Genomic DNA, 55,992 nt, shown 5'->3' on the forward strand with positions numbered 1-55,992 from the left:
CGGAGCCCCTTCTATGGACACTCGCTTCTATCTCCTTATCGTCGCGGTCCTCGTCGGGCTGGTGGTCTTCCACTGGATCGGCTTTCGCCTGCTCAAACGCAAGCTGCAGCCTCCCCAGGAAAGCGACGCCATCCGCGACGCAACGCCCGGGCGCAGCAGAGACAACAGCGACAGCAGTGAGGAACGTTGATCCGCCGGGCAAATTGCGGCACCTTGTGGCGCCCTGCCCCCACCCTCAGGAATTCCAGCAATGCAGCATCAGGCCAAGCAGCATCAGGACCAGCTACAGGTCGCCTGCGCCCAGATCAACGCGCGCCTTGGTGACGTCGAGGCCAATCTCGCCCATCACCTCGACGTGATTCATGACGCCCGCCGTCGTGGCGTGGAATTGCTGGTCTTTCCGGAGCTCTCATTGACCGGTTACGGCCTGGGCCCGCGGGTGCTGGAGGTGGCCATGCCATCGGAAGACCCGCGGCTGATCCAGCTGGCCAAGGCGGCCGCCGGCATGCAGGTCATCGTCGGCTTCGTCGAGGAAGCGAGCCCCGGCGAGATCTACAACGCCCTGGCGATCCTCCAGGACGGCCGCATCGCGGCGGTCCACCGCAAGCTCAACCTGCCCACCTACGGCGGACTCGAGGAAGGCAAGTGGTTCAGCCATGGCGCCAGGCTGACCGAGGTGGCGGTGCGCCCCGGCTGGAGCACCACCTCGATGATCTGCGCCGACCTGTGGAATCCGGCGCTGGTGCATGCCGCCCTGCTGGCACGGCCGACGGTACTGTGTGCACCGATCAATTCGGCCTCCGGCATCGTCTCCGAGGACTTTTCCAACGAGGAAAACTGGGCGCTCAACGTGCGCTTTTACGCCATGACCTATGGCACGCCGGTGTTGATGGCCAACCGCTATGGACCTGAAGGCGACAGCCACTTCTGGGGTGGGTCGCGCATCCTCGGCCCACGCGGCGAGAGCCTGGCCGAGGCCGAGGATCGCGAGACCCTGATCTGCGCCGAACTGTCACGCACCGCCATCGCCAGGGCACGCTTCGAACTGCCGACCCTGCGTGACGCCGACAGCCCCCTGATTCGCGAACTGATGAGCGGCTATCGCTGATACAGCGCCGGTTCGCGTAGCGCTTTCGACAACGGTATCGACAGCGCTTTCGACAACGGTATCGAGACGCCCGGCGCCGAGAATTCTCAAGGTAAAAATGCTAGGATAACGCTTCCAACTTGCAGACACTTTTCGGCGCCACCTATGACAACATCGTCTCGATCCAGCGGCCTTTCCTCTCCTTCTTGCCTGCTCGTCATGGGCGTGTCCGGTTCGGGAAAATCGTACATCGGCAAACTGCTGGCCGAACGAATCGACGCGCGGTTTATCGATGGTGACGACCACCACAGCCCCGATAACATCGCCAAGATGTCCCGCGGAGAACCGCTCACCGACGAGGATCGTCAGGGTTGGCTTGCCACCCTGGCAGGGCTCTACCGGAAGCACCACGAGCAGGGGCAATCGCTTGTCATCGGCTGCTCGGCGCTCAAGCGCCAGTATCGGGACCTGCTGCGCGAAGGAGCACCCGCGCTGGAGATTCTCTACCTCCATGGCAGCCACGAGGTCCTGCTGGAGCGGCTGAACAGCCGTGGACAGCACTTCTTCGCCGGCGAGCACATGCTCAGGAGTCAGCTCGCCACCCTGGAAATGCCAGGCGATGACGAGGCCATCCGTTGCGATATCCAGATGACCCCCGATGCCATCATCGATGACTTCCTGGCACAGCTTGCGAGCCGTCGGTAGTCCTGGATGCCAGCGCTGAACGACCTGTCGCAGTGAGACCCCACCTGACCTCGGCGCCGCCCTTTCCTGACAGGCTACTGTCAGCTTTTTTATCGGTGATAGCGCGAAGGCAAAGTTTCTCGCCCATGCAGCAGTAATGAAGTCCGTAGAATTGTCACCAAGTCGTCATGTTGCAACTCTGGTCGACCACCAGCACCGACGGCGAACAGCATTGACCGCATCCCGGCAAATCGCGGCAACAACCGGCCGTCGACAACGGAACGTCGACATCAGCGCGTCGCTGGTCAGCACGTAACTCGTCAGCACGTTATCGGACGATACGTTACTGATTAGTCAGTACAGTTGGCCAGCGCGTCGATATCAGCAGACAGGAGGCTCCCATGACAGATCCAATGGTAGGCAAGACGTTTGAATTCAACTGTGACGGCACCACCTGGGGCGTCGTCTTCGAGAATGCCACCCGCATGCGTCATCGCCTGGGCGGCAATTCACCGTCCCAGAAAGCTCAGGACATCAGCTCCGCCTACCTGGCGACCCCGGTCGATGAGCACCGGATCTTCGTCTACGGACTCGAGGAGCAACAGCTGGCGCTGCGCTACGTGCTGGATTTCAACGACATGACCTTTGTCGGTCATGGTGCCTTTGACGGTCTGTCCTCCACCGCCAGTGGCGAGTTCCGCCCGTCCTGAATCCTGGCGGCCGCGCCTTGTATGGTCACGCCGTACCTGGCAATCGCCTGGCACCTAAAACCTGGCACCTGAAACAATCTAGATAGGCATCAAGCCCCAGCGGACATCAAGGACCGTCCCGAAACTGCATCGGTCACCGGTCCTTGATGCCTGTGATGGCCCATTTGGGCCACCTCCCAGGCTTCGGCCTAGACTCCCCACCGCTGGCGTGCAGATATCATCGCTGATGACAAGACGCCGATGATCAAGACACTGGTGATCAGGCCTTGGTGACTAGGCTTGGGTGACTAGGCTTGGGTAATTCAGCCCTAGTGACCTGGCCCAGACAATCAGCCCGCGCGATGGCGTTCAGCCAAGGCAACCAGCCCGGCCAGGGTGGCGTTGTCGCTGTCGACTTCCTCGACGCGAATGCCCTGGCGCTCCAGCGCCTGGCGGTAGAGCGGATTGAGACTGGACGAGCCGACCAGTACCACCGCGCCCTGGTGGTTCAGCAGATGCTCGCGCTGGGCCAGCACCTCGGCGCCGATCAGCACCCCGGACAGAAAACTGCCCACCTGGTGGGCGCCAAGCCCTGCGTACAGGTGGCGGCTTCGGCCTTCGAACAGGGCGTGCATCAAGCCCGCCGGATGGTCCGCCGCCGCCAGCCCCTGGGCAAAGCCATCGGCGTCGTGGGCGTCGCTGCCCCTGGCCGGCTCTCCCGGCAGGGTATGAAACCGCACCGCATGATAGAGCTCGCCGGTCATCACCGTGGAGAAGTCGATCAGCCGCTCTCCTTCCAGACGGGCCCACTTGCTGTGGGTGCCCGGCAGACAGCAGACCCCGGCGGACAAGCCCAGCAGCGCCAGTGCACCGAAGGCCTGGATCTCCTCGCCGCGCATCACGTCGACGTGATCCTCGCGCACCACCTTGAGGCCAGGCACGATCCAGGCGTTGTCCAGCCCCGGCGCCGCTACGACATTGTCGGCCAGGTCGGTGGCCGAACGCGGCACCTCGAGCTGCGGTGCTTCGCTCCAGCCCCGCGCCGAGCCGACCATGCCCGACAGGTAGACCGGCACTTCACCGCCCTTTCGCCAGGCCCCGACCTGGGCCTCGCAGTAATGCGGGAATTCTTCCGTGCTCAACGACTTGAGCCCGGCATCCGAGCGCACGCTATCGAGACACTCGCCGCTGTCGCGGTCCACCAGAAAGGCCCGAAAGTTGCTGGTTCCCCAGTCAATGGCGATCAGCCGCCGGCTCATGCGCCACCCCCTTGCTGGCCTGCCTGGTCAGCCGCCAGACGCTGCCATTCGGCCACCAGCTCGCGTGCGACCTCCCCCACCTCGGCGGCGCTGCGTCCGGGCTTGTAGAGGTTGCTGCCGAAACCGAAGCCGGCGATGCCGACGGCATGCCACTCGGCCATGTTGGAGCGATCGATACCGCCCACCGCCAGCACCGGCAGTCCCTTGGGCAGGATCGCACTGATGTCCTTGAAGTAGCCGGTGCCCAGGCGTGCCGCCGGGAACAGCTTGAGTGCCATCGCCCCTGCCCGCACCGCGGCCAAGGCTTCGGTCGGGGTCATGCAGCCGATCATCGGCGCAAGCCCACGCTCGGCGCCCAACGCCACCAGCTCGGCCTCGGTGTTGGGGGTGATCATCAGCGGCGCCCCGAGCTCGGCAAGCCGAGCGGTATCGTCTTCGTCGAGCACCGTGCCGGCACCGATCAAGACGTCATCGGGACAACAGGCCACGGCGCGCTCGATGCTGACCCAGGGCTCGGGCGAGTTGAGCGGAATCTCGATCAGCCGGAAACCGGCCTCGACCAGGGCGTGACAGACCGGCTCGATCTCGTCCGGCGTGATACCACGCAGGATCGCCACCAGCGGCGTCTCGGCCATGGCAGCGTCCAGCACGCGACGTTGAGCGTCGTTCATCGCAAAGTCCTCGAAGTCGAAAAGAAGGAAAACTCAGCCCCATGATAAAGCGAAGGGCGGCTGATGCCGCCCTTCGCCGTCAGGGTTCAGACCTAGTTGACTAGCCACATGGCCATCTCGGGCCACACCAGCAGCGCCGCGAGTACACATAGCTGCAGGGCGATAAAGGGCAGCACCGCGACGAAGATGTCCTTGAGGCTGATCTCCGGTGGCGCCACGCCCTTCAGGTAGAAGGCCGCAGGTCCGAACGGCGGCGACAGGAAGGACACCTGCATGTTCACCGCGAACAGGATGCCGAACCAGATCGGGCTGTAGCCCAGCTGCACGATGATCGGCACGAAGATCGGCAGGGTCAGCATGGCCACCCCGATCCAGTCGAGGAACATGCCGAGCACGATCAGGATCGCCATCATCACCAGGATGATCACGATGGGCGAGACGTCCAGATCCATGATCATGCCGGAGATGAAGCGGTTGCCGCCCATCAGGTTGTAGACCCCGACCAGGGCGGCGGCACCGATGCCGATCCAGATGATCATGCCGCAGGTCACCAGGGTCTGGGACAGGCTCTGGTGCATCATCGAGAACGAGAACTCGCCCCGGGCCAGCACCGCCAGCAGCACGCCGAACACGCCCATGGCCGCCGCCTCGGTGACCGAGGCCACGCCACCGTAGATCGAGCCCAGCACCATGAAGGCGATCAGCGCCGGCACGATGATCGAGCGCAGCGCGGCGCCCTTGGAGGCGAAGCCGGCGTTGCGGTCCTCCTCGCTCATCGGCGGGCCCATGGCGGGGTTGCGCAGGCAGCGCACCAGCACATAACCGATGTAGGACAGCATCAGGATCACCGCCGGGGTGATCGCCGCGGTAAACAGGTCGGCGATGGAGACGCTGGCGATCAGGCCGTAGATGATCAGCACGATGGACGGCGGCATCATGGTACCGAGCGCCCCGCCGGCGCAGACCACGCCGATCGACAGGTGCTTGTCGTAGCCGAGGCGGAGCATCTGCGGCAGCGCCAGGATGCCGAGCAGCACGATCTCGCCGCCGATGATGCCGGACAGCGCGGCCAGGAAGAACGCCACCACCACGGTCTGCACGGCGACGCCCCCGGGCAGTCGCCCGGCGAACACCCGCATGGCGTTGAACAGATCCTTGGCGATGCCCGATCGGTCGAGCAGCGAGGCCATCAGCACGAACATCGGCACCGCCACCAGCGAGTACTCGGTGACGAAGCCGTAGACCCGGCTGGTCACCAGCGGCAGGGCGTTGGGGCCGAACCAGCCGAAGGTAAAGGCCAGCGCCACCAGGCCGGTGATAAAGGCCAGCGGCAGGCCGGTGACCAGCAGCGCGAAGATGGCGCCGACCAGCAGCAGGGTTCCGTCTGCGATGCTCATCAGTCAGCGCCTCCTTCGGGTGCATCGGGGGCGGGCTTGCCCTTGATCGACTGGATCAGGTGAATCAGCGCCTGGACGCACATGATCGCCACCGCGGCGAGGATCATGCCCTTGACCAGGGCGGGGAACGGCGGGTTCCAGGAGGTGCCGGAGCGCTCCAGTTGCCACTCGCCGAGGGGGTTGTGGGAGGCGCCATAGAACATCACCCAGGCGGCGTAGGTCATGCCCAGGCAGAAGCCGAAGGTGACCAGGTCATTGAAGCGGTCGAGCCACAGCCGGAACCTCGGGCCCACGGCGTCGTAGAGCACCTTGACCCGGATATGGCGGTTGGAGGCCAGCGCGGCCGGGCCGCCGAGACAGAAGCTGACCGCCACCAGCATGACCACGGTCTCGTGGACCCAGGAGGTGGGCGCGCCGAAGCCGTAGCGCATGATCACCTCATAGACGCTGATGGCCATGGCGATGAACACCAGCCAGGCGGCGAACTGGGCCACCCGAACCACGCCACGGTCGAACCGACTGCGCACCACATCGGGGGCACGCTCGGGCGTCTTGTCCGTTGACGGATCGGGTGATGGGTCGGGCCCAGGCCCTGCACGTGTCTCGTCACTCATGAGACATCCTCGACATTGATGTATCGCGACGCCCGTGATCTATCGCCCCAACGGGCGCGGACATCGCAAGATGAAAAGGAGGGGGCGGTGCCTCGGCACCGCCCCGGGTTCCACTGGCGTACGCCAGCGAGGCTTACAGCAGGTTGTGGTTCTCGAGGTAGGCCACCACGGACTCGTAGAATTCCTGGGTGATCTCGTTCTTCTCGGCCCAGTTCTCCCACTCCTGCTTGGCGATATTGCGGAACGCCACGCGCTCCTCCTGCGGCAGGTCGATGATCTCGATATCCGGGTTCTGGCGGGCCTCGCGCACGGCTTCCATGTCGCGGGTCTTGAGCTCGGCCACCATCTCGTAGGCCAGGGCGTCGACCGAGGTCTCGAGGATGCCCTTCAGGTCATCGGAGAGGCTGTCCCAGACGTCCTTGTTGAGCGACACCGCCACCATCGGCAGCGAGTGGAAGCCCGGGTACAGCGGGTACGGCGCGAACTCGTGCAGCCCCTGGGCCTGGTTGGTGGCGAACACGGTGTAGTCGGCGGCGTCGATGACGCCCTTCTCGAGGCCGGTATAGACCTCGGAGCCCGGCAGGTTGACCGGAGTCGCGCCGGCGGCCTCGAAGATGTTGTAGACCATGCCCTCGGGTGCACGCAGCTTGAGGCCCTGCATGTCGTCGATGGAGCGCACCGGCTTGGTCGACGGCAGCGACTCGAGGCCGGTGGCGGCGGCGCCGATCAGGTGGACGCCGTAAGGTTCGACCAGCTTGTTGTAGAGCTCTTCGCCACCGGCGTTGTTCATGTAGTCGAGGAAGTCGTAGGGATCGCTCCAGGCGCCTACCAGGTTGCCGATCATGCCGAAGGCCGGGTTCTGGCCGGTGAAGTAGCTCGGGTCGGTCAGGTGGCCCTGAAGAATGCCGGACTGCACGGCCTGCAGGGTCTGGTTGGCCTGGACCACGGCGTTGACCGGCAGGATCTCGATGGAGATGCGGCCGTTGGACATGGTCTCGACGTTGTCGGCCCAGGCCTTCTTCATCTCGAACTGCGGCTCACCCGCGGTCTCGGAGGTCTGGAAGGTCCACTCGTACTCGGCCGCCTGGGCAGAGGACGCCGTTGCCGCGAGGATCGCCGCGCCCAACGTCGTGAGCGCGGAACCAGAGAACTTGAGCTTGGTGCTTGCCATCATGGGAATCTCATCCTTCTTGTTGGCGAGTTGCAGGGAATTCGGGAGCGTCGAAGGTGGTCTCGATCGTGGCGGGCGACCTTGTCACCCCTTCGAGACCCAGGTCCTGTCCGGTGCGCTCCAGTACCGCGAGAGCCGCTCGGGCGGCTTCCTGCGGCTGGCGAAGCCGGATCGCCTCCATCACCCGGCGGTGACGATCCATGCTGTCGTTGAGCCTGTCGGCGCTGTGGTTGGAGCGTTCCACCAGCAGCGCGATGGCGGGTTTGAGAACGTGGCTGATCTGGGCCCACACCAGATTGTGCGATGCGGTAAAGATCGCCTCATGAAAGGCCACGTCATACTCGTCGTGGCTCTTGCCATCAAAGCGTAGATCATCGTTGGCCAGCGCTTCGATCATGCCTTCATAGGCCGTCTCGATGGCCAGCAGGTCGGCGGCGGTGGCGTGCTCGGCGGCGAGACGGGCGACAAAGGGCTCCACCGCCACGCGAAAGGCGAAGACTTCGCGCTGGATCACCGGATTGGGATGGGCAAAACGCGCCAGCCAGCCGCTCACCCTGGGGTCCAGCAGGTGCCAGCCCTCCAGTGGTTGAACCCGAGATCCCTGGCCCGAGATCCGCGTGATCATGCCCGCCGCCACCAGTACCTGCAGCGCACTGCGCACGGTGGAGCGGCTGACTTCGAAGCGCTCGCACAGATCCACTTCCCTGGGCAGGAAGTCCCCCGGCGCATACTCACCGGCGAAGATCGCCTCGGCCAGGGCATCGGCGATGTCCGGGCGCGCGCGACGCGTGGAAGTGGAACTTGCCGACATGGAGCCATCCATACAGGGAACGAGAGAAATCGGACATGTAGCACCATGTGTCGGACGGCGCTACACGCTATGTCCGACATAGCTTGACGAAAACGTATTTCAAACGCCTTTAGACTTTAGTCATGATTGGGTAGCGCCCTGCCGCCACGCCCTGTCCATGGCGCTCCTCGGGGAACCTCGCTGATTCGGCACAGTCGTAGTGGATAGACCTCGGACCCAGGAAGACAATCACCCCCTTTACGAAACAGACCGACTGGTCTATTGTGGCGACCGTACACCTATCGATGATCACGGAGCGAGGCGTGAATCCGAGTGATCCTCGGCCACGCTTCGCACTCTCCGGAGCGACAGCCAATCGACTTCCGGTTCATCACGCAAAGGAGGCATGATGCAGTCGAACTACTACACCATCAGCGAGTATCCCACCGGCACCCCCAGCCAGGACGTCTTCAAGCTCAAGCAGCAGGACCTGCCGGCGCTGGCTGACGGTGAAGTGCGCATCCGCAATCGCTGGCTGTCGGTGGACCCCTACATGCGTGGACGCATGAGCGGTGTCACCACCTATATCGAACCCTTCGAGCTCGAGGCACCGCTGGAAGGAGCCGCCGTCGGCGAGGTCATCGAATCCCGTGACGATCGTTTCAAGGTGGGTGACAAGGTCAGCCACATGGGTGGCTGGCGAGACGTGGCCCAGCTGCCCGCCGACGGCGTGACCGCCCTGCCCGATCTGGACGTGCCGGAACAGGCATACCTGGGCGTGCTGGGCATGCCGGGGATGACCGCCTGGACCGGCCTGAATGCCATCGCCGAGATGCAGCAGGGTGACAATGTGCTGGTCAGCGCCGCCAGCGGCGCGGTGGGCTCTCTGGCGGTACAGCTGGCGAAGGCCAAGGGTGGTGTTGTGGTCGGCCTGGCCGGCAGCCAGAAGAAGCGCGACTGGCTCGAGTCTCAGGGCGTGATCGCGGTGGACTACCGCGACAAGGACGCCGCCACCCTCAGCGAGGATCTGGCCAAGGCCTGCCCGGACGGTTTCGATGTCTACTACGAGAACGTCGGCGGAGTCTGCCTGGAAGCCGCGCTGAACAACCTCAGGGTCGGCGCCCGCATCGCCGTGTGCGGCATGATTTCCCGCTACAACGATGAAGGTCCGGCACCGGGACCGGCCAACCTGGCGATGATCCTGATTCGCCGAGCGCGCATGCAGGGCTTTATCGTGTTCGAGCACTGGGACAACTACCCGGCCTTTCTCAAGGACGTCGGTCCCAAGGTCGCGGCCGGCGAGATCGACTACCAGGAGACCGTGCGCGAGGGCCTCGAGGCCACGCCGGAAGCCTTCCTCGACCTATTCAAGGGGGCCAACACCGGCAAGATGCTGGTGCGCCTGGGCTGATTGCTGATTGCCCTTGCTGGACGATTGACCCAGACACCGCCTACGGGCGGTGTCTCTGGTTCAGCACTGCTCGAATGACCGCCGCGCCATCAACGGCCACGGCTGGCAATCATCACGCCGGACACCACCATCAGCATGCCCACCGCCGTGACCCCGCCGATCGTCTCGTCCAGCGCCCACCAGGCCAGCGCCGTGGCCGCCACCGGGGTAAGCGAGCCCAGCGCCGAGGTCGCCTCGGCCCCCAGCCGTCGAATCGCGATGCCCATCAGCAGGCCAGACCCCAGCCCCACCAGGATGCCCTGCACCACCAACTGCACCAGCCACTCCTTCGTGGGCACCAGATGCAGGGACAGCCCCCCCGCCCCGCTCGCCTCGAGCCCGATCACCGTCAGCACAATGACCAGTCCACTGGGCACCGTGACCACCGCCGTGGCCTCGAGCGCCGACAGACCGCTCTGACGCACGCTGAGCGTGAACACCGCCCACATCACGCTGGACAGCAGGAACATGCCCTGTCCCAGCAGCAGGCTCTGCGAGCCCTGTCCCCCGGACGCCAGCAGACAGACGACGCCGAGTCCAATAGCGACCAGTCCGGCGGCACGCCCCCGCGACAACGGCTGAGCGAAGACCCAAACCGCCAGGGTACTGACGAACAGCGGCGCCGCGCCGGGTATCAGGGTGCTGCCGTGGGCCACCGGGGCCAGCCCCATGCCCACCGCCCCCAGCAGGAAGAAGGGAATGCCGGCGCCTGCCATCATGCCGACCAGCCACACCGGGTTGACCGCCAGCAGACGCTGGCGCCGACGCAGCGCCAACGGCAGCAGCGCCAGGCCAGGCACGGCGTAGCGAAACAGGGTCAGGTCGAGCGTTCCCAGTGGTGACAGTGCCCCTTGGCGCAGCGACAGGAAGTAGCACGACCAGATCAGCACCGCCCCCAGCGCAGCGGCGACCCCCAACAGGGCGCGCCGGGGAGAGGCGACAAGCGGTGCCACCTGGGTCAAGGAAGACGACATGACAGGACTCCGTGAGGTTCGGCGGGTGCCTGAACGAGCACCCTGCTGACCTTCAGTCTGCCGCCAACGGTCGGGCAAATGCAGGCAAAGACTCCGACGCACTGGACCCATATTGGCAGGACATGCCAATATTTCGCCTAGATCCGCCTGATTGAGCCAATCCGTTGAAAAAACTGGACCGTATCGATCGCCATCTGCTCGCCCTGCTCCAGCAGGACGCGCGACTCACCAGTCACCAACTGGCCGAGCGGGTGGGGCTGTCGCCGTCACCCTGCGCCAGGCGCATACGCCGGCTGGAGCAACAGCGGCTGATCCAGCGCTACCGCGCCGAGCTGGACCGCGAACGCCTGGGGCTGGGGCTGACGGTGTTCGTCCACGTCAAGCTCAGCCGCCACCAGGACGCCCTGGTGGAAGCCTTCGAAGCCGCCGTGGCGGACATGCCCGAAGTCATCGAGTGCCACACCGTGTCCGGCGCCTTCGACTATCTGCTGCAGATCGTCAGCGCCGACCTGAAAGGCTACGAGCGCTGGGTACGACAGCTGCAGACTCTGCCCATGGTCAATACCGTGGATTCGAGCTTTGCCATCCGTGCCGTCAAGCGCGCCGGCGCCCTGGATCTGCGCGACGCCCGTCCGCCTGACGACGATTCGTAAGGCTCCGCACGAGGATCCGCAGCACGGCCCCACCAGGCAGACGTCGCCTCAGCCGGGATCAGGGCCGGCGCCTCTTCACCAGCATCGAGCCTAGCTGACGTCGGCGCTTCACTTCGGCGTCATCAATCGTCAAGCTAGGGTCGACCCCATCGCCGTCCGGGCCCACGTACCGCCACCCAGGAGAGTTGCATGCCGACCCCGCCCGCTCCCCCACGCCTGACCCTGGAGGTCTTCAGCGATCTGCGCTGCCCGTTCTGCTACCTGGAGTTGCCCGAACTGGAGGCGCTGGAAGACAGGTTTGGTCATGACATCCGCATCGTCTGGCGCCCCTTCGAGCTGCGCCCCGAGCCGGAACCTGCCCTCGACCCCCACTGCGACTACCTGAACGAGCTGTGGCGAGACGCGGTGCTGCCGATGGCTCAGGAGCGAGGTCTGAGCATGCGCCAGCCGAACATCCAGCCACGCTCGCGTCTGGCTCTGGAAACGCTGGCCTGGGCCGAGCGCCGCTATCGCGACACCCCGTCAGCCAGCCAGGTCGCTGCGCTGCGAAAGGCCCTGTTCAGCGGCTTCTTCGAAGATAGCCTGGACCTGTCGGATCCCGGCGCCCTGGCCGAGATCGCCAATCAACTGGGGCTAGACGGCGCGGCACTCGAGGCGAGTCTTGCCGCCGGTGAAGACCGCGAGGCGGTACAAGCTTCCCGCGAGGAAGGTCAGGCGCTGGGGGTTCACGGCGTTCCGGCGCTGCGCTTTCTGGTCGACGGCGAACTCGCCGGCATCCTGTCCGGCGCCCAACCCAGGCGCCAGCTCTTTCTGGCGGTGGAACGCCTGCAGGATGCCCTGCGCCAGCATGAGGGCAAAAGGACGTCATGAGTGACCGCACACGTCCGGTGGTGGTGATCGGTGGCACCGGCTTTGTCGGTGCTGCCGTCGTGCGCGAGCTCTACTTCGCGGGCCATGCGGTCCGCGTGGTGGCCCGCCACCCGAGACTTCCGGAAGAGGTGGAAGACGGCGATCCGGTCGAGGCGATCCAGGCGGATATCGAGGATCCGGAGAGCCTCAAGGCGGCCCTTGAGGGGGCCAGCGCGGTGATCAATGCGGTCAGCCTCTACCGCGAGAGTGGCAAGCGCAGCTTCGAGCAGGTGCATGTCGAGGGCGCCGCCAGGCTGGCGCGGCTCGCCCGGGAGGCGGGCATCGATCGCTATGTGCTGCTGTCCGGCATCGGCGCCCGGCTCGATTCGCCCTCGCCCTACGTGCGCGCCAGGGCGAGAGGCGAACAGGCGGTGATGGGCGAGATACCGCGTGCGGTCATCGTTCGCCCCAGCGCCCTCTATGGCCAGCAGTCAGGCCTGGTGGCGACCCTGGCAAGGCTGGTGAAGATGCCCCTGGTGCCGCTGTTTGGCGCCGGAGAGATGCGCCTGCAACCGCTCCACGTGGGTGATCTGGCCAGCGCCCTGGCACGCCTGGCCACCCGGGCGAGCCTGCCCAGGGCACTTTACGAACTGGGCGGGCCCGACCCGCTGCGCTACCGCGATCTGGTCACCCAAGTGGCGCGACACCTCGGCAGAGAGCCCAGGTTCATCAAGGTCCCCCTGCCCCTGTGGCACGCCCTGGCAATGGCCCTTTCGCCCTTGCCCTCGCCGCCGCTGACCCGCGATACCCTGTGGCTGATCACCGAGGACAACCTGGTCGCCAACGGCGTCGGCAGCTTCGCCGACCTGGGCCTCAATCCGCGCAGCCTGCGTGACAGCCTGCCGCACTGCCTGCCAACGCAGGCGGGCTGAGTCCGACGGACGGGCCGCGATGGCCCCGACCCGATGCCGCCGGGACTTGGCGTTAGATAACCGCTTCAGGCGTCGCCCATGTTCGCCATCAGGCTCGGCTGCACCACCTCGATCCAGTAGCCGTCCGGGTCCTTGACGAAGACCACGTCCTTCAGCTTGCCCTGCTCGGGGCGCTTGATGAACTCGACGTCGTTTTCATCGAACCAGGCCACCGCCGCGTGCAGATCCGGCACCGCAAAGCAGATATGACCAAAGCCCTGGGGCTCGGCGTTGCCGTCGTGGTAGATCCGCCCTTCCTGCTCCTCGCTGCCCCAGTTGTGGGTAAACTCGAGCAGTCCGCGCTGCTGAAAGGTCCAGGTGGAGCGGGCGGCGGCGTCCTCGGGAACCTGATCATCCGCCTCGAGGTTGGCGAGAAAGTACAGCGAGAACTGCATTTCCTCGAAGTCCAGGCGCCTCAGCACGCTCATGCCGAAGACCCGCGAATAGAACGCCAGGGACACCTCGGGATCCTTGACCCTCAGCATGCTGTGATTGAGGCGAAAACCGCGCGTGGCCTCGGGGGCCGGCTCCACGCCGGGGTGCTGTTCGCCTTGGAAATTGTCGTGCATCTCGGTCTCCTTGGATGAGGGGTCGATTGTCGTTCAGGGGTCGTCAGATCGCCTGCTCGGCCATCTGCTGCGCGATATATTCTGCCTGACGCAGGGCCAGCGAGACGATGGTCAGGGTCGGGTTTTCCGACGCCGAGGTGGTGAACTGACTGCCATCGGAGATGAACAGGTTCGCCACCTCATGGGTCTGGCCGTAGCCGTTGCAGACGCCGTCCTCGGGGCGCTCGCTCATGCGGCAGGTACCCAGGTTGTGGGTCGAGGGATAGGGCGGCACCTCGTAGACATCCCGCGCCCCCACCGATTCGTACAGCGCCTTGCCCTGCTGATACCCGTGCTGCCTCATGGCCACGTCGTTGGGGTGATCGTCGTAGTGCACGTTGGCCACCGGCAGGCCGAAACGATCGGTCACCTCCGGGTTCAGGGTGATGCGGTTGCTGGCCTGGGGCAGATCCTCCCCCACCAGCCACATCCCGGCCATATGATCATACTGGTCCATCGCGCCGGCGAAACGCTCGCCCCAGGCGCCGGGATCGAGGAAGGCAGCCATGAACGGCAGCCCCAGCGACAGCGTCTCCATCTCGTAGCCACCGACAAAGCCCCGCGACGGATCATGGCGCGCCTCATCGGAGATGATGCCGGCCATGGTGGTGCCGCGATACATGTGCACCGGCTCGTCGAAGGTGGCGTAGACCGACCCCGTCATATGGCGCATGTAGTAGCGTCCGACCTTGTCTGCCCCATTGGCAAGCCCCTTGGGGAAACGACTGCTCATGGAATTCAACAACAGCCGCGGCGTCTCGATGGAGTTGCCGGCCACCGCCACCACCCGGGCCTTCTGTCGCTGTTCGCGGCCCTCGCTATCAAAGTAGACCACCGCCTTGGCACGACCCTCGTCGTCATGCTCGATACGCGCCACATGCGACTCGGGCCGCAGCTCCAGGTGTCCGGTGGCGATGCCTCTGGGCAGCTCGGTATAGAGCGTCGACCACTTGGCCTGGGTCTTGCAGCCCTGGAAGCAGAAGCCGCGCTGCTGGCAGGGCGCCCGGCCATCGCGGATCTCGCTGTTGATGGCCATATGGCCGGTGTTGCAGGAATAGCCGAGCTTCTGCGCCCCGGCGTACATCACCTTGAAATTGTTGTTGCCCGGCAGCCCCTTGTTGTCGTGGGTGCGGGTCACCCCCATGCGCGCCTCGGCACGATCGTACCAGGGTGCCAGTTCCTCGTAGGACAGCGGCCAGTCGAGCAGGTCAGCGCCGTCCACCGCGCCATAGTGGCTCAGCGCCTCGAACTCGTGGGGCTGGATGCGCAGGCTGGCACCGGCCCAGTGCACCGTGGTGCCGCCCACCGACTTGACGATCCAGGCCGGCAGGTTGGGAAAGTCCCGTGCCAGCCGCCAGCTTCCCGACGTGGTCCTCGGGTCCAGCCAGGAAAGCTGGTTGAAGGCACCCCACTCGTCGGCCAGAAAGTCCGAGGTGGTGTGCAGCTTGCCCGCTTCCAGTACCACCACGTCGATGCCCTGCTGGGCCAGTTCGTTCGCCAGGGTGCCTCCACCGGCCCCCGAGCCGATCACTACCACCACACTGTCATCGTCCAGCGCAAAGGTCTTCTGACTGTCGGTCATGGCCATGACGACGTCTCCTCATCGGTCCGTATTGTTCGTTGTTGTCTGTTGTTATCTGTAGCTGGCTGTTGTTGTCCGTGGCTGTGGCCAGCTCGCAACGACGCTCGTCTCACCCGGCGCCGCGACAGCGTCAGCCCGGTACTTCATGGGGCAGGTAGCCGCCCTCGGGCCGGGGCGGATCCGGCAGCCAGTCCAGGTCATTGAAGCCCTTCGTCAGGTAGCCGGGATTGCCCGCCTCACCCTCGTAGCCGAAGTGGGCGTAGGCCAGATCGTTGTCATAGAGCGAGACGACGGCGTCGCCGCGCACCAGTTCGAAGAATGGCGAGCCGGCCCGCGCTTCCAGCAAGGCGAAACGCTCGCTCGGCGACAGCGATAGCCAATCACCACCCGCCTCACGGTCGAGCACATCGATACCTTCGGCTACCAGGGCCGCGACCTGGGGATCGGCGGCCTTGGTGTCCAGACTCTTGACCACCAGGGCGTAGACCGCGTCTTCAAGGTCTGGGTGAGGGAAGATGTGACGCGTCATCGCCAGCAGCACCTGGCCCTGGCGACTGGTCAGGGTTTCAAGGGACATGGCCCAGCTACGACTGGGCGCCAGCAGGGCGATGGGACCGGAGGCCATCGCCAGTGTGCCCATCAGCACACCACCGCTGGCCTTGAGAAAGACACGACGAGAAAAAGCGCTACCCTTCATAGCAGGACTCCTTGCCCCAGGCCGTAGAATTCAGATTCGACAAGCGCCACATGCGACACTGCGTCTCTCCAAAGCCTATGTCGCCTCCGCCTACGGCGGGTAACACTGGGGTACTACGTCGACCATGGTCTAATGCTCCTTGACGCAAGAGCCAGGCAGGGTCAGAAGACGGCATCATCGATAACGACCGGACGCCAGCGAGAGGACCACGCCATGTGCCATATGTACGCCTCCACCGACCCTGCCAAGTACGAGTGCACCACCCGTTCCATCCGCCTGCAGGGCTCGGTGACCAGCGTCAGACTGGAAAACGAGTTCTGGGATATCCTCAACGAGATCGCCGCCGGCCAGAATCTGACCACGGTTCAGTTCATCAGCGAGCTGCATCAGGAGGTGATCGAGATCCGGGGTGAGGTGCCTAACCTGGCATCGCTGTTACGGGTGGCCTGCGCCATCCACCAGCAGAATGCCATTCAGGAGAATGTCATCCAGGGGAATGCCGCCCAACAGAATGTCGCCCAACAGAATGCCGCCCAACCCGCTGTCGAACGCCTGTCTCGGGCATCGCTGGGCATAAACTGAAACGGCGCCGGGTAAAGGGGCTCACCGACACCTCGTTCGGCCTCACATGTCTGGCCTGAGGCGCCATTGAGAACAGCACCTTTCTTGATGCGACTAAAGTCTATATCTTTTTTCTCGAAAACTACGCCTTATCTCAATCTTTTCTCTACGCTCCTTGTCATACGCGGCAATTCGTGAAGAATGGCCTCCGCATTCCTACCCAATGGACAATTTGACATGGATTCCATCGCCACCTGGTTCAACGATGCCGTCTCCGTCGGCAACGGCCTGATCTGGGGTAAACTGCTCGTTTACCTGTTGATCGGCGCCGGTCTCTACTTCACCGTCATGACCCGCGGCATCCAGTTCCGCTTCTTCGGCCATATGTTCGCCCTGCTCAAGGGATCCCGTGATGGCGGCGAGGGCATTTCCTCCTTCCAGGCCCTGTCCACCAGCCTGGCGGCCCGCGTGGGTACCGGCAATCTGGCGGGTGTCGCCGTGGCCATCTATCTGGGCGGCCCCGGCGCCATCTTCTGGATGTGGATGACCGCGCTGGTCGGCATGGCCACCAGCTTCGTCGAGTCCACCCTGGCCCAGGCCTACAAGGTCGACCACGGCGACAAGACCTTCCGCGGCGGCCCGGCCCGCTACATCGAGCGCGGGCTCGGTCAGCGCTGGATGGCCATCGCCTTCTCGATCTGTCTGATCATCGCCTTCGGCCTTGCCTTCAACAGCGTCCAGGCCAACTCCATCGCCCAGGCCATGGAGCAGGCATTCAACATCCCGACCTGGATCGTCGGCATCGCCCTGCTGGTGGGGGTTACCCCGATCATCTTCGGCGGCCTGCGCTCCATCGCCAAGGTGGCGGAGCTGATCGTGCCGCTGATGGCACTGCTCTACCTGATCCTCGCTCTGGTGGTGGTGGCGCTGAATATCGATGAGCTGCCGAGCGCCATCGCGTTGATCTTCAACAGTGCCTTTGGCCTCGAAGAAGCCGCCGGCGGTGCAGTGGGCTACGCCGTGGCCCAGGCCATGATGCAGGGCATCAAGCGCGGCCTGTTCTCCAACGAGGCCGGCATGGGCTCCGCCCCGAACGTGGCCGCCACCGCCAGCACCCGACCGAACCATCCGGCGGCCCAGGGCTTTATCCAGATGCTCGGCGTGTTCTTCGACACCCTGGTGATCTGTACCGCCACCGCCGCGGTGATCATCCTGTCGGAGCCGGCGCTGCAGAGCGGTGATGCGCCCAACGGCATCCAGCTGACCCAGGTCGCGCTGTCCGAGCACGTCGGTGACTGGGGCGGCATGTTCGTGGCCATCGCCATCCTGCTGTTCGCCTTCACCTCGCTGATCGCCAACTACTCCTACGGTGAATCCAACATCGAGTACCTGGCGGGCTCGCGTCGCTCTGCGGGCGCGGTGTTCATCTATCGCCTGGCGGTGCTGGCGATGATCATGATCGGCTCGATCGCCCAGCTCGGCACCATCTGGAACTTCGCCGACCTGTCCATGGGCATGATGGCACTGATCAACCTGACCGCCATCCTGCTGCTCTCGCCGCTGGCCTTCGCCCTGTTCCGCGACTACGAGCGTCAGCTCAAGGCCGGCCAGGAGCCGACCTTCAACCCGGACGAGTTCCCCAAGCTCAAGGGCAAGGTGGACCCAAGCGCCTGGCCGAGCTTGAGCAACAAAGCCTCGCAGGCCTCATCCTCTGAAGCGCCCAAGGGCAGCGGAAAGGACGCCTGATCAGGCGCTGGACCAGCAAGACCGCAGGGGCCGCTTGAGCCCCGGCACCAACAACGCCACGGCCCATGCCGGGGCGTTGTCGTTTCCGACGGCCGGACACGGGCCGTCTCGTCAGGCCAGGCACCGTTGCGCCCCGATCGTCCCTACGCCCTGGGCAGCGGCGCGTCCTCCTCGTCCAGGGCACCGTCGAGAAAGTCGAGCAGTGCCCGTACCGACGGTAACTGTCCGCGGCGGCTGGGGTAGACCGCGTGGATCAGTCCGGCCCGGGGCTCCCAGCCCGGCACCACGTCCACCAGGCGCCCGGCGCACAGATCGGCGCCCGCGGCCACCAACGGCAAGCGTGCCACCCCCTGGCCATCGAGCACCGCCCGGTGCAAGAGCCCCACGTCGTCGGTCACCAGCCGTGGCCGGTGCTCGATGATTCGCTCCTCGCCGCCGGGACCGTCCAGGCGCCAGCGATGGCGCCGGTCCGGTTCCTCGAAGTCGAGACTGGGCCAATCGCTCAAGGCTTGCGGCGCTTCCGGCATCCCCAGGCGCGCCACCAGATCCGGTGATGCCAGCAGCCGCTGGGGGCTGCGCGACAGCCTGCGCATCACCAGTTCGCTGTCTTCCAGCGGCGGATAGCGTACCCGGATCGCCAGATCGAAGCCTTCTCGCACCACGTCGACTCGGCGACTGGTCGCCACCACGTCCAGGTCGATGCGGGGACAGCGACGCAGGAACTCGGAAAACAGCGGCGTGAACAAGGTGGCGAGAAGGCTCGGCGGACAGCTCAGGCGAATGCGCCCGCGCGGTTCGGCCTGGTGGCGCTCGACCACCTCCACCGCCGCCTCGGCCTGCCACAGCATGGCCTGGCAATGCTGATAGAAGGCCTGGCCCAGTTCCGTGACCACAAACTGACGGGTGGAACGCTGAATCAGGCGAGTATCGAGGCGTGCCTCCAGTGCCGCGATACGTCGGCTGAGCCGTGACTTGGGCAGCCCCAGGGCGCGGCCCGCCGGAGCAAAACCGCCGTGGTCCACCACCTTGACGAAATAGAAGAAGTCGTTGAGATCCTGCACGGCTCGGGTCCTGTCGAGGGTGATTGAGCGCACCATCGTTCCACATATGCAACGATGCGTCCGAATTTTGCCTACTACCGCCTCCATCGTCTCGATTCTATGCTGTCACCATGACGGATCGCCAACGATCCTTCCATGACAGGAGGTGTCCCATGAAGACCATCAACGCCGTACACGCTGCCCCTCGCGGTCACTGGGTGGGCGACGGCTTCCCGGTGCGCTCGCTGTTCAGCTACGACCGCCTTGGCGCCGAGCGCATCAGCCCCTTTCTGCTGCTGGACCACGCCGGGCCTCACCACTTCGCGCCCAGCGAGCAAAAGCGTGGCGTCGGCGTGCACCCCCATCGGGGCTTCGAGACGGTGACCTTCGTGCATCGCGGCGAGGTCAGCCACCGCGATTCCTCCGGCGGGGGCGGCACCATCGGCCCGGGCGACGTTCAGTGGATGACCGCCGGCGACGGCATCCTCCACGAGGAGTTTCACTCCGAGGACTTCACTCGCCAGGGCGGCGACCTGGAGATGGTCCAGCTGTGGGTCAATCTGCCGGCGCGCCACAAGACGACCCCGGCGGCCTACCAGAACCTGACCCGTGACGAGATCCCGGTGGTGACACTGCCGGGCGAGGCGGGCCAGCTCAGGGTGGTGGCCGGCGAGTACCTGGAGGCACGTGGCCCGGCGCGGACCTTTACCCCGATCAACGCCTGGGAGCTGGCATTGAACGAGGACGCTGAAACGACCTTGTCGCTACCCAACGGGCACACTAGCCTTCTGGTAGTGCTCGACGGCACCCTGCTGGTACAGGATCAGGAGGTCGTGCGCGGTGGCAGCGTGGTCGAGCTGTCCCGCGATGGCGAGACGCTGGCCCTGGCCGCCAACACCGCCGCCCGGCTGCTGGTGCTGACCGGTGAACCGATCGACGAGCCGGTGGTAGGTCATGGCCCCTTCGTGATGAACAGCGAGGCCGAGATCCACGCCTCCATCGACGCCTTTCGACGTGGCCGGTTTGGCCGCCTCAGTACCTGAGCCCACGGCGCCCAGGCACCTGCTCCTATCGCCCTGCGACGCCTTGCGAAACACCCCGACGGCAGCCGCCGCCGGGGGCTGTACCTCCAGGCTGGATGCCGGAGGCATCTCCCAAGGAAGGTTTCCCCTGACTCCAGGAAATCGCCATGACTCGCCCCTATGTTCGTCTCGACAAGAATGACGTCACCGTGCTGCTGGTCGACCACCAGGCCGGCCTCTTGTCGGTAGCACGTGATTTCGATGCCGACGCCTTCAAGAACAACGTGTTGGCCCTGGCCGATATCGCCAGGTTCTTCGAGCTGCCGACCATCCTGACCACCAGCTTCGAGGACGGACCCAACGGTCCCATGGTCCCCGAACTCAAGGAGATGTTCCCCACCGCGCCCTACATCGCCCGCCCCGGCCAGATCAACGCCTGGGACAACGAGGAGTTCGTCGCCGCCATCGAGAAGACCGGGCGCAAGCAGTTGCTGATCGCCGGGGTGGTCACCGAGGTGTGCGTGGCCTTCCCCGCGCTGTCGGCCATCGAGGCCGGCTACGACGTCTTCGTCGTCACCGACGCCTCGGGCACCTTCAACCCGGTGACCCGTGAGGCTGCCTGGGACCGCATGAGCCAGGCCGGCGCCCAGCTGATGACCTGGTTCGGGGTGGGCTGCGAACTGCACCGCGACTGGCGCAACGACATCGAAGGCTTCGGCGGTCTGCTGGCGTCCCACCTGCCGGCCTACGCCAACCTGATGCAGAGCTATTCGCAACAGACCCAAGGGTGACCTCAAGGCTTGGGCGCCCTGCGCCCAGGCCTTGCCCTTTCCGTCGATCCCACCCAGGTACAGCCCTACCAGGTCTAGCCATGACCGCCCAGGAGGCCACCATGAGCCTGCACGAAACGCCCCATCGCCCATCATCTTCTTTGGACTGCCCGGTCGTCGATGGCCGTCACTGCATCCAGCGTATCGGTTCCCGGGAGGCCGACGTCGGCGGCCTGCCGATCCACCGCGTGCTGCCCACCCGCGAGCGCCGCCTGATCGGCGCCTGGTGCTTTCTCGACCACGCCGGCCCCAGCATCCTGCGCGAGGGCCAGGCCATGCGGGTCGGCCCCCATCCCCACACCAGCCTGCAGACCTTCACCTGGATGCTCTCCGGCGAGGTCCACCACCGGGATAGCCTGGGCAGCGACCAGGTCATCCGACCGGGTGAGGTCAACCTGATGACCGCCGGCCACGGCATCAGCCATACCGAAGAGAGCCTGGCCGAAACCGACAGCCTGCACGCCGCCCAGCTATGGATCGCCCTGCCCCGGGACAAGGCCGACACCGCGCCACGCTTTGATCACTACGCCGAGCTGCCGCGCTGGCATCGCGATGGCGCCGACTTCACCCTGCTGATCGGAGAAGCCGAAGACCATCACGCCCCCACCCTGAGTTTTTCGCCGCTGGTGGGACTCGACGTTCAGGCCAGTGACACCACGAAGCTGGCGGTCCCCCTGCGTCCCGACTTCGAATACGGCGTGCTGGTGCTCGAAGGCGGCCTCGAGCTGGATGACGAGGCCTTCACGGTGGACGAGCTGGGGTATCTGGGGCGTGGGCGAGACAGCCTCGAACTATCGCTGTCTGCGGGCAGCCGGATCCTGTTGATCGGCGGCAAGCCGATGCAGGACGAGATCCTGATCTGGTGGAACTTCGTTGGCCATTCGCGGGAAGCGATCATCCATGCCCAGCACGACTGGGAAGCCGCCAGCGAGCGCTTTGGTGACATCCCCCAGTGGCAGGGAGCACGCCTGGAGGCGCCACCGCTGCCCTGGTCTTCCTGAAGGCCGCCTTGCCGACACGCAAGGCATTCATCCAGACGCCTTGTCCTCCTGCGCGTTCAGGCTGGCCCACCAGTCGGCGTAGGAGCTGTTGTGGGGTGCGCGTCCGGACTCATCCTCGGCGCCGTCGGACCACCACACCGGGCCACGCTCGCCCAGCGCCTCCTTGGCCGCCTGGACCTGGCGGCGCGCGGCCTTGAGCGCGTCGTCATCGTCGACCTTGTTGGCCTCCTTGACCGCGCGTCGGGCCGCCATCAGCGCCTTGACGTGGCGCTTGCGGGTGTCCTCGTCCAGGCCCGGATCGGTGCAGCGCCAGAGGCGATTGCGGGCAACAAAGTAGCGCCCATCCGGCGTTGTGGGGTACTTCACATCGACCTCCTTCTGCCATCTTGATGCGATATGTTGCAGGATGAATGCACAAGATCGGCGCTGGCAATGGCTGACAGAGCGTGCTCCATTGGCTATATGGTCCATGCCTTGCCCTTTTGCGCTTCCATTCACACCGCAGGAGAACCCCATGAGCGATACCCGTCCCCGTATCCTGGTCTTTGCCGGCAGCGCCCGGGAAGATTCCTTCAACAAGCGTCTGGCCAAGCTGATGGCACAACGCATCGACGCCCTTGGCGGACAGGCCACCTTCGTCGACCTGCGTGACTTTCCCATGCCGATCTACGACGGTGACCTGGAGGCCGCCGAGGGTCTTCCCGAGCACGCCAGCCGCCTCAAGCGGATGTTCATGGAGCATCAAGGTCTCGCCATCGCCTCCCCTGAGTACAACGGCTTCATCACACCGCTTCTGAAGAACACCATCGACTGGGTCTCGCGCCCCGACGGCGACCTGGGCGCCCTCGAGCCCTACCAGCACAAGGTGGCGGCCATCGTCGGCGCCTCACCCGGCGGGCTGGGCGGGCTTCGCGCCCTGCCGCTGCTGCGTCAGCTCTTGAGCAATATCGGCGTCACGGTACTGCCTGACCAGCTTGCCGTGGGCGGCGCCGGCAGCGCCTTCCATGAAGACGGCAGCCTGGCCGACGAAGGCAAGGCCAAGGCGCTGGACAACATCTGTCAGCGCCTGGTCACTACCCTGGCGCGGTCGTCACAATGACGGCCGTCGGCCCCTGACGGTCAAAGGGCTGAACGCCGGCTGACAACCGCCCGCCACCAGTCCCGCATCGGGGCGGCTACCACAGCGCCCCGATCATGATCGTCAGACACGCCAGCATGCCGATGGCGAAGACGAGGGAGCGGGTCCACTGCCAGTTCAGGGCGTAGGCCAGCGGGTGGAGCAGGCGTGAGGTGAGAAAGACCAGCGCCGGCACGTCGAGGCTTTCAAGCTCCACCCCGGTGCCGATAGCCACCACCGCGGTGGTGGCGTAGACGATCAGCGCCTCCCAGGCGTTGGACTGGGCCGCCTGCAGCCGTGCACCGACGCCTTCAAGACGCGCCTGCTGGGCACGTGGGTGGCGATTGTCCAGGTGGCCGAACTGGCGCACACGCCAGGCGGCGCCGATCCAGGCCAGCAGGATCGGCAGCAGGGAGGCAACAAAGAGGGTGACGAGAAAGATCGACATGGAAGGCTCCGAGGGCGAATTGCCCCCAGCATGGCACAGGGAATGGCTGACAGGCGAAGGGCCAGGCGTCAGCATGGCGGTAGTTGCCTGACACCGGGCAATACCGCATCCCCGAGGTTTCCTTCATGCCAGCGAGCCGAGCCCACGACGTCACCCACGCCCCCGATGTCCACCCTGCCCGTCATGCCGTGACCAGCCGCGCCCTGCACGCCTCGCTGGCGTTGACCATCGGTCTTCTCTACCTCACTGCCTACGGGCGCAAGTGGGCGACCACCCAGCTCGAGTCGGCCAACTGGTACCTGCTGGTGGTCCACGTCAACCTGGGGCTTTTGAGTGTGGCGCTGTCGCTCGGGCTGCTGGCGGCCCACCTGTGGCTGCCGCAGCCGCCACCCCTGGGTCTGCCACGAGTGACTCGCCTCGCCCACCGTGGCCTGCTCGCCGTGCTCCTGGCGCTGCCCGTGGCGGCGTATATCGGTACCGGCTTCGACCTCAGGGTGCTGGGCCAGTGGACACTGCCCGCGTTTCAGCGCCTGCCATTGGCGGCGTCGCTCGCAGCCTTGTTCGAAGTACCGCTGATCACCCTGATGGAGCCGTTTGGCCGCTTCCATCGGGACTGGGGCGCCGATCTGCTGCTGCCCTTTTTGCTTGGTGGCCACATCGCGGCGGCCCTGTTTCACCATCTTGTGTTGAAGGACGGCGCTCTTGGCCGAATATGGTCACTGCGCCGTTGAGCGGCGCCCCATGCTCCTCGCCACCGCGGCAGACATGCGAAGAAGCCCGCGCAGTCACCTGCGCGGGCTTTTGTGCTTCGGCCTGGAGAGCGGTCTTCAGGCCTTGGCGGGCCCCTTGCGCAGCGGCACGTCCGGCACCGCCTCCATGCGCTCGCGCTCTTCGGTGATCAGCTCGAGTGCCTGGTCTTCGCTGAGCTCGGAAGCCGGGGTAAACAGACTGACCACAATACCGGCGGCCATGGCCAGGCCCACCGCCGGGATGCTCGGGTTGCCCCAGTACTCACTCCAGCTCTCCACCGAGATGACCGTCAGCGAGGTGGCGGACGCCACCACCAGCGAGGCAATCGCGCCCTGCCAGTTGTAGCGCGGCCAGAAGCGGCCCAGCACGCCGCACACGAACATGCCCGCCAGCACGGTCGCCACCATCTTGGTGATGTAGGCGATCACGTTGTCGGAGGTCAGGGCGAAGGCCAGCGCCAGGCCAATGGTGCCCACCAGGCCGACCCGCGACAGCATGACCACACTCTTGGCCGACGGCGCGCGGCCCTTGACCAGCACGTAGAGATCGCGGATCAGGGTGGTGACACCGGCGATGGCGTCACTGCTGGCGCTGGACATGGTCGCCGACAGACCGGCCACCAGCAGCAGCAGGCCCAGCCACAGCGGCAGTACTTCGGTGGCCAGATACGGGAAGGCGAAGTTGCTGTTTTCCAGGTTGGGGTTGAGGGCGTAGGTCGCCATGCCGATGATCGCCGGCACGATGGAGAACAGCATGTAAAGGCAGCCGGTCACCAGGAAGGAGCGGCGCACCGAGCCCACCGAGGCGCCGGAGTAGATGCGCTGGCGGAAGGACGGGGTCGCCAGCACGCCGACGGCGATCACCGTAATCAGCGACAGGGCGGGCACCAGGCCGACCTTGTCGATGGCCAGGAAGCTGGTCGCCGCGGCGTCCATGGAGGCGGTCATCTCGGAGAAGCCGCCCACCTCGACCACGGCCACCGCCGCCATCAAAAAGAAGCCGACAAACAGCACGATGGCCTGCACGGTGTCGGTCCAGACCACCGCCATGTAGCCGCCGATGACGCAGTAGACACCGAAGCCCAGGGCCACCACCATCTTGGCCTGCCAGGCGGGAATATCCGCCATCCACGCCAGATACAGGCCGCCGCCGAGGATATGGGCGCCGAGCCAGCCGATGCAGGCGACGTAGATGAACAATGCCACGACATTGCGCACCAGGCGGTTGGCCCCGACGTAGAACGACAACTCTTCGCTCATGGTCATGAAGCGGTAGCGGCGCACACCGGCGAAACACAGCGCCAGCAGCAGCACCCCGATCGAACCACCCAGACCATAGAGTGCGCCGCCCCAGCCGTTGGCGTAGCCGAAGCCCACCGCCCCCATGCTGGAACCTGTTCCCACCATGGTGGCCACGGTGGTACCGATGGTCAGGAATATCGGTACGCTGCGCCCGCCAAGGAGAAAGTCATCGCCGGTGCCGCGATCGTTCCGCGACATCCACCAGCCGAAGCCGATCATCAGGACGATGTAGACGCAAAAGGTAGCAAGGAAAAGATGACTGTTCATACAGACCTCTTATACTTGTCGTCTCGGTCGTTGCCGCGATCGAGACAGTGAACGTGAACGTTTGCTGTGCCTGGCGTCGGGTCCTTGCCGGGATCCGGCGCCTTCCTGTCGCTACGATGCGGGCATCCCTGCCCCGGTCGAGTTGCCGCTCGACGCAATATCCCTGGTTTAAGCGCGGTCGGCGCGGTAGCAGGTCAGGTCCACCTCGACCTTGCAGTCCACCACCAGATCCTGAACGCTGCAGATGCGCGCCGGCGGGTGATCCTTGAAGTACTCGGCGAACACCTTGTTGAACGACTGGAAGTAGCGCGAGTCGGTCAGCACGGCGGTGACGTGGACCACGTCCTCGATGTCGTAGCCCGCCTCGCGGGCGATGGTCAGGGCATTCTCGAAGGCCAGTCGGCTCTGCTCGATAATGCCGCCTTCCACCACTTCACCATCGGTCATCGGGGTCTGACCGGACACCTTCAGCCAGCCGCCGGCTTCCACCGCGCGGGAGAAGGGAAGTTTCTGACCGCCGGTACCGACGCCGCCTTCGGCGCCATAACGCTTGATCGTCATGTCAATGTCTCCTGATAAAGGCTGATGCAATAAACGTGGCTAGAGTGGCGTGGCCGCAAGGCGCACGCTTCGGCGCAACATGCGCCCGGATCGTTGGCCCGACGCCTGACCGTTGGCGTAGGCCGTCGTGCCGTTGACCAGCACCCGAAGGATGCCGCTGGCGGGCGTCTTCGGCTGGTCATAGGTGGCGCTATCTTCCAGGCGCTCGAGATCCAGAAGGACCAGATCGGCGAAGGCGCCTGGACGAATCACACCGCGGTCTTCCAGGCCAAAGGTGGCGGCGGAAAGACCGGTCATCTTGCGTACCGCCTCGGCCGGCGGCATCAGTGCCAGGTCGCGGCTGTAGTGGGCCAGCACGCGGGGAAAGGCGCCCCACAGACGCGGGTGCGGATGCGGGTCATTGGGTAGGCCGTCGGAGCCGACCATGGTCAAGGGGTGCGCCAGCACCTGGCGCATGTCGTCCTCGCTCATGTTGTGATAGACCGCGCCGGCGGGTTGCAGGCGTCTGGCCGCGTCCATCAGTGACAGCCCCCAGTCGGCGGCGATATCGGCCAGCGGCCGACGCGCCTGCTCCGGATGCGGCTTCGACCAGGTGATGGTGATGTCGATCTCGTCGGTGACCTGCCCCAGATCCAGGGTCGAGGAACCGGCGGTATAGGGGTAGCAGTCGCAGTGAACACGCTGGCGGCTGGCGGCCTCGGTCAACTGCGCCAGGGCTCGTGGCGCCTGGCCCCAGTTACCGGCACCGGCGCACTTCAGGTGCGAGATCACCAGCGGTGCACGGGCCTCGGCGGCGGTGGCGAAGGCCTCGTCCATCGCCTCGGCCTGTCCGGCGAACTCGTCACGCAGGTGGGTGGTGTAGATTCCGCCCGCCTCGCTGACCGCGCGTACCAGGGCGCCGACCTCGGCACTTGGCGCCTGACGGGCGTTGCGATAGGCAAGCCCGGTACTCATGCCGATGGCCCCCTCGGCCAGCGCCTGTTCCAGAGCAAGGCGCATGGCGGCGATCTCGTCGTCGCGGGCCGGGCGCTCGAAGTCATCCATCACCAGTGAGCGCAGGCTGGTATGCCCCACCAGCGCCGCCACATTGACCGCCGGGCAGGCCGTCGCCACGGCATCGGCGTAGGCGGCGAAGCTGGGGTAGGCGAAATCCTCGGCGTCGCCCAGCAGGTTCATCGGATCGGGCACCTCGCTGCCGCGCAGCGTGACCGGCGAGGCGCTGATGCCGCAGTTGCCGACCACCACCGTGGTCACCCCCTGGCTCAGCTTCGGCAGCATCTCGGGGGTGCGCACCACATTGGTGTCGTCGTGGGTGTGAACGTCGATGAATCCCGGGGTCAGCACCAGCCCCTCGGCCTGCACCACCTCGCTGGCCTCGTGCCCGGCGAGATCCCCCACCGCCACGATACGATCCCCCTTGACCGCGACATCCGCGATGCAGGGATCTGCGCCGGTGCCATCCAGCAGCGTGGCGCGACGAATCAAGAGGTCATGGTGCATGTCAGTCTCCCAGCGGCTGGCGATTGTCACCGCCGCGATGGTCATCAAGTGCAATCTTCAAACGCCTGAGCTTGGTGCGGGCCTGGTCGCGATGACGCATGGCCAGCTCCAGCGCCAGCACGTCGATGGCGGCCATCAACGCATAGCGCGACGCCGAAGGGTGAAGAATGAAATCGGTCTCCCGGGCGGCGATGGGCAGCACCACGTTGGCGGCGGCGGCAAGCGGAGACCCCACGGCGGTGATGGCGATCACCTGGGCCCCGTACTGGCTGGCGATCTGGGCCGACTCGACCATCTCCGGCGTATAGCCGGACACCGACAGCACCACCACTACGTCCTCGGGCTCCAGGGTGGCGGCCACCATCCTCGGCAGCAGACCGTGAGGATAGGCGCTGACCGCATAGCCCAGGCGCATCAGGCGAAACTGCAGCTCCTGGCACATCACGCTGGAGCCACCACCACTGCCGAAGGTCAGAATCTGGCGGGCATTGTCGAGTCGCTCCACCGCGCCTTCGATATCGGCCTCGAACAGCAACTCGCGGTTGAGCGCCAGGGTCTGGGCGGCAACGTCGTAGACGATGCTCGATCCCCGGGCGGGATCGGCGTCCTCGATAAAGCGACGACCGGCGGCCAGGGCACGGGTCAGGCGCAGCTTGAGGTCACGCACGTTGTCGCAGTCCACCGAGCGGGCGAAGCGGGTCACGGTGGCGTCACTGACGCCTGATCGCCGGGCGATCTCGCTGATGCTGGCCTCTGCCACGAAGTCGATGTCGTCGAAGATCAGCTCCGCCACCTTGCGCTCCGACTCGCTCAGGGAGCGAACCACCGCGGTGATGCGCGACAGGATATCGATCTGTTGACTCACGGCTTGCCTCCCTCCGTTGCGACGTTGCCAGATCACGAAGCCTGTCCAGGGCCCTCGTCATCTGCGGTATCCTTACGCTATGTTAGTTTCTAACAACCATCCACAGTTTTTTGAAAATTTCCGACAATGGTCGTAGTCAGATCAATCTTCGAACATTGCCAATCGTCCGGCGCGGCGTAACATGAGCCGCGTTCCGCCTTCAGGAGAACTTCCATGGCCCACTCCCCCTCTTCCTCCTCCTTCGATGCCAAGGGCTGCCACAAGGGCACCCTGGAAACCGGCGACCGGCTGCTGGCCGACGTCAGCCTGCCGGCGGCGGTGATCCACCAGGCGCCGCTCGCCCACAATCTGGCATGGATGCAGGACTTCGCCCGCCGCCACGGCGCCGAGCTTGCGCCCCACGGCAAGACCACCATGACCCCGGCGCTGTTCCGGCGGCAGCTCGAGGCCGGCGCCTGGGGCATCACCCTGGCCACCCTGCCCCAGTGCCGCGCCGCCTTCGCCGAGGGCGCCCAGCGACTACTGGTGGCCAACCAGATGGTCGGTCAGGCCAACATGGCCATCGCCGCAGACCTGATCCGTGGCGGCGCCGAGCTCTATGTCACCGTCGACAGCGCCGAGAACCTGGACCAATTAGGCGCCTTTTTCGGGGCGGCCGGCATCTCCCTGAATATCCTGATCGAGGTAGGCGTCGAAGGGGGAAGGTGCGGACTTCGCGATGATGACGAGGTAATGGCGCTGGCCCGCCGGGCAGCTACCCTGCCCGGCATAGCCCTGGCAGGTCTGGAGGGGTATGAGGGTGTGGTCCATGGCGACGATCCGGTGGCCGGTATCCGTCGCTACGCCCAGCGCCTGGTCGACGGCGTCAAGCGACTGGCCGCCGAAGGGCTGGTCGATCGCGACAAGCCTATCGTCACGGCCTCGGGTTCGGCCTGGTACGACCTGATCGCAGAAGAATTCCGCGACGGTGGACTCGAAGGCCGCTTCACCCCGGTGCTGCGCCCGGGCTGCTACGTGGTCCACGACCACGGCATCTACCGCGAGGCCCAGGCCGGCGTGCTGTCCCGGCGCCAGGACCTGCACCAGGGGCTTGAGCCGGCGCTGGAGGTGTTCGCCCAGGTGCAGTCGCTGCCCGAGCCGGGGCTGGCCATCGTGGCACTGGGCAAGCGCGATATCGGCTTCGACCTGGCGCCCGAGGTGCTCAGGCGCTATCGCGAAGGCGGACAGGCCAGCGAGCGTCTGTCGGTGGAAGGCTGGCAAGTCGTCAAGCAGATGGACCAGCACACCTTTATCCAGCTACCCGACAGCGCCCGCGACGTGCGCATCGGTGACGTCCTGGCCTTCGGCGCCTCACATCCCTGCATGACCTTCGACAAGTGGCGCCAGCTCCATCTGGTCGATGACGCGCTCCGGGTCGTCGATACCTGTGCGACGCGCTTCTAGACACTCTGACAAGCGAACGACCAAGGGGCGGGCGGAAACCATCCACCCGCCCCGCTCCTGCAATCTTTGCCGCAGCGCTGACGGCACGACCGATCGACGCCCTTCGCCTCTGCGCTCAATTTTCTGGCCACGCCCCCGACATACACTGACAGCGACCACCGGGCATCGCTCGGATCAAGAGGGCTGACAGCAAGGGAAGCCTATGGCCAAGAATGTCGCGCTGTTCTTCGATGGCACCTGGCAGGTGCCGGACATGGACCTGGAAGACGGTGACACCAACACCAACGTCAGCCGGCTCTACCAGGCGGTGGCCGACAATCCCATGGCCGAGGGCGGCTCCGTCAAGCGCTACTACCATGGCGTCGGCAGTGACCTGCACTGGTACGACCGCCTGGTGGCAGGCGCCACCGGACTCGGGCTATCGGAAATTCTGGTCGAGGCGTACGTGGAGCTTGTCGAACTGTTGCGCCCGGACGACCGGCTGTTCCTGTTCGGCTTCAGCCGAGGCGCCTACACCGCGCGCAGCCTGAGCGGGATGCTTCACACCAGCGGACTGCTGCACCCCGAACACCGGCAGTTGGCGGGACGCGCCTACGCGCTTTACCGCGATCGAAGGCGTGGCCCGCAATCCGCCGAGGCTCGACGCTTCGCCTCGCGCTACGCCTGGGTGCCGGAGATCCACATGATCGGTGTGTGGGACACCGTGGGCAGCCTGGGGATTCCACTCAGGAGCTTTGCCGCCTTCAACCGCCGCCGATTCGAGTTCCATGACACCCGCCTGAGCCCGCTGGTGCGCCACGCCTACCAGGCGCTGGCGATCGACGAGCACCGCAAGGCCTTCGCCCCCACCCTGTGGTCGCCGCAGACCACCACCTCCACCCTCGAGCAGGTATGGTTTCCCGGCGCCCACTCCAACGTCGGCGGAGGCTACCGGGACCGCGTGCTGTCGGACGTCAGCCTGGACTGGATGATGGGCCGCGCCTGCGATCAGGGGCTGCCGCTGCTGCCTGACAGTCGCCCCTTGCTTGGTTCACCACCGCGCGAGGACGACATCGTCGACTCCTACCAGAGGTTTCTTTCGCGCCTCTATCGACTGATCTCGCCCCGGCGCTATCTGCGGCGCATCGGCTTTGCCTCCTTCGGCAACGAGACGCTGCACCCGAGCGTCGCCACCCGTCGTCTTGCCCTGCCCGGCTATCGCCCCGCCAACCCTATCCACCCGCGTCTTGCGGCGACGCCGCCATCCACCTCGACACCGACAGCCCCCGAGTGAGGGCGCGAGCGCCTGCCACGGATACGACAACGCCCACTCGCAAGGAGTGGGCGTTGTCGGTGGCCTGAGTCGCTCTCCCTCGTCGGGGGTCAGAGGCCGGCGCTGCGCTTGCAGGACGAGCCAGGCCTCGAGAGCGCGCTAGTTCGAGGGGAAGTTGAACTGCGCGCTTTCCCTGTCCTGGCTCCTCGGCCAGCGCTGGGAGATGGCCTTGCGCCGGGTGTAGAAGCGCACGGCGTCGGGGCCATAGGCATGCAGATCGCCGAACAGCGACTCCTTCCAGCCGCCGAAGCTGTGGAAGGCCACCGGCACCGGCAGCGGTACGTTGATGCCGACCATGCCGACCTCGATGGCGTCGGCGAAGCGACGCGCGGCCTCGCCATCCCGGGTGAACACGCAGGTGCCGTTGCCGTACTGGTGGGCGTTGATCAGCGCAATGGCCTCATCGTAGCTGGCGACACGCACGACGCACAGCACCGGCCCAAAGATCTCGTCGCGATAGACGCTCATCTCGGGCGTGACCCGGTCGAGCAGGCTCGCGCCCAGGAAGTAGCCCGGTGACGACTCGACCAGCGGATGCTCGCGCCCATCCACCACCAGCTCGGCCCCGGCGTCGACGCCCTGCTGGAGATAGCCCGCCACCTTGTCGCGGTGCCCGGCGTTGACCAGCGCACCCATATCCAGGCCGCGCTCGGTGCCGGCACCGATCTTGAGTTCCCGAGCCTCCTGCGAAAGCCGTTTCACCAGGGCATCGGCGGTGTCATCGCCGACACACACCGCCACGCTGATCGCCATGCAGCGCTCACCGGCACTGCCGTAGGCGGCCCCGATCAGGGTGCTGGCGGCGTTGTCCAGATCGGCATCGGGCAGTACCACGGCGTGGTTCTTGGCGCCACCGAGCGCCTGGACGCGCTTGCCATTCTCGGCGCCACGCTGGTAGATCGCCTTGGCCACCGGGGTCGAGCCGACGAAGGACACCGCCTTCACATCCGGCGCATCGATCAGCGCCTCGACCACCTCACGGTCGCCGTGGACCACGCTGAACAGGCCGTCGGGCAGACCGGCTTCGGTGAGCAGCTCGGCCATCTTGAGCGCCGCCGACGGCACCTGCTCGGAGGGCTTGAGGATAAAGGCGTTGCCGCAGGCCAGCGCCATCGGATACATCCACAGCGGCACCATGGCCGGGAAGTTGAACGGCGTGATCCCGGCCACGATGCCCAGCGGCTGATGATTGGACCAGGTGTCGATGGCCGGCCCGGCGTTGTGGGAATACTCCCCCTTGAGCAGCTCCGGCACGCCGCAGGCGTACTCGACGTTCTCGATACCGCGCTTGAGTTCGCCCATGGCGTCTTCAAGCACCTTGCCGTGCTCTTCGCTGACCAGCGCGCAGATCTCGTCGGCGTCACGCTCGAGCAGCGCCTTGAAGCGGTACATCACCTGGGCGCGCTTGGCCGGCGGCGTGTCGCGCCAGGCCGGCTGGGCGCGGCGGGCCGCCTCGATGGCACTCTCGACGGTAGCAGCGTCCCCCAGGGCGACACGACCGACCGGCTCGGCGGTGGCCGGGTTGATGACATCCAGATGGCGCTGCGACGGCTGTGACTCACCGCCGATCCAATGATTCACGTCTTTCATCAAAACTCTCGATATGACTTGCTGAAAAGGCGTCAGCGCCGGGCGGCCATCTCGCGTGGGGCCCGGCGCAGCATGGTACGCAGATGATGCGGCTCAGAACTGGCGGTCGAGCAGCGCCTCGTCGAAGGGATAGCGGGACAGCTTTTCCACACCGCTGTCGGTGATCAGCACTTCTTCTTCCAGCTTGACCCCGTCGGCGGCACCCACCTCACCGATGTAGCTCTCCACGGACACCACCATGCCGGGTTCGAGAACGCCATCCTTGGAGAAGCGATCGAAGTCCATATGGTGGGCGACCAGCGGGGTTTCACCGTGCATGCCGACGCCGTGGATGATGGAGGGATAGCGACGGTCGAGGAAGCGCTCGGGGATCTTCCAGGCCTGCTCGGCGATCTCGCGATAGCTCATGCCCGGCTTCAAGATGCCCATGTTGTGGTGCACCTGGTCGTAGGCCATGCGATACAGCTCCTTCTGGTAGGCGCTTGGGCGATTGGGGCCGACGTGGAAGGTCCGCGAGAAGTCCGAATAGTAGCCGTGACAACCGATGGTATCGGTGTCCAGCGCCACCAGCTCGCCCGGACGAATGACCCGGTCACTGGCCTCATTGAACCAGGGGTTGGTGCGCGGGCCGGACGACAGCAGACGGGTCTCGATGAACTCTCCGCCCTGGCGGATGACGTTGCCGTACATGATCGCGAACAGCTCGTTCTCGGTGATGCCCGGCTTGATCGCCGCCTCGACCTCGGCCACCGCGGCCTCGCTGCCGGCCATGGACTGGGCCAGACAGGCGATCTCCTCGGGGGTCTTGATGCGCCGGCAGTGCAGCGTGTCCTGCATGCAGTCGAAGACCTCGAGGCCCTGGGCCTCGAGTGAGCGCGCCAGGTTGAGCGCACAGCGATCCAGCCCGATCTTGCGGTTGCCGCGTCCGTGCTCTTCGATCAGCTCGGCGATCTCCACACCGAAGGGGTCCGAAGAGAGGTTGTCGCGCTGGTTGACGGCGGACCACACCACCTTGGAGGTGCGCGATTCATCGATGGTCTCGAGCCAGGTAGAGACGTGGGCGCTGCCCGGGTACTCGAACAGGATCACCGGCCCTTCCAGGGGCACATAGATGTAGCGGGTCGAGTTGCGCAGGAAGTAGCCGAACATGTTGCGCGAACCGGTGGCATAGCGCTGGTTGTTGGGGTCGAACAGCACCATGGCGGCGTAGCCTTGCTCCGCCATCGTCGCGCGCAGCCGCGCCAGGCGCCCGGCGCGCAGCTGCCTGGGATCGAAGGCGGTGGGGATGCTGTCGCCGTTGGCCATCGGCGCAGAGGGCACGACCGGAATATGGTCCGGCTCGTTGTCGGTCAGGTTGTCGAAATCGACGATGCTCATGTCAGGGTCCTGTTCGCAGTCGCGAGGGTCACAAGATGTTCGGGCCGAGCATCTTCACGCTCGGCCCCGATGTGGTGTGTCAGGCTCAGTCGGCCAGGGAATCGCTGCGATTCATGCCTTCCTTCAACAGGGTCTCGTGAATCGGCGCCATGCGTCCGAAGATGCGCTGGGCACGCTCGGGGCGACCGATGAAGCCGGGTTCCTTGGCGTAGGCGAAGATCACGGTGTGACGCTCCTTCTCGCCTTCCACCGGCGTCACCCGGTGCAGCGAATAGCGGCCGAAGAATACCTGCAGGTCACCCGGTTGAAGGTCCAGCGCCTTGAGCCGCGAACGATCGCCGTCCAGCACCTGCTCGACCTCGTCGAAGTTCTCACCCTCGGGGCTGCGGATGCCCGGGGCATACTCGAACCGGCCACCGCCGTGGGACTGGCGGGTCATCATGGTGACGATGAACTCGTTGGTGTCGTAGTGCCAAGGATGCTGGCAGCCCTCTCTCAGCACGTTGACCACCAGGTCCGCCAATGGGTCGGCGTATTGATGAATCTCTTCCATGCCCACGACAGTGGCGATAAAGCGCTGGAAGTCCGGGTGCTGGTAGACCTGGCGAATGATGGTGTCTTCGCCGATGCGATCACCGGCGACAAAGCCGTTGGTGCGATCGTCGAAGCGATTGAGCGGATGGCGGGCCGGGCGCTCGGGATCGCCGGCATTGTTGTAGGGGTTGGTCTCGGTCTGGTTGTAGTGCGCCTCGGGCGACAGCCGCTCGGTCTCGCGCTCCAGCCGCGCCAACGCCTCCTCGGGGACAAAGTTCTTGAGTACCACACAGCCATCGTCGGCCAGCTGTTCGTGACAGCGCTGGATCAGCGCCCGTCCGGACTCGCCGTCCAGGTCATGAATCGGGTAGTGCTCAAGGTCGATCAGACCGTCCAGCGAGGAAGTGGTGGGCGCATCGGTGGCCTGCATGAGGAACTCCTGCCTGTCTCAAGTGATGTTGGACAGGATAGAGAGCGCCTCTTCATAATAGAAATGAATGGTTGAGATATCACTTATTTCAAAGGCTCATCGATTATGGATACCGACCTGCTCCGCGCCTTCGTCACCGTGGCCGAGTGCCAGGGCTTCAGCGCCGCCGGCCGCGTGCTGCACCGGACCCAGTCCGCCGTCAGCCTGCAGATCAAGCGACTGGAGGACCAGATGCACAAGTCGCTGTTCGAGCGCACCAGCCGCAGCGTGCTGCTGACGTCCGACGGTGAACGGCTGCTGCCCTATGCGCGACACATGCTGACGCTGGAGGACGAGGCCAGGGCGGCACTCGGCGACCGCCAGCACGGCGAGAAGATTCGTATCGGCACCTCCGAGGAACAGGCCAGCGCCTACCTGCCGGAACTGCTGCCCCGGTTCGCCGAGGCCTATCCGCATACCCGCATCGAGGTCATCTGTGGCATCAGTGCCGACCTGGTGGACAGCTTCCAGCAGGGCCTGCTCGACGTGGTCCTGTCGATCCGCCACGGACCGACGCAATCGGGCCAGTTGCTCGGCTGGGAACCCATGGTGTGGGTCGCGGCAGAAGATGCCGATCCTACCCGTGGCAGCCGACTGCCCCTGGCACTGAATCCCGAAGGCTGCATCTTTCGCGCCCACGCCCTCGCCGCCCTGGGGCGTCAGGAACGCGCCTGGGAACTGCGTTACTCGAGCCAGTCCCCCACCGGCATCAACCTGCCGGTCCAGGCGGGGCTCGCGATCACCGTCAAGACACCCCGCAGCGTACCGGCGGGCTGTCGGATTCTCGGCGAGGAGCAGGGCCTGCCGGCGCTCGGCCAGGTGGAAATCGAGATGCACCGGCGCCCCGGACATGCGAGCGACGCCTTCAACACCTTCTGCCAACAGCTCGAGGAGGTCGTCACCCACAACGACGCAGTCGCCGTGCCCGAGTTTCAGGACCAGGCCTGAGCCTGGCTCGACCGCGTGTCGGTCGAATGCCTGAGTCGCAATATCATGATCGTGACGGATTAATGGTTTGATTACCTCGTCATTACAGGCGAACTACCCCCTGATCCCTATATCGCCACAAGGAGAGATACGCCACACTTCAATAACCAGGATTCTCCGATGGTCTCGCCTGCCCGGCGGTGCCCTTTTCCTGGTCCGGAGATGACAGTGACCACGCCATTTGACGACTCCCTCGAACCTCGGGCTTCCCAGTTTGCATCGGTTGGAATGAATGGAATGGAGCTCCTTGAACAGGAACTCGAACACCTCAGAGCTCGGCATCTAAAGCTTCGCGAAGAGGTCGCAGCCATTCGCCACTATGCCGGCGACAGCCTGCCCGCCAAGGCCGGCCTCGTCATCGTAAAGATGCTGGAAGACGCCTTGAAATCCTGACCGTCTTCTCTTCCCGAGAACCAACATTCTTGCCGCTGCCAATGCATCTTCTTGCTCGTTTATCGGGGAAAGGGCCTCGACGACCTTGCCGCTTTGTCGCGCCTCGGGATTACCCGCCAGCGGGCAATAGTGCGCCTCTGGCCTCTCCTTTTCTTGCCGCTGCCATAAGGTATAGTCACGGCTATATGTCTTTGTTTTGGCTTAAACTTGCAGCCTAGGTAAAGAGTTGCATCTGTCAGCCTGCGCGCTAATATCGCCATGCAAATTCGCTATCGTGTCCATAGCCAATGCCCGGAATATCGGTCGTGACGCTGGGCACGAGGCTCTTTCAGCGACATCACGTATTTTCAACAGGCAACCGCCGGATTCGCACCTTCATGACGCCCACCTCGACCCTGCTGCTCGCCTTCTCGCTGTCTTCCGATGCCTTTGCGGCCTCGGTCAGCAAGGGTGCCTGCGTGCGTCGGCTGCGTTTCGTGGTGGCCCTGCAGACCGGCCTGCTGTTTGGTCTGGTGGAAGCCACGACGCCGATCATCGGCTGGCTGCTCGGCACCAGCGCCTATGACACCATTGCCCACTGGGATCACTGGATCATCTTCTTCCTGCTGCTCGCCCTCGGCGGCAAGATGATCCACAGTGGCCTCGCTCCCGCCCCCAAGGACTGCGCCAGCTGCGATTGCGGCACGACCAGCGATCGCACCCGCTGGTGGCTGATCATCGCCACCGCGATCACCACCAGCCTGGACGCCATGGCGGTGGGCGTAGGTCTGGCGTTCATGAACGCCAACATCTGGGTGACGGCACTGGCGATCGGTGGCGCCACCACCCTGATGGCGACCCTGGGGATGCTGCTGGGACGCCGGCTCGGCAAGACGGTGGGGCCGCGTGCCGAGATCATCGGGGGGCTGGTATTGATCGCCATCGGCGCCACCACCCTGTATCACCACCTGCTCGCCTGATCCTCTTGCCCGGTCGACCCTGTCGCGATCCCGGGCAGGTTAACTGCCAATGACTCGCTCCTAGCGCTCATCCATGCCGGCAACACGCCTGCTATAGCAAAGTTCGTCCACGATCTCGCCCGTTTTGTCGATAGTCTGGTGCACTATTGCCGGTATCAGACGGCTGGACACCTCATGATCCTCAAGCCCAGCGCACAGGCGGCTCGATTGCCACGATGGATAGCGGTAACCGTTCTGGCCGTTCTGCTGACCGGCTGCGCTGAGCACTCCCCTCTCTCGCCAGCAGCGTCCGCCACCAGAACAGCCACCAGACCAGCCACCGAGATGACGTCAGCCCCCCTTCCGGGTCACGGCTTCCAGTCGTCGGTACAGATCGTCCAACGTGATCAGATTTCCGGCGACCGACAGCACCTTTCGGCCAGCCCGGCGCTGCCCAGCGCCTCCCGTTCCGCCGAGCTGGTGGCCGGGGGGATCGGACGGATGACCGCCAACCAGCTCACGACTCAGGGAACCGCCGTGGCCCGCGCTGTCGGTGCCGATGGATGGGCCAGCGCTACCGAGTCCGCCCTGGCAAGCACCGGGGCCTACCTTGAGGGACCATTGGGGGGATCTCTGGAAGCGGTTGAGGGTGTGCTCGACAGCGTCGCTGCTCTGCCGTTACTGCATCGCTTCGATGACCGGCTGCAGCGGGTGCTGTCACTGGATCGCTATCGACGTCGCCTGTCCAGCACGCTGGGCATCGGCCAGCAGGAACTCGATCTCGAGGAGCCATGGGGTGATCTTGAGCAGTCACTGACCACCCGAGTGGCTAACGCCATCCAGCTCGGCCTGGAACCGATCCTGATCACCTCCGACTCCTTGCTGTGGCCAAGCCTGGCGGCGGACCTGATCGTCGCCGGAGGCGATGCGCTGTCAGACGTCAGCGCCACCACCGGCAACGCCCTGGTCGACGCCTCCGCCAGCGGGCTCAGTCGTGCCGGCCAGTGGGTCGCCCTGGCCGGTCAGGTGCTGGGCGGCAGGCGTGATGAGACCAGCCTGCAAGGGGTGGCGGCGCGCACGGCGCTGCGCCATGGCGGGATCAGCCACAGCGGCATCCCCCGGCTGGATGAGCAGGCCGTCGTCGGACTGGTCGAGAGTATCGGAAACGATGAGCGCAGCACGCTCACGGCAGCGACGGACCTGGGCCGAGGCAGCCTGAGTCAGATGCTGGCCACCGAGGCAGTGGGCCTGACCGGTGAGTTCGGCGTCATGGTCACGCGTCCCGGCGACATGCTCGACGACCGGGTGACACTCGCCCTGGCCCCGGCCCAGCAACTGGGCGACATGTCGGCCAATCTGTCATCGCTGGTAGGCGACACTCGCACCACCCTTGAGGAGGTCGGACGGCTGGTCGATGCCGGCCAGGACCTGTCCGGGCGTTTGCAGGGTCTGGTGCTCGCGGACAGCCTGGACAGTGGTGTCACGACCCTTGGGCGCGTCGATCAGGGCCTCGACAGGACCGGCAACCGGCTGCTGCCCCTGGCCGACACCCTGGTCGAGGGGCTGGCGCAGGCCGATACCCGCATCGAGACGCTGGCCGATCGCCTGGGAGGCACGCTTGACCCCGTCACCAGCGCCCAGCAGGACGGCGTCAACCGCCTGGCGGACGCCGTGGTGCAGGCGCCGATGTCCAGTCGCCCGTTAAGCGAACTGGGAGACGCCGTGGTCGCACTGGGCGACGGCATGCGCCTTGCGCCGATCGCCGCCGGGCTCGACTGGATGATGGTGGTGCCGGTACCCGGGCGCGAAGGCCCGCTCGCAGGCGACACACCAGCCGACTCGCCCACCGCCGGCACAGACGCCGACCGCAGTCCCGGCCACCCCACTGTCGACGGCCACGCCGGCTCCCGCGCTGACCATATGCCCTGAGATGCCGTTGCCCTTCCAGCATTGTCACAGCGCCGCCGGCGTGCAAGGGTCACCCTCTCCACCAGGACGACCCCGGCTATTGAGGCGCTGCCTATTGCCGTGCTGCCTATGCCAAATCTCCCCAAGGCGAATGGGCCAGAGCGCTGGCCTGCGTCGGCGCCAGCGGCAGCTGGGTCGCCTGAAAGGCGTGATAGATGTCCGCCGAGCCGGCGTCGATGATCGTCCTTGCGCAACACACAGTCATCCGGTGCAGCGAAGTTGGCGGAGTGCGGCATGGCGCCCCCCGGGGTGACGATGATGGTGGCGAGGCGAGACCAAAGTGCTACACGCCCAGGCCGGACAGCACCTACTAGCCATGCTAGCATGACTACCATACAAGCAATACCAGGCCGGAACTCAAAGGCTCAACAGTACAAGAGCTAAAAAGCTCAACGAAAGGTAGGTGCCCCCATGCTGACCCCCGCAATCGCTGAACTCTGGGAACAGGATGCCGCCGGAGGATCGGTGCGTCAGCGGCTCTACCGCGTGCTTAGACTCGCCATCATCCGGATGCAGTTCGCCCCCGGCCAGGCACTGTCCGAGAAAGAGATTTCCGACGCCTTCTCGGTCAGCCGCCAGCCGGTGCGCGAAGCCTTTATTCGCCTGTCCGAGGCAGGCCTGGTCGACGTTCGCCCACAACGCGGCACCTATGTCGTGGGCATCTCGCAGAAGTCGGTGCGCGAAGCGCGCTTCGTCAGGGAGGCGGTCGAAACCGCCGTCAGCGCCTCCGCCGCCAGGCAAGGGCTCGCCGACAAGGTGATCTACGAGCTGCGGGATCTGATCGAACGCCAGATTCGCTGCGCCAGCAGCGGCCAGTATGACCAGTTCTTCATCCTCGACGAGGACTTCCACCGCGTGCTCGCCCTTGGCGCCGGACACGAGACCGCCTGGCGCGTCATCGAAGAGGTCAAGGCACAGCTAGACCGGGTGCGCTACCTCAGCGTGCCTGACACCACGCCCTTCGAAAAGCTGGTCCAGCAGCACGCCGACATTGTCGATGCCATCGAACAGAGAGACGAAGACAAGGCCCGCCAAGCCATGCTGGTGCATCAAAGCGAGATCCTGATCTCCCTGCCCCAGATGGTGCAGCGCTTTTCGTCGATCTTCGAGGACACCAACGGCTGATAGTTATCTAACCGGCAGACGTCTCTCATGGGCAAGGGCCACCCGCCCCCTGCCCTGCGGCCATCACCGTTCCGCCCTGTGACAATATTGAGCACAACGGCAAACGCACCTGCAAGGCCATCGATCACCTTCATCGCCCCGCGCACAGCGAGCGAACTGGCAGACTGGACCAGCGACCAGGTCGACTGCACCGCACTGGGGCTGGCCGCCTGGGTACGCTACACCTCCGGCGTCTCGCTCGACGGCCAGCCACATGAGGTGAGCGACCCGCTGGCATCGCGCTTCATCGAGCTGCATGAACGTCACGGCGATGACCCTGAAGCGCTGGTGGCGGCCTTTCTGGCACAGCAAGACATCGTCCCTGCGGCCCTGGCGGCGCAGCAGGGGTTTGCCGATGCTGTCACCGATGGCTACCGCCGACTGATCAATACCGGGCTTGCGGCGTCACTGAGCACCCTCTAGCCGGACCCGAGAAAAGGAGATTTCCATGCAACACACCTGGCGCTGGTTCGGCCCCAAGGACCCGATCCGACTCGAGGAGATTCGCCAGACCGGCGCGACCGGCATCGTCACCGCGCTGCACGAGGTGCCCAACGATGAGGTCTGGTCCCGGCAGGCCATCGCCGAGCGCAAGCAGATGATCGAGGACGCTGGCCTCGAATGGTCGGTGGTGGAAAGCGTGCCGGTACACGAGGCGATCAAGAAAGGACTGCCGGAGCGCAACGCCCTGATCACCCGCTACTGCGACACCCTACGCAACCTGGCGGCCTGCGGCATCGATACCGTGTGCTACAACTTCATGCCGGTGCTCGACTGGACCCGCACCGACCTGCGCTGGGCGATGCCGGACGGCGCCCTGGCGCTGCGCTTTGACCAGACAGCCTTCGCCGCCTTCGACCTGTATCTGCTCGCCAGACCAGGCGCCGAGGACGAGTACAGCGACGACGAGAAGACCGAAGCCAGGACCTACCTCGATAGCCTGGACGCCGAAGCCCGCCAGTCACTGGTCGACACCCTGATCGCCGGCCTGCCCGGCGCCGAAGAGCACTACACCCTGGAGCGCTTTCGCGAGGTACTGGCCGGATACGCCGAGATCGACGCCGAGCGGCTGCGCGAGCACCTCGGCTACTTTCTGAAAGCGGTCATCCCGGTCGCCGAAGAACTCGGCATCAAGATGGCGATCCACCCCGATGACCCGCCCCGGCCGCTGCTCGGCCTGCCCCGGGTGGTCTCGACGACGGCGGACGCCGAGTGGATCCTGGAGGCCGTCGACAGCCCGGCAAATGGCCTGACGCTGTGCACCGGGTCCTACGGCGTGCTCGCCGCCAATGACCTGGCCGCCATGGTTCAGCGCTTTGGTCCCAGCATCCACTTCGTGCATCTGCGCTCGACCCGGCGCGAGTCCCCCGACCCTCGCTCCTTCCACGAGGCGCCGCACCTGGACGGTGACGTCGACATGGTCGCGGTCATCAGCGCGCTGGTCGCCGAGGAACGCCGTCGCGAGCGCGAAGGCGGCCGACGCTTACCGTTGCGTCCCGACCACGGCCACCACATTCTCGACGATCATCACCGCGCCACCGCTCCGGGCTACCCGCTGTACGGCAGGCTGCGCGGTCTGGCCGAGCTGCGTGGCGTCGAGGCTGCGGTACGCCAGCTCACCTGACGCCCTGGCGTTCTACCAGCCGCTGCGCTGGCGACGCCCGTCGCAGCGGGAGTGGTCCAGCGCAGCGGGAGTGGCCCTTCACAACGAAAACGACCAGGCGGGGAGGCACATTCCCCACCTGGTCGGCTCAGGACACCTTCAGCCCGCCTGGTCGACTCAGAACACCTTCATCCCGCCTGGTCGGCTCAGCGCCAAACCCTGCGCAGAGCACCCCTAGGTCGGCAGATACTCCTCGCTCCAGCTCTCCGACACGACGCCTTCGGCGATCAACCGATCGATCTCCTCGGGGCTGTGCCCCAGCTCTTCGAGCACCTGACGGCTCGAGCTGCCGTACTTCTCCGACGGCGCCAGCGGATAGATGCGACCTCGCTTGGGACGGATGGCGTACGGATCAAGCTGCGTGATGACGTGACCGCTGGGGTGCTCGTCGTAGACGGTGAAGGAGTAGCTGCCACGATCGATGCCCGGGGTGTTGTCCCAGCGCCGCGAGTTGTAGGAGCGCAGGGCCTCGATGTTCTCGCACACCGCCGCGGCGATGCCTGCCTTCTGCAGCCGTTCCACCCAGTCGGTGGCCACCGCATTGATAAAGCGAGGGGCCAGATAGGCCGCCCGCTCCTCCGGCGGAACATCGACCACCCCTTCGATCCCCGGCACCTGGGCGAACTTGTGCAGGTCCCGCTCGTAGGCGCTGATCAGCACCACCCCATCGGCGGTGAAATAGAAGCGCGACAGATCGTCGTAGCCGTTGAGTTCACGGCCCGAGGGCTCGTCGAACAGACCGCGACGCTCGTAGTCGTAGCAGAACGGCATCTGGGCCAGGCCGCTGAGCGCCGACAGCGAGGTCTTGACCCGGCTGACCCGGCGGGTACGCAGCTTCTGGTACAGGGCGGTGGCGACACCAAGAGAGGCACCGAAGCCGCACATCACGTCGATGGTGCCCACGTGGGCGTGCTCTTCTGGCGTGTCCATGCTGCCCCCGAAGCGCAGCATGATGCCGGTGGTGGCCTGCACCAGGTCGTCGTAGCCCAGGTAGTTGGTCCTAGGGCCCGGCTTCACCCCGCTGAAGCAGTCGAGCTGGCAGAAGATCGCCTCGGGATTGATGCGCTGCATTTCCGCCTCGGTCAGCCCCATCCGCTCCACCTGCCTGTCGGTGGCATTCCACACCACCACGTCGCTCTGGCGGATCAGCTCGTCGAGGATTTCACGCCCCCGTGGCACCTGGATATCGGTCAACAGGGAGCGCTTGGAGCGCATATGCGACAAGCCGAAGATGGCCGTGTTCCAGCAGTCGTAGAACGGCTTGGCGGGGTCCACCTTGATGATGTCGGCGCCGAAGCGTGCCAAAAAGGCCACCGAGTGGGGACCGGCGATGACGTTGCACAGGTCCAGCACCTTGACGCCTTCGAGCCAACCGTCCTTGGCGTTGCGCGCACGAACCCGGGGCAGCTTGGTCTCGATGCGATGCAGCACCGCCAGCGCCTGGTCGAACGACACCCAGCGGCGCGGCGTCGGGGTGAGCATCTCGTGGCCGCTGTCGTGCAGCCAGACCATCGGGCCGGGCTGGGTCATCAGGCCGAATTCGGGATCGTCCACTTCGATCATCAGCCCGGCGGTCTCGGCGTGGTCGTCGTGGATCCACTCCTGCAGCCAGCGCTGCGGCGCGCCGGGAAACTTGCCACGGCCGAAGATCTTCTCCCACTCCTTGGAGGTGCGGGTCAGGAAAACCTCCTTCATGCGCGCGGCGATATGATCCGCCCAACGCTTGGGCAGCGGGTAGACGCCAAGCGACACGTCACTCTGCCACTGGCTGGTGGGCGCATAGGTGTCGGGCTCTTCCACCAGCCCTTCCTCCACCAGCTCGTCGTACAGACCGAGCACCTTGAGGCAACGCTTGGCGTGCTCCTTGTGACTCGGGCAGACCACGTAGAACATGCGCCCGTCCTTGCACTTGTAGCTGCGATAGAAGGGATCGAGCAGCTCCTGCAGTTCGTCGTAGTCCAGGTTCATCGGCGCGCCTTCGATGCGGCGACGCTCGATCTCCTTTTCGCGCTGGGTCTTGTAGCGCTCCGGCAGGCCCTCGATCTTGATCGAGTTGTAGCAGAGGCCTTCCATCAGGGCGCAGGCGATGGGCACTTCGATCTCGTCGCCGAGGCCGGTACGCTCACGCGCCTGCAGCGCCAGGGTGACGGCGGTGGCCGCCAGCATGGTGCCGTAGGCCGAGCCCAGCGGCAGCGGCGAGAACGACGGATTGATGCCCATCAGCACCCGGTTGAGCCCCATGTCGGTAAACACCCCCGAGTGGGCGGCGATGACGCTCTCGAAGGCCCGCCAGTCTCGGCGCAGCTCGTCGTTGGAGGCAAAGCCCGGCATCGACAGGGTGATCAGCTCCGGACGCTCTTCGCGCAGCGCGCTGAAGTCGATGCCCAGGCGCTGCATGACGCCGGGCCGGAAGCTTTCGATCACGATATCGGCCTCCTCGATCAGCGCCAGCGCCTGTTCGAGGCCCTCTTCGGTCTTGAGGTCGATCGTCACGATCAGCTTGTTGCGCTGCAAGGTGGCGTTGGCCGGTGACTCCCACATGGGCCCCGTGGGCGGGTCCACGTGAATGACCGTGGCGCCCAGGTCGGCGAGGATCATCGCCACCGCAGGGCCGGCCATGTACTGACCGAAGTCGATGACCTTGACGTCCTTGAGCGGCAGTTGGGAATGAGGATTCGGTGACATCGGGGTCTTCCTGTAAAGCAAGGGTGGCAACGGGAGGAGGCCGAAGCCTCCTCGGTGACGTCAGTGTTTGCCGTCTTCGATGACCAGGTGGGGTTCAAGGACCTTCTTGGCGAAGTCCTGGCGCAGCCAGCGCACCAGTGACCATGCCAGGATCGCCAGCACGGGAATCATCGGCAGCGCCACCACGATGGTGGAGGTCTGCACCGGCTTGAGCCCGCCAAGCTGGATCAACGCTACCCCGACGCCGGCGATCAAAAATGCCCAGATCAGGCGGATCTTGCGCTGCGGTTCCTGATAGCCAGACAACTTGCGCGAGGTCACCGACGCCAGCACGTAGGCGGAGCTGTCCAGGGTCGTCGCCAGGAAGATGAAGCACAGCAGCACGAACAGGGTGGTAATCACGCCGGACATCGGCAGGGTGCCGAGGATCGCCTCGACCGCGGCGGGGATGCCTTCGGCCGAAAGAATGGCTGCCACGTCCAGGGTGCCGGAGATCTGCAGGTCCAGCGCATAGCCGCCCCACACCGCGAAGAACACCCAGCAGCCCAGGGAACCGAACACCATTTCGGCGATGATCAACTCACGGATGGTGCGACCGCGCGAGATGCGGGCGACGAACAGGCCCATCATCGGGGCGTAGGCGATCCACCAGGCCCAGTAGAACACCGTCCAGTCGCGCCAGAAGCTGGAGTCCCCCACCGGGTCGGTCCACATGCTCATGGGCACGAAGTTGGAGACCATCTTGCCGAGGCTGTTGACCCAGCCTTCCACCATGAACAGGGTGTCGCCCACCACCAGGGTGAAGACCAGCAGTACCCCCGCCAGCAGCACGTTGATGTCCGACAGGATCTTGATGCCCTTTGCCAGGCCGAACCAGACGCTGGCGGAGAAGATGGCGGTCCAGATCAGCAGCACCGCGATATCCAGCATGAACGACGGTGACACCCCGAGCAGGCCGCTCAGCAGCTGCGATACCAGCGGCACCGCCAGCCCCAGCGAGGTACCGACGCCACCGACGATGCCGAAGACCACCACCGCATCGAGAAGCGCGCCCCACCAGCCGTCGGCATGACGCCCCAGCACCCCGCGGGCGGCCACGGACAGCCTGACGCCCGGGCGGTTGTGGACGAACATGGAGTAGGCGATCGGGATGGCCGGCAGGCAATAGAAGGCCCAGGGCGTGAAGCCCCAGTGGAACTGGCCGTAGGTCAAGGCCCACTCGGCCGCTTCCTGTGAGCTTGGTTCGACGCCGAACGGAGGGCCGGTAAAGTAGTAGATGGGTTCGACCCAGGCCCAGTTGACGATGGCGATGCCGATACCACCGGCAAAGATCATCGCCACCCAGCTGAAGTAGGAAAACTCCGGCTTGTCATCGGGGCCGCCGAGCCGCACGTTGCCGTAGCGACTGATGGCCAGACCCACCAGAAAGACCACCACGGCGATGCCGGCGAGCAGATACAGCCAGCCGAATCGCCCGGTGGCAAAGGCAAAGGCCGCATTGACCAGTGCGGCCCCCGACTCCGGGAACACGATGATGGGCAGGATCAGGCCTGCGATGACCAGCACGGCGGGCACGAAGACCCGCAGGTCGAGCCGATCGGAATGGGACTCTGGCGCGTTCATCAGGGATACCTTTATCGTTTGTTGTTGTGACGCTTGCTGCGCAAGACACCGGCGCTCAGCCGGCGGCCTCGAGCATCCAGCCCGCCGCTCGCTCGGCGATCATCAAGGTCGGCGAGTTGGTATTGCCGCTGGTGATGGTCGGCATGACGCCGGCGTCCGCCACCCGCAGTCCCTGGATGCCCCTCACCCGCAGGCGTGAGTCGACCACCGCCATGGGATCGTCGGCCTGCCCCATCCGGGTGGTTCCGACCGGGTGGAAGATGGTGGTGCCGATGTCACCGGCCAGCCGCCACAGCTCTTCATCGGTCTGGTACTGGACGCCGGGCTTGACCTCCTCCGGTTCGTACCTGGCGAACGCCTTCTGCTCGGCGATCCTGCGGGTGACGCGCAGCGAGTCCGCCGCCACCCGTCGGTCCTCGTCGGTGCTCAGGTAGTTGGGGGCGATGGACGGCGCCTGGGCCGGATCGGCGCTCTGAATCCTGACGCTGCCGCGACTGGTCGGATTCAGGTTGCAGACGCTGGCGGTGACCGCCGGATAGGGATGCAGCGGCTGGCCGAAGGCCTCCAGACTCAGGGGCTGGACGTGGTACTGGATGTTGGGGTGCTCGTGCTCGTCGCTGCTGCGGGTGAAGATACCGAGCTGAGACGGCGCCATGCTCATCGGGCCTGTGCGCTTGAACACGTATTCCAGACCGATGCCGGCCTTGCCCCACAGGGTGCTGGCCATGGTGTTGAGGGTCTTGGCGCCCTTGACCTTGTACACCGAACGAATCTGCAGATGGTCCTGCAGGTTCTCGCCGACCCCCGGCAGTTCGTGGACGACGTCGATGCCGTGCTGCTTGAGCAGCTCACCAGGCCCGATACCGGAGAGCTGCAGGATCTGGGGTGAGCCGATGGCGCCGGCGGACAGCACCACCTCACGGCACGCCCTGGCCAGCTGGGTGGTGCCCTCGCGCTTGACCTCGACGCCTTCACAGCGCTTCTCGCCATCGGGCTCGCCGCCGGCGACGATCAGCCGATTGACCTGGGTGGAGTGCCACAGCGTCAGGTTCGGCCGCTTGAGCGCCGGACGCAGGAACGCCTTGGCGGTGTTCCAGCGCCAGCCGGAGCGCTGATTGACCTCGAAGTAGTCGACGCCCTCGTTGCTGCCACGGTTGAAGTCTTTGGTCCGTGGGATACCCGCCTGGACCGCCGCCTCGGCGAAGTCGTCCAGCACCTCCCACTTGAGCCGCTGCTTCTCGATGCGCCACTCGCCACCGTGGCCGTGAAAGTCCCGGTGCGCGGCGTCGGCGTCGCCGCCCTCGTCCAGACGATAGTGATCCTCGTGCTGGATGAAGGCCGGCAGGCAGTGCTCCCAGCGCCACTGATCGTCACCGGTGACCTCGGCCCAGTGGTTGTAGTCCCGGGCCTGGCCGCGCATGTAGATCATGCCGTTGATGCTCGAGCAGCCGCCGAGGGTCTTGCCGCGCGGGTAGAGCAGCGAGCGCCCGTTGAGGCCCGCGTCCGGATCGGTGCGAAAGCGCCAGTCGGTACGCGGGTTGTCGATGCAGTACAGGTAGCCCACCGGCACGTGGATCCAGTGGTAGTTGTCGCGACCACCGGCTTCGATCAGCAGCACCCGGTTGTTGGGGTTGGCGCTCAAGCGATTGGCCAGCAGGCACCCGGCGGTGCCTGCTCCGACCACGATGTAGTCAAACTCGCTGTCGTATTGTTGTGCGGTTGTCATCGCAGATCCCTCGATTCAGGGCGTTATTTGGCGGTCGGCATCACGAACTCCGCGCCCGCCTCGATGGAGTCGGACCAGCGCTGCATGATCGACTTCTGCTTGGTGTAGAAGCGCACGCCCTCTTCGCCGTAGGCGTGCATGTCGCCGAACAGCGAGCGCTTCCAGCCACCGAAGCCATGCCACGCCATGGGCACCGGAATCGGCACGTTGATGCCGACCATGCCCACCTGGATGCGACGGCCAAACTCGCGGGCGACCTTGCCGCTCTCGGTGAAGCAGCTGACGCCGTTGCCGAACTCGTGGTCATTGATCAGCTCGATGGCGGTGGCCACGTCCGGCACGCGCACACAGGCCAGCACCGGGCCGAAGATCTCCTCGCGGTAGATCGTCATTTCCGGGGTGACGTGGTCGAACAGGGTGCCGCCCATCCAGAAGCCCTCGCTGCAGCCTTCGCCGGTATTGCTGCTGTCGAAGCCACGGCCATCGACCACCAGCTCGGCACCCTCCTCGACGCCCTTGTCGATGTAGCCGGTAATACGCTGATGGGCCTGGGCGGTGACGATCGGCCCCATCTCGGCGTCCAGCTGCATGCCGTCCTTGACCTTGAGACCACGGGCGCGCTCGGCGACGCGTGCCACCACGTCATCGGCCACGTCGCCGACCAGCACCGCCACACTGATGGCCATGCAGCGCTCGCCGGCGGAGCCGTAGGCGGCACCGATCAGCGCGTCCACCGCCTTGTCGAGGTCGGCGTCGGGCATCACCACCATGTGGTTCTTGGCGCCGCCGAGGGCTTGTACACGCTTGCCCAGCGCCGCGCCACGCTGGTAGATCAGGTTGGCAATGGGAGTGGAGCCGACGAAGGACAGCGCCTTGACGTCGGGATGGTCGATCAGCGCGTCCACCGTTTCCTTGCCGCCCTGGACCACGTTGAACACGCCGTCGGGCAGCCCGGCCTGCTTGAGCAGGTCCGCCATCATCAGCGAGGCGCTGGGATCGGTGGGGCTGGGCTTGAGGATGAAGCTGTTGCCGGCGGCGATGGCGACCGGGAACATCCACATCGGCACCATGGCCGGGAAGTTGAACGGGGTGATGCCGGCGACCACACCAAGCGGCTGGCGCAGTGTCCAGTTGTCGATGCCGGTGCTGACCTGGTCGGTGAAGTCGCCCTTGAGCAGCTGCGGGATTCCGCAGGCGAACTCGACGATGTCGATACCCCGTGCCACCTCGCCCTGGGCGTCGGTGAAGACCTTGCCGTGCTCACGGGTGATCGCCTCGGCCAGGGCATCCTTGTTGGCATTGAGCAATTCGAGAAAGCGGAACATCACCCGGGCGCGGCGGATAGGCGGGGTGTCGGCCCAGCTCGGGAAGGCCGCCTTGGCCACCTCTACCGCCTTGTCGATCTCGCTGGCGGAGGCCAGCGCCACTCGGCCACTGACCTGGCCGGTCGCCGGGTTGTAGACGTCCTGATGACCCAGGGAAGCGCTTTCGTCGATCTGGCCGCCGATGAAGTGAGGAATCGTCGAGGTCATGGGGTGCTCCTTTATAAGCGTTGTTTAAGTCATTCGAGCGTGGCCGTATGAGGAAAGGTGCCCAGCCTGCTCGTCTTGTCGCTGTACAGCCTATCTCTAGTGGCGATCTGAGCAATTGAGTTATTTGAAACCCAGATATAAGGTTCTCAAATAACACGCTCTGTTGAAGGAAGGCGCCATGCAGGACTACCCCACGCTGCGAGCATTCGTCACGGTGGCGCACCTCGGCAGCGTCTCCCGCGCCGCCGAGGCGCTGCATCTCACCCAGCCGGCGGTTAGCCTAAAGTTGAAGCAGCTGCAGGCAACGCTAGGACTGACGCTGTTCCACCGCCGCCCCCAGGGACTGGAGCTGACGGCCCACGGTCAGGCACTGCTGCCCACCGCCGAAAAGGCCCTGGAGAGCGCCCGGGTGTTCGATCAGATGGCCCGCTCACTGCACTCGACGGTGCGGGGGCTGTTAAGGATCGGCACCATCATCGATCCCGAATTCATCCGTCTGGGCAGCTTTCTCAAGGTGCTGGTCGAGCGCGCCCCGGAACTCGAGACCGAGCTGCACCACGGCATGAGCGGTTACGCCCTGTCGCGAGTGGAGCGCGGCGAGCTGGATGCAGGTTTCTATCTGGCGCCCCCCGGAACAGGCAGCACCCACGCCGACGGCGCCGGCGAACTTGCGTTTGTCGAGCTGACCCACTTTCGCTACTACGTGGTGGCGCCCTCCGGTTGGGAATCGCGGGTCGAGGACACCCGCTGGTCGACGCTGGCCACCCTGCCCTGGATCGTCACACCCCCCGACTCGGTCCACCATCGACTGCTCAAGCGCGCCATGCAGGACAGCGGAGAGACGCCCCGGCGGGTCGCTCAGGTCGACCAGGAGGCCTGCATGCTCGACCTGGTACGCGCCGGGGTGGGGTTGAGCCTGGCCCGGGATTCGCTGGCCTTGACCGAGCGCCAGCGCAGCGGCCTGACCATCGTCGAGGGGGTGACGCTGGACTGCGCCCTGTGCTTTGTATGGAAGAAGGAACGTACCCGCGAGCCGCCGCTGCAGGCCGCGCTTGCCACCCTGGAGAGCGTCTGGCCCAACCGCCCTGAGTGAGGCTTGTAGGAAAAGTGCCTGCGCTCGGTGGCTTTTCGTACAAGACCCAGGGCCTGAGTCAGCCCGGGGTAGACCCCGCTGATAGGCGCCCGAACCCGCCGGTACGCGCCCGAACCCGCTTTGGCAGCAGCGCCAAATGCACCAGAGCTGCGCCTTTCTGCGCCTGGCGACGCTCGAATCCGTCGTCGGGTGCTACCCTCCAGACGTTGGCTGACGGCTTTCCCCGGTTCAGGTCAAGGGCGACGCCTGTCTCGATCGCTCCTTGCTCGCACCTTCAGTTCGTACTTCCAGCCACCAGATGTCAGCGTCACGCTCCCTTCGTTCTTCACCACAAGGAATGTCCCCATGACCGACCTTTCCCGCTTCCCCATCACTGCCAAGTGGCCGGCGACACACCCCGAGCGCCTGCAGCTCTATTCGCTGCCGACCCCCAACGGGGTCAAGGTCTCGATCATGCTGGAGGAAGTCGGGCTGGACTACGAAGCGCACCGGGTCAACTTCGATACCAGGGACCAGCACTCTCCCGAGTTTCTCTCGCTCAGCCCCAACAACAAGATTCCCGCGATCCTCGATCCCGACGGCCCTGAAGGCCAGCCGATCGGACTGTTCGAGTCAGGCACGATTCTGCTGTACCTGGCCGACAAGACCGGCCAGCTGGTGCCCCAGACGCCCCAGGCCTACTACCAGGCCCTGCAATGGCTGATGTTCCAGGTCGGCGGCGTGGGCCCGATGTTTGGCCAGATCGGCTACTTCCACTTCTTCGCCGGCAAGGAATTCGAGGACAAGCGCCCTCTTCAGCGCTACGTGGACGAGGCCAAACGCCTGCTTGGGGTGCTGGACAAGCGCCTGGAACAGCGCGAGTGGATCATGGGCGAGGACTATTCGGTGGTGGATATCGCCATCCTTCCCTGGATACGCAACCTGGTCTACCGCTACGACGCCGGGGATCTGGTCGAGTTTGCCAACTTCCCCCACGTCGACCGCACCCTCCAGGCGTTTCTCGAGCGTCCCGCCGTGCAACGAGGCCTCAAGGTCCTGGCCTGAGGCGATATAGCAGGCGCTACCAGGGTGAAGGTGGCGATCGGTGAATGTGGCGATCGGTAGAGGTAGAGCGAGACGAAATGAGGTGAGAGCCGCACGATCGAACCTCATCCCACGGGTGACTCGCCGCCGGGTTCAGGCGATGATTGTGCCGGCACAGCAGACTCCGTGAGCCTTCAAGGCGCGCCGTCCTGTGCCTGTCCGCCTGCCCCGTGGCCCCACGGCCCCGGGCAACACCCCCACACGACGGAATCACCGCTCATGCCCGTTCGCCCCGTTCATCTTCTGCCCCTCGTCTTCGCCGTGGGGACCACCTCCGCCCAGGCGGCCTCCGCGCCTAAAGACGCCGACCGGACTACCGTCGAGCAGCAGAGTAGCCGATCCTGCGAAAACCCGACCATGGACCAGCAGATCGAGGCACTGATGGATCACCACGGCATCCCGGGGGTGTCGGTGGCACTGATCGACCACGGCAACATCTGCCTGAGCCACTACGGCGTCGCCAGCCGGGAGTCCTCGACCGGCGCCGCCGTGAACGACGACACCCTGTTCGAGATCGGCTCGGTCAGCAAGACCTTCACCGCGGCGCTGGGCGCCTGGGTGCAGCAAGGCGGAGCCTTCTCCCTGAGCGACAGTGCGGCCAGCATCGAGCCCGACTTCGAGGGTCGTCCAGTAGGCGAGGTCAGCATGGTAGAGCTTGCCACCTACACCGCCGGCGGCTTCCCGCTGCAGTTTCCCGCGGGCGTCGAAGACGCCACCCTCCACGACTACTTCGTGAACTGGCAGCCGGACTTTGCCGCCGGCACCAAGCGCCTGTACTCGAACCCCAGCATCGGCCTGTTCGGCCTGCTCGCGGCCCAGAGCGAAGGCTCAAGCTTCGCTGAGCTGATTCAGGACAGCGTGCTGCCCACACTTGGCCTCGATGCCACCTGGCTTACGGTGCCCGACGACCAGGCCCGCCACTACGCCCAGGGCTACAACGGCGATGACCAGCCCGTGCGCGTCAATCCGGGCCCGCTGGACACCCAGGCCTACGGCATCAAGACCACGGCACGGGACCTGGCACGCTTCGTTCAGGCCAATATCGACGCCTATCAAGGCAGCCAGGACGACCAGCGCATGGCACAAGCCCTGCTGGCCACCCACCAGGGCTACGCCACCGTCGGCGAGATGCAGCAGGGACTCGCCTGGGAAAGCTACGCCCTGCCGACGACCCTCGATACGCTGCAAAACGGCACCACCGCAGAGATGGCGCTGGAGCCCCAGCCTGTCACCATGCTCGAGCCGTCAGGCGAGCCACAGCCCCAGCGCTGGTACCACAAGACCGGCTCCACCGGCGGCTTCGGCGCCTACGCCGCCTTTATGCCGGCGCATGAACTGGGCATCGTCATCCTCGCCAACAAGCGCTACCCCAACGGCGAGCGCGTCGAAGCCGCCTGGCGGATACTGGAGGCGCTGGAGCAGTAAGAACGAAAAGTGCTTGAACCCGGTGCCGCCCGGAGCAATGAAACAAGGAGCGAAGCAAGGGCGAAGCACGGGGCTGTGCAAAGGCAATACATGGGGCAGAGAAGCGTCTACGACCGGTGGTAGGCACTAACCGAGCCAACCAATGAAACCAGACGGCCTGGGCGCTGAATTCTCCAGCCCTCAGGCCCTGAAAGCCGCAGCACAAGCACCGGGGGGAAGCGCTTGGAAAAGACGATAGCTTGTCTGAATCGCAGAAAGCGTCAGGGAGCGTCGGCTCGCAGCGTGAAGCCAAGGGCATTCATGACCTTCATGACTGTCGCAAAACTTGGGTTCCCATCGGCCGAAAGCGCCTTGTAAAGCCCTTCGCGGGTCAGGCCGGTATCGCGCGCCAGTTGCGTCATGCCTCGCGCTCGAGCGATATCGCCAAGCGCCGCCACGACGAGAGCGGGATCACCTTCTTCAAGGCAGGCCTCAAGATACAAGGCCATGTCTTCTTCCGTCTGCAGATGGTCAACGACATCCCATTTCTGAAGTGTGCTCATGGTGCCTCCGTCAACTCCCTCGCCAATCGCTTGGCGAGTTCGATATCTCTGGCCTGGCTGGACTTGTCGCCGCCTGCCAGCAAAATGATCAGTTCGTGCCCCTTCTGGACGAAATACACTCGGTAACCAGGCCCGTAATGGATCCTAAGTTCCGAGACCCCCTCACCGACAGCCTCACAGTCACCGACGTTACCCAGTTCAACGCGCCGTAGCCGAGCCAGTACTTTCGGGCCTGTAGTCTTCCGGCCTACCGTATACCACAGCTGCGTCGTCTACAGGTCTAGCCCCTGGAACACCTCGCGCATTTTGGATACGTCGTTGACGCTGATGACGACCTGCCCTTTCGCTGTCCAAGCTAGCTCGGCCATGCGGTCGCATTGCTCCATCCGAAGAAGCAAGCCGGCCTCGAGTGAGGCCGGACACACCGGCTCACCACAGGAGACACGACATGCACTATCCCGTTGCCATCGAGGTAGGTGACGACCAGCATGCCTATGGTGTGGCAGTGCCTGACCTACCGGGCTGCTTCTCGGCCGGTGACACCTTTGATGAGGCGATCGCCAATGCCCGCGAAGCCATTGAAGGACATCTCGAGAGCCTGGTCGACGATGGCGATCCCATCCCTTCAGCCAGCGCTATCGAGCAGCACCTGGCGGATCCCGACTATGCCGGCTAGGTGTGGGCCGCAGTCGAGATCGACATGACTCCCTATCTGGGCACATGAACTCGAGCGCTGCGTGGGGTGATTCACGGCGTCAAAGCACTGCGCCCCAGATCGAGGCTCACCCACTCGCCGTGGGCCTCGTTGATCACTTCAAGGGCTCTGCTCCTTCATGAAGACGATGGCCAACTTGCTATAAGAAGGGCATGACGGAGGCCCTGCCTGGCTCTACGGAGCCAGGCAGGACCGCTCGTAAAGGCTCGCTTCCAATGTCTCAGCACCAACGATGAAAACGCCCCCTTGGGGCTGGTACACTAAACGCCCTCTCCTGCCCGACCTCTTGATGCCGATGACTGACCGAGATCCCCTGGCCCAGGCCCGCCGCTTTTCTGTGGCGCCGATGATGGATCGGGGTTAAAGCCCACAACCACGGGCTTTCCCGGCGTCGTGTACCAAAAATTTACCAGCAAGAAAAAGCGGCACGGATCTTGCCGCTGGCGTTGCGCTTGTCGGTGAGACAGGCACGAGCATGGACATGACGAACGCGTGCGTACGCGTTAGAGACGGGCCCGCCTCAGAATCCGCGGGGGGCTCGGAAAAAGGTAACAAAGGTAACGGGTTGCCAAAAA

At 65.2% G+C, this 55,992-nt stretch carries 54 protein-coding genes; 28 read left to right on the plus strand and 26 right to left on the minus strand.

Translation table 11 applies throughout. From position 1 onward, the window contains the following. The first annotated feature begins 13 nt into the window (after positions 1 to 13). The 4 genes from NFI08_RS20625 to NFI08_RS20640 all read left to right on the plus strand — a co-directional run bounded on the left by NFI08_RS20625 (position 14) and on the right by NFI08_RS20640 (position 2,481). On the plus strand, positions 14 to 190 hold the full coding sequence (locus NFI08_RS20625; RefSeq protein ID WP_162816549.1) for a hypothetical protein: 177 nt from the start codon (positions 14 to 16) through the stop codon (positions 188 to 190). Between the two features lie 60 nt (positions 191 to 250). After that, complete coding sequence (locus tag NFI08_RS20630) at positions 251 to 1,108, plus strand: nitrilase-related carbon-nitrogen hydrolase (RefSeq protein ID WP_124803961.1); 858 nt, start codon at positions 251 to 253, stop codon at positions 1,106 to 1,108. A gap of 144 nt (positions 1,109 to 1,252) precedes the next feature. Continuing rightward, positions 1,253 to 1,792 carry a gluconokinase gene (locus NFI08_RS20635; protein WP_349591386.1) on the plus strand — a complete coding sequence of 180 codons (540 nt, stop codon included), beginning with the start codon at positions 1,253 to 1,255 and terminating at the stop codon, positions 1,790 to 1,792. A gap of 380 nt (positions 1,793 to 2,172) precedes the next feature. Further along, on the plus strand, positions 2,173 to 2,481 hold the full coding sequence (locus NFI08_RS20640; protein ID WP_045995291.1) for a hypothetical protein: 309 nt from the start codon (positions 2,173 to 2,175) through the stop codon (positions 2,479 to 2,481). Between the two features lie 329 nt (positions 2,482 to 2,810). Here the strand turns inward: NFI08_RS20640 and NFI08_RS20645 are convergent, their stop codons facing one another. From NFI08_RS20645 to NFI08_RS20670, 6 genes are all read right to left on the minus strand, one after another. After that, a complete protein-coding gene (locus tag NFI08_RS20645; protein WP_349591387.1) occupies positions 2,811 to 3,719 on the minus strand; it encodes a 2-dehydro-3-deoxygalactonokinase in 909 nt (302 codons plus the stop codon). Then, entirely contained in the window at positions 3,716 to 4,390 is a 675-nt protein-coding gene (locus tag NFI08_RS20650) for a 2-dehydro-3-deoxy-6-phosphogalactonate aldolase (RefSeq protein ID WP_349591388.1), read from the minus strand. Before NFI08_RS20650 ends, NFI08_RS20645 begins: the two co-directional genes overlap by 4 nt. A gap of 92 nt (positions 4,391 to 4,482) precedes the next feature. Then, positions 4,483 to 5,787: a TRAP transporter large permease gene (locus tag NFI08_RS20655; RefSeq protein WP_349591389.1), complete on the minus strand. Its 1,305-nt coding sequence runs from the start codon at positions 5,785 to 5,787 to the stop codon at positions 4,483 to 4,485. Then, the gene (locus tag NFI08_RS20660) at positions 5,787 to 6,401 is read right to left on the minus strand and encodes a TRAP transporter small permease subunit (protein WP_124803969.1); all 615 of its coding nucleotides are present in this window, start codon (positions 6,399 to 6,401) and stop codon (positions 5,787 to 5,789) included. The genes NFI08_RS20655 and NFI08_RS20660 overlap by 1 nt, the downstream gene beginning before the upstream one ends. Positions 6,402 to 6,534: 133 nt before the next feature. Continuing rightward, positions 6,535 to 7,575, minus strand: a complete 1,041-nt coding sequence (locus NFI08_RS20665) for a TRAP transporter substrate-binding protein (RefSeq protein ID WP_213228768.1) — start codon at positions 7,573 to 7,575, stop codon at positions 6,535 to 6,537. Positions 7,576 to 7,582: 7 nt separating this feature from the next. After that, the gene (locus NFI08_RS20670; protein ID WP_045995058.1) at positions 7,583 to 8,383 is read right to left on the minus strand and encodes a FadR/GntR family transcriptional regulator; all 801 of its coding nucleotides are present in this window, start codon (positions 8,381 to 8,383) and stop codon (positions 7,583 to 7,585) included. A gap of 388 nt (positions 8,384 to 8,771) precedes the next feature. Here NFI08_RS20670 and NFI08_RS20675 point away from each other — a divergent pair, with 388 nt between their 5' ends. Continuing rightward, positions 8,772 to 9,773, plus strand: coding sequence for an NADP-dependent oxidoreductase (locus tag NFI08_RS20675; RefSeq protein ID WP_213228770.1), 1,002 nt, complete (start codon positions 8,772 to 8,774; stop codon positions 9,771 to 9,773). A gap of 89 nt (positions 9,774 to 9,862) precedes the next feature. Here NFI08_RS20675 and NFI08_RS20680 read toward each other — a convergent pair whose 3' ends face one another. Continuing rightward, positions 9,863 to 10,786, minus strand: a complete 924-nt coding sequence (locus NFI08_RS20680; RefSeq protein ID WP_162816475.1) for a DMT family transporter — start codon at positions 10,784 to 10,786, stop codon at positions 9,863 to 9,865. A 164-nt stretch (positions 10,787 to 10,950) separates the two neighbouring features. On the opposite strand from NFI08_RS20680, the gene NFI08_RS20685 reads away from it, so the two are divergent. The 3 genes from NFI08_RS20685 (at position 10,951) to NFI08_RS20695 (ending at position 13,220) form a co-directional block, all read left to right on the plus strand. Then, positions 10,951 to 11,439 carry an Lrp/AsnC family transcriptional regulator gene (locus NFI08_RS20685; protein ID WP_205254686.1) on the plus strand — a complete coding sequence of 163 codons (489 nt, stop codon included), beginning with the start codon at positions 10,951 to 10,953 and terminating at the stop codon, positions 11,437 to 11,439. Between the two features lie 189 nt (positions 11,440 to 11,628). Beyond that, a complete protein-coding gene (locus NFI08_RS20690) occupies positions 11,629 to 12,309 on the plus strand; it encodes a DsbA family oxidoreductase (protein WP_108449152.1) in 681 nt (226 codons plus the stop codon). Further along, the gene (locus NFI08_RS20695) at positions 12,306 to 13,220 is read left to right on the plus strand and encodes a complex I NDUFA9 subunit family protein (RefSeq protein WP_349591390.1); all 915 of its coding nucleotides are present in this window, start codon (positions 12,306 to 12,308) and stop codon (positions 13,218 to 13,220) included. The genes NFI08_RS20690 and NFI08_RS20695 overlap by 4 nt, the downstream gene beginning before the upstream one ends. A 65-nt stretch (positions 13,221 to 13,285) precedes the next feature. On the opposite strand, the gene gloA is transcribed toward NFI08_RS20695, so the two are convergent. From gloA to NFI08_RS20710, 3 genes are all read right to left on the minus strand, one after another. After that, positions 13,286 to 13,828, minus strand: coding sequence for a lactoylglutathione lyase (gene gloA, locus NFI08_RS20700; RefSeq protein ID WP_045995063.1), 543 nt, complete (start codon positions 13,826 to 13,828; stop codon positions 13,286 to 13,288). Between the two features lie 43 nt (positions 13,829 to 13,871). Further along, positions 13,872 to 15,455 carry a GMC family oxidoreductase gene (locus NFI08_RS20705; protein WP_157033148.1) on the minus strand — a complete coding sequence of 528 codons (1,584 nt, stop codon included), beginning with the start codon at positions 15,453 to 15,455 and terminating at the stop codon, positions 13,872 to 13,874. A 124-nt stretch (positions 15,456 to 15,579) separates the two neighbouring features. Continuing rightward, complete coding sequence (locus tag NFI08_RS20710; protein WP_045995064.1) at positions 15,580 to 16,146, minus strand: gluconate 2-dehydrogenase subunit 3 family protein; 567 nt, start codon at positions 16,144 to 16,146, stop codon at positions 15,580 to 15,582. A gap of 213 nt (positions 16,147 to 16,359) precedes the next feature. Between NFI08_RS20710 and NFI08_RS20715 the strand changes: the two genes are divergently transcribed. Then, positions 16,360 to 16,728 carry a ribbon-helix-helix domain-containing protein gene (locus tag NFI08_RS20715; protein ID WP_083970678.1) on the plus strand — a complete coding sequence of 123 codons (369 nt, stop codon included), beginning with the start codon at positions 16,360 to 16,362 and terminating at the stop codon, positions 16,726 to 16,728. A 216-nt stretch (positions 16,729 to 16,944) separates the two neighbouring features. Beyond that, positions 16,945 to 18,453, plus strand: coding sequence for an alanine/glycine:cation symporter family protein (locus tag NFI08_RS20720; protein WP_045995065.1), 1,509 nt, complete (start codon positions 16,945 to 16,947; stop codon positions 18,451 to 18,453). Positions 18,454 to 18,596: 143 nt separating this feature from the next. On the opposite strand, the gene NFI08_RS20725 is transcribed toward NFI08_RS20720, so the two are convergent. After that, on the minus strand, positions 18,597 to 19,514 hold the full coding sequence (locus NFI08_RS20725) for a LysR substrate-binding domain-containing protein (RefSeq protein WP_222517209.1): 918 nt from the start codon (positions 19,512 to 19,514) through the stop codon (positions 18,597 to 18,599). Positions 19,515 to 19,666: 152 nt separating this feature from the next. Here NFI08_RS20725 and NFI08_RS20730 point away from each other — a divergent pair, with 152 nt between their 5' ends. The 3 genes from NFI08_RS20730 to NFI08_RS20740 all read left to right on the plus strand — a co-directional run bounded on the left by NFI08_RS20730 (position 19,667) and on the right by NFI08_RS20740 (position 22,346). Then, a complete protein-coding gene (locus tag NFI08_RS20730) occupies positions 19,667 to 20,536 on the plus strand; it encodes a pirin family protein (protein WP_287165137.1) in 870 nt (289 codons plus the stop codon). Between the two features lie 146 nt (positions 20,537 to 20,682). Next, complete coding sequence (ycaC, locus tag NFI08_RS20735; protein ID WP_108133309.1) at positions 20,683 to 21,306, plus strand: isochorismate family cysteine hydrolase YcaC; 624 nt, start codon at positions 20,683 to 20,685, stop codon at positions 21,304 to 21,306. A 101-nt stretch (positions 21,307 to 21,407) separates the two neighbouring features. Continuing rightward, on the plus strand, positions 21,408 to 22,346 hold the full coding sequence (locus NFI08_RS20740) for a pirin family protein (protein ID WP_349591391.1): 939 nt from the start codon (positions 21,408 to 21,410) through the stop codon (positions 22,344 to 22,346). Between the two features lie 27 nt (positions 22,347 to 22,373). Here NFI08_RS20740 and NFI08_RS20745 read toward each other — a convergent pair whose 3' ends face one another. Then, the gene (locus tag NFI08_RS20745) at positions 22,374 to 22,712 is read right to left on the minus strand and encodes a hypothetical protein (RefSeq protein WP_348826758.1); all 339 of its coding nucleotides are present in this window, start codon (positions 22,710 to 22,712) and stop codon (positions 22,374 to 22,376) included. A gap of 148 nt (positions 22,713 to 22,860) precedes the next feature. Between NFI08_RS20745 and NFI08_RS20750 the strand changes: the two genes are divergently transcribed. After that, complete coding sequence (locus NFI08_RS20750; RefSeq protein ID WP_349591392.1) at positions 22,861 to 23,445, plus strand: NADPH-dependent FMN reductase; 585 nt, start codon at positions 22,861 to 22,863, stop codon at positions 23,443 to 23,445. 76 nt (positions 23,446 to 23,521) lie between these two features. On the opposite strand, the gene NFI08_RS20755 is transcribed toward NFI08_RS20750, so the two are convergent. Next, complete coding sequence (locus tag NFI08_RS20755) at positions 23,522 to 23,911, minus strand: MAPEG family protein (protein ID WP_108449144.1); 390 nt, start codon at positions 23,909 to 23,911, stop codon at positions 23,522 to 23,524. A gap of 125 nt (positions 23,912 to 24,036) precedes the next feature. Here NFI08_RS20755 and NFI08_RS20760 point away from each other — a divergent pair, with 125 nt between their 5' ends. Continuing rightward, positions 24,037 to 24,642, plus strand: coding sequence for a cytochrome b/b6 domain-containing protein (locus NFI08_RS20760; protein ID WP_108449143.1), 606 nt, complete (start codon positions 24,037 to 24,039; stop codon positions 24,640 to 24,642). 96 nt (positions 24,643 to 24,738) lie between these two features. On the opposite strand, the gene NFI08_RS20765 is transcribed toward NFI08_RS20760, so the two are convergent. From NFI08_RS20765 to NFI08_RS20780, 4 genes are all read right to left on the minus strand, one after another. Then, a complete protein-coding gene (locus NFI08_RS20765) occupies positions 24,739 to 26,229 on the minus strand; it encodes a sodium:solute symporter family protein (RefSeq protein WP_045995073.1) in 1,491 nt (496 codons plus the stop codon). Between the two features lie 168 nt (positions 26,230 to 26,397). Then, positions 26,398 to 26,790 (minus strand): RidA family protein, encoded by a 393-nt coding sequence (locus tag NFI08_RS20770; protein ID WP_222517203.1) that lies wholly within the window; start codon positions 26,788 to 26,790, stop codon positions 26,398 to 26,400. 39 nt (positions 26,791 to 26,829) lie between these two features. Next, positions 26,830 to 28,290, minus strand: coding sequence for an N-acyl-D-amino-acid deacylase family protein (locus NFI08_RS20775; protein WP_349591393.1), 1,461 nt, complete (start codon positions 28,288 to 28,290; stop codon positions 26,830 to 26,832). Between the two features lies 1 nt (position 28,291). Next, a complete protein-coding gene (locus NFI08_RS20780; RefSeq protein WP_045995075.1) occupies positions 28,292 to 29,155 on the minus strand; it encodes a MurR/RpiR family transcriptional regulator in 864 nt (287 codons plus the stop codon). Between the two features lie 213 nt (positions 29,156 to 29,368). Here NFI08_RS20780 and NFI08_RS20785 point away from each other — a divergent pair, with 213 nt between their 5' ends. Together NFI08_RS20785 and NFI08_RS20790 are read left to right on the plus strand one after the other, a co-directional pair. Continuing rightward, a complete protein-coding gene (locus tag NFI08_RS20785) occupies positions 29,369 to 30,598 on the plus strand; it encodes an amino acid deaminase (protein ID WP_349591394.1) in 1,230 nt (409 codons plus the stop codon). Between the two features lie 202 nt (positions 30,599 to 30,800). Further along, the gene (locus NFI08_RS20790; RefSeq protein WP_349591395.1) at positions 30,801 to 31,871 is read left to right on the plus strand and encodes a T6SS phospholipase effector Tle1-like catalytic domain-containing protein; all 1,071 of its coding nucleotides are present in this window, start codon (positions 30,801 to 30,803) and stop codon (positions 31,869 to 31,871) included. Between the two features lie 138 nt (positions 31,872 to 32,009). Here NFI08_RS20790 and NFI08_RS20795 read toward each other — a convergent pair whose 3' ends face one another. From NFI08_RS20795 to NFI08_RS20805, 3 genes are all read right to left on the minus strand, one after another. Next, a complete protein-coding gene (locus NFI08_RS20795; protein ID WP_253028897.1) occupies positions 32,010 to 33,500 on the minus strand; it encodes a CoA-acylating methylmalonate-semialdehyde dehydrogenase in 1,491 nt (496 codons plus the stop codon). A 93-nt stretch (positions 33,501 to 33,593) separates the two neighbouring features. After that, on the minus strand, positions 33,594 to 34,877 hold the full coding sequence (locus tag NFI08_RS20800; RefSeq protein WP_045991823.1) for a M24 family metallopeptidase: 1,284 nt from the start codon (positions 34,875 to 34,877) through the stop codon (positions 33,594 to 33,596). A gap of 85 nt (positions 34,878 to 34,962) precedes the next feature. Beyond that, positions 34,963 to 35,841: a HalD/BesD family halogenase gene (locus tag NFI08_RS20805; protein WP_045991824.1), complete on the minus strand. Its 879-nt coding sequence runs from the start codon at positions 35,839 to 35,841 to the stop codon at positions 34,963 to 34,965. 105 nt (positions 35,842 to 35,946) lie between these two features. On the opposite strand from NFI08_RS20805, the gene NFI08_RS20810 reads away from it, so the two are divergent. The 7 genes from NFI08_RS20810 (at position 35,947) to uxuA (ending at position 42,954) form a co-directional block, all read left to right on the plus strand. Further along, complete coding sequence (locus tag NFI08_RS20810; RefSeq protein ID WP_045991825.1) at positions 35,947 to 36,828, plus strand: LysR substrate-binding domain-containing protein; 882 nt, start codon at positions 35,947 to 35,949, stop codon at positions 36,826 to 36,828. Between the two features lie 207 nt (positions 36,829 to 37,035). After that, positions 37,036 to 37,260, plus strand: coding sequence for a hypothetical protein (locus NFI08_RS20815; RefSeq protein WP_349591396.1), 225 nt, complete (start codon positions 37,036 to 37,038; stop codon positions 37,258 to 37,260). Between the two features lie 377 nt (positions 37,261 to 37,637). Next, a complete protein-coding gene (locus NFI08_RS20820) occupies positions 37,638 to 38,219 on the plus strand; it encodes a manganese efflux pump MntP (protein WP_108133297.1) in 582 nt (193 codons plus the stop codon). A 324-nt stretch (positions 38,220 to 38,543) separates the two neighbouring features. After that, complete coding sequence (locus tag NFI08_RS20825; RefSeq protein WP_349591397.1) at positions 38,544 to 40,127, plus strand: hypothetical protein; 1,584 nt, start codon at positions 38,544 to 38,546, stop codon at positions 40,125 to 40,127. A gap of 450 nt (positions 40,128 to 40,577) precedes the next feature. Further along, positions 40,578 to 41,291: a GntR family transcriptional regulator gene (locus NFI08_RS20830; protein ID WP_045991829.1), complete on the plus strand. Its 714-nt coding sequence runs from the start codon at positions 40,578 to 40,580 to the stop codon at positions 41,289 to 41,291. Positions 41,292 to 41,378: 87 nt separating this feature from the next. After that, on the plus strand, positions 41,379 to 41,753 hold the full coding sequence (locus tag NFI08_RS20835) for a hypothetical protein (protein WP_349591398.1): 375 nt from the start codon (positions 41,379 to 41,381) through the stop codon (positions 41,751 to 41,753). Positions 41,754 to 41,778: 25 nt separating this feature from the next. Next, a complete protein-coding gene (gene uxuA, locus NFI08_RS20840) occupies positions 41,779 to 42,954 on the plus strand; it encodes a mannonate dehydratase (RefSeq protein ID WP_349591399.1) in 1,176 nt (391 codons plus the stop codon). 213 nt (positions 42,955 to 43,167) lie between these two features. Here the strand turns inward: uxuA and NFI08_RS20845 are convergent, their stop codons facing one another. From NFI08_RS20845 to NFI08_RS20860, 4 genes are read right to left on the minus strand one after another with little or no spacing between them, the layout of a single operon-like run. Next, entirely contained in the window at positions 43,168 to 45,678 is a 2,511-nt protein-coding gene (locus NFI08_RS20845; RefSeq protein WP_349591400.1) for a CoA transferase, read from the minus strand. A gap of 60 nt (positions 45,679 to 45,738) precedes the next feature. Then, on the minus strand, positions 45,739 to 47,301 hold the full coding sequence (locus NFI08_RS20850; RefSeq protein WP_108133289.1) for a BCCT family transporter: 1,563 nt from the start codon (positions 47,299 to 47,301) through the stop codon (positions 45,739 to 45,741). 55 nt (positions 47,302 to 47,356) lie between these two features. Further along, positions 47,357 to 49,027, minus strand: coding sequence for a GMC family oxidoreductase (locus NFI08_RS20855; protein ID WP_349591401.1), 1,671 nt, complete (start codon positions 49,025 to 49,027; stop codon positions 47,357 to 47,359). 23 nt (positions 49,028 to 49,050) lie between these two features. Beyond that, positions 49,051 to 50,559: a CoA-acylating methylmalonate-semialdehyde dehydrogenase gene (locus tag NFI08_RS20860; protein WP_108133287.1), complete on the minus strand. Its 1,509-nt coding sequence runs from the start codon at positions 50,557 to 50,559 to the stop codon at positions 49,051 to 49,053. 178 nt (positions 50,560 to 50,737) lie between these two features. On the opposite strand from NFI08_RS20860, the gene NFI08_RS20865 reads away from it, so the two are divergent. The 3 genes from NFI08_RS20865 to ampC all read left to right on the plus strand — a co-directional run bounded on the left by NFI08_RS20865 (position 50,738) and on the right by ampC (position 54,160). Beyond that, positions 50,738 to 51,652, plus strand: coding sequence for a LysR family transcriptional regulator (locus NFI08_RS20865; RefSeq protein ID WP_045991838.1), 915 nt, complete (start codon positions 50,738 to 50,740; stop codon positions 51,650 to 51,652). A gap of 345 nt (positions 51,653 to 51,997) precedes the next feature. Beyond that, a complete protein-coding gene (locus NFI08_RS20870; protein WP_222517188.1) occupies positions 51,998 to 52,696 on the plus strand; it encodes a glutathione binding-like protein in 699 nt (232 codons plus the stop codon). 258 nt (positions 52,697 to 52,954) lie between these two features. Beyond that, on the plus strand, positions 52,955 to 54,160 hold the full coding sequence (ampC, locus tag NFI08_RS20875) for a class C beta-lactamase (RefSeq protein WP_222517187.1): 1,206 nt from the start codon (positions 52,955 to 52,957) through the stop codon (positions 54,158 to 54,160). A 260-nt stretch (positions 54,161 to 54,420) separates the two neighbouring features. On the opposite strand, the gene NFI08_RS20880 is transcribed toward ampC, so the two are convergent. After that, positions 54,421 to 54,702 (minus strand): addiction module antidote protein, encoded by a 282-nt coding sequence (locus tag NFI08_RS20880; protein WP_045991840.1) that lies wholly within the window; start codon positions 54,700 to 54,702, stop codon positions 54,421 to 54,423. Then, on the minus strand, positions 54,699 to 54,965 hold the full coding sequence (locus NFI08_RS20885) for a type II toxin-antitoxin system RelE/ParE family toxin (RefSeq protein WP_349591646.1): 267 nt from the start codon (positions 54,963 to 54,965) through the stop codon (positions 54,699 to 54,701). The genes NFI08_RS20880 and NFI08_RS20885 overlap by 4 nt, the downstream gene beginning before the upstream one ends. Before the next feature lie 185 nt (positions 54,966 to 55,150). Between NFI08_RS20885 and NFI08_RS20890 the strand changes: the two genes are divergently transcribed. Continuing rightward, on the plus strand, positions 55,151 to 55,378 hold the full coding sequence (locus NFI08_RS20890) for a type II toxin-antitoxin system HicB family antitoxin (RefSeq protein WP_349591402.1): 228 nt from the start codon (positions 55,151 to 55,153) through the stop codon (positions 55,376 to 55,378). Positions 55,379 to 55,992 lie beyond the last annotated feature (614 nt).

Source organism: Halomonas sp. EF61, from assembly GCF_040147045.1.
GTDB lineage: Bacteria > Pseudomonadota > Gammaproteobacteria > Pseudomonadales > Halomonadaceae > Halomonas > Halomonas litopenaei.

What these genes read in the sequence shown, in the direction of transcription:
- NFI08_RS20695 (WP_349591390.1), top strand. Translation starts at nt 12,306, where the DNA reads ATGAGTGACCGCACACGTCCGGTGGTGGTGATCGGTGGCACCGGCTTT.
- NFI08_RS20690 (WP_108449152.1), top strand. Translation starts at nt 11,629, where the DNA reads ATGCCGACCCCGCCCGCTCCCCCACGCCTGACCCTGGAGGTCTTCAGC.
- NFI08_RS20760 (WP_108449143.1), top strand. Translation starts at nt 24,037, where the DNA reads ATGCCAGCGAGCCGAGCCCACGACGTCACCCACGCCCCCGATGTCCAC.
- NFI08_RS20770 (WP_222517203.1), bottom strand. Translation starts at nt 26,790, where the DNA reads ATGACGATCAAGCGTTATGGCGCCGAAGGCGGCGTCGGTACCGGCGGT.
- NFI08_RS20710 (WP_045995064.1), bottom strand. Translation starts at nt 16,146, where the DNA reads ATGAAGGGTAGCGCTTTTTCTCGTCGTGTCTTTCTCAAGGCCAGCGGT.
- NFI08_RS20820 (WP_108133297.1), top strand. Translation starts at nt 37,638, where the DNA reads ATGACGCCCACCTCGACCCTGCTGCTCGCCTTCTCGCTGTCTTCCGAT.
- NFI08_RS20830 (WP_045991829.1), top strand. Translation starts at nt 40,578, where the DNA reads ATGCTGACCCCCGCAATCGCTGAACTCTGGGAACAGGATGCCGCCGGA.
- NFI08_RS20880 (WP_045991840.1), bottom strand. Translation starts at nt 54,702, where the DNA reads ATGAGCACACTTCAGAAATGGGATGTCGTTGACCATCTGCAGACGGAA.
- NFI08_RS20670 (WP_045995058.1), bottom strand. Translation starts at nt 8,383, where the DNA reads ATGTCGGCAAGTTCCACTTCCACGCGTCGCGCGCGCCCGGACATCGCC.
- NFI08_RS20795 (WP_253028897.1), bottom strand. Translation starts at nt 33,500, where the DNA reads ATGAAAGACGTGAATCATTGGATCGGCGGTGAGTCACAGCCGTCGCAG.
- ycaC (WP_108133309.1), top strand. Translation starts at nt 20,683, where the DNA reads ATGACTCGCCCCTATGTTCGTCTCGACAAGAATGACGTCACCGTGCTG.
- NFI08_RS20675 (WP_213228770.1), top strand. Translation starts at nt 8,772, where the DNA reads ATGCAGTCGAACTACTACACCATCAGCGAGTATCCCACCGGCACCCCC.
- NFI08_RS20680 (WP_162816475.1), bottom strand. Translation starts at nt 10,786, where the DNA reads ATGTCGTCTTCCTTGACCCAGGTGGCACCGCTTGTCGCCTCTCCCCGG.
- NFI08_RS20805 (WP_045991824.1), bottom strand. Translation starts at nt 35,841, where the DNA reads ATGCAGGCCACCGATGCGCCCACCACTTCCTCGCTGGACGGTCTGATC.
- NFI08_RS20755 (WP_108449144.1), bottom strand. Translation starts at nt 23,911, where the DNA reads ATGTCGATCTTTCTCGTCACCCTCTTTGTTGCCTCCCTGCTGCCGATC.
- NFI08_RS20645 (WP_349591387.1), bottom strand. Translation starts at nt 3,719, where the DNA reads ATGAGCCGGCGGCTGATCGCCATTGACTGGGGAACCAGCAACTTTCGG.
- NFI08_RS20870 (WP_222517188.1), top strand. Translation starts at nt 51,998, where the DNA reads ATGACCGACCTTTCCCGCTTCCCCATCACTGCCAAGTGGCCGGCGACA.
- NFI08_RS20845 (WP_349591400.1), bottom strand. Translation starts at nt 45,678, where the DNA reads ATGTCACCGAATCCTCATTCCCAACTGCCGCTCAAGGACGTCAAGGTC.
- NFI08_RS20790 (WP_349591395.1), top strand. Translation starts at nt 30,801, where the DNA reads ATGGCCAAGAATGTCGCGCTGTTCTTCGATGGCACCTGGCAGGTGCCG.
- NFI08_RS20650 (WP_349591388.1), bottom strand. Translation starts at nt 4,390, where the DNA reads ATGAACGACGCTCAACGTCGCGTGCTGGACGCTGCCATGGCCGAGACG.
- NFI08_RS20765 (WP_045995073.1), bottom strand. Translation starts at nt 26,229, where the DNA reads ATGAACAGTCATCTTTTCCTTGCTACCTTTTGCGTCTACATCGTCCTG.
- NFI08_RS20705 (WP_157033148.1), bottom strand. Translation starts at nt 15,455, where the DNA reads ATGGCCATGACCGACAGTCAGAAGACCTTTGCGCTGGACGATGACAGT.
- NFI08_RS20775 (WP_349591393.1), bottom strand. Translation starts at nt 28,290, where the DNA reads ATGCACCATGACCTCTTGATTCGTCGCGCCACGCTGCTGGATGGCACC.
- NFI08_RS20860 (WP_108133287.1), bottom strand. Translation starts at nt 50,559, where the DNA reads ATGACCTCGACGATTCCTCACTTCATCGGCGGCCAGATCGACGAAAGC.
- NFI08_RS20640 (WP_045995291.1), top strand. Translation starts at nt 2,173, where the DNA reads ATGACAGATCCAATGGTAGGCAAGACGTTTGAATTCAACTGTGACGGC.
- NFI08_RS20890 (WP_349591402.1), top strand. Translation starts at nt 55,151, where the DNA reads ATGCACTATCCCGTTGCCATCGAGGTAGGTGACGACCAGCATGCCTAT.
- NFI08_RS20750 (WP_349591392.1), top strand. Translation starts at nt 22,861, where the DNA reads ATGAGCGATACCCGTCCCCGTATCCTGGTCTTTGCCGGCAGCGCCCGG.
- NFI08_RS20660 (WP_124803969.1), bottom strand. Translation starts at nt 6,401, where the DNA reads ATGAGTGACGAGACACGTGCAGGGCCTGGGCCCGACCCATCACCCGAT.
- NFI08_RS20865 (WP_045991838.1), top strand. Translation starts at nt 50,738, where the DNA reads ATGCAGGACTACCCCACGCTGCGAGCATTCGTCACGGTGGCGCACCTC.
- NFI08_RS20730 (WP_287165137.1), top strand. Translation starts at nt 19,667, where the DNA reads ATGAAGACCATCAACGCCGTACACGCTGCCCCTCGCGGTCACTGGGTG.
- gloA (WP_045995063.1), bottom strand. Translation starts at nt 13,828, where the DNA reads ATGCACGACAATTTCCAAGGCGAACAGCACCCCGGCGTGGAGCCGGCC.
- NFI08_RS20825 (WP_349591397.1), top strand. Translation starts at nt 38,544, where the DNA reads ATGACGTCAGCCCCCCTTCCGGGTCACGGCTTCCAGTCGTCGGTACAG.
- NFI08_RS20855 (WP_349591401.1), bottom strand. Translation starts at nt 49,027, where the DNA reads ATGACAACCGCACAACAATACGACAGCGAGTTTGACTACATCGTGGTC.
- NFI08_RS20635 (WP_349591386.1), top strand. Translation starts at nt 1,253, where the DNA reads ATGACAACATCGTCTCGATCCAGCGGCCTTTCCTCTCCTTCTTGCCTG.
- NFI08_RS20720 (WP_045995065.1), top strand. Translation starts at nt 16,945, where the DNA reads ATGGATTCCATCGCCACCTGGTTCAACGATGCCGTCTCCGTCGGCAAC.
- NFI08_RS20625 (WP_162816549.1), top strand. Translation starts at nt 14, where the DNA reads ATGGACACTCGCTTCTATCTCCTTATCGTCGCGGTCCTCGTCGGGCTG.
- NFI08_RS20785 (WP_349591394.1), top strand. Translation starts at nt 29,369, where the DNA reads ATGGCCCACTCCCCCTCTTCCTCCTCCTTCGATGCCAAGGGCTGCCAC.
- NFI08_RS20630 (WP_124803961.1), top strand. Translation starts at nt 251, where the DNA reads ATGCAGCATCAGGCCAAGCAGCATCAGGACCAGCTACAGGTCGCCTGC.
- NFI08_RS20810 (WP_045991825.1), top strand. Translation starts at nt 35,947, where the DNA reads ATGGATACCGACCTGCTCCGCGCCTTCGTCACCGTGGCCGAGTGCCAG.
- NFI08_RS20740 (WP_349591391.1), top strand. Translation starts at nt 21,408, where the DNA reads ATGAGCCTGCACGAAACGCCCCATCGCCCATCATCTTCTTTGGACTGC.
- uxuA (WP_349591399.1), top strand. Translation starts at nt 41,779, where the DNA reads ATGCAACACACCTGGCGCTGGTTCGGCCCCAAGGACCCGATCCGACTC.
- NFI08_RS20715 (WP_083970678.1), top strand. Translation starts at nt 16,360, where the DNA reads ATGTGCCATATGTACGCCTCCACCGACCCTGCCAAGTACGAGTGCACC.
- NFI08_RS20655 (WP_349591389.1), bottom strand. Translation starts at nt 5,787, where the DNA reads ATGAGCATCGCAGACGGAACCCTGCTGCTGGTCGGCGCCATCTTCGCG.
- NFI08_RS20850 (WP_108133289.1), bottom strand. Translation starts at nt 47,301, where the DNA reads ATGAACGCGCCAGAGTCCCATTCCGATCGGCTCGACCTGCGGGTCTTC.
- NFI08_RS20665 (WP_213228768.1), bottom strand. Translation starts at nt 7,575, where the DNA reads ATGATGGCAAGCACCAAGCTCAAGTTCTCTGGTTCCGCGCTCACGACG.
- ampC (WP_222517187.1), top strand. Translation starts at nt 52,955, where the DNA reads ATGCCCGTTCGCCCCGTTCATCTTCTGCCCCTCGTCTTCGCCGTGGGG.
- NFI08_RS20800 (WP_045991823.1), bottom strand. Translation starts at nt 34,877, where the DNA reads ATGAGCATCGTCGATTTCGACAACCTGACCGACAACGAGCCGGACCAT.